Origin of the sequence: Enorma burkinafasonensis (assembly GCF_902150035.1) — a bacterium.
GTDB lineage: Bacteria > Actinomycetota > Coriobacteriia > Coriobacteriales > Coriobacteriaceae > Enorma > Enorma burkinafasonensis.
Window position 1 is genome coordinate 56813 of sequence record NZ_LR597505.1, and the last position, 56807, is coordinate 113619.

A 56807-nucleotide genomic window follows, 5' to 3' on the forward strand; every position below is an offset into this window, starting at 1 on the left:
TTCTCAAAAAAAGATTCGCACTGTTTCTGCATTCTGAATTTCACTATCGTAATGTTTATGCATTCATGAAATTCTATCGTACGATTAATGCATTCTGAGATTGACTATCGTACATTTTCTGCATTTCTACCAATCCTATCGTAAGATAAATTCAGAAGTTTATTAGATTTTACATATTAATTACGATGATACTGATGGAATGCAGAATTCGTACGATACCAGTGGTTCATCTGCATGATTCGTACGACGATGCGCGTTCTTACGACACCAACCCCGGGATGCATCATCCACCTGGCCGCCAGCACCTCTCCCCATGCCATCGATAGACCGCCCCAGAAGGTAAACCGACATATCGCACCGCTTCGCCCGGGCGCGAGACGAACAAGGGCCGCGAGCGAACTCGCGGCCCTTCGCTAGACAGCCGATCCTTCGTGGATGCGGAGCGATCTACTCCTCGACCAGCTCGAACTGATCGGGACCGACGCCGCAGACGGGGCACACGAAGTCCTCGGGCAGCTCGGGCGTATCGACCTCGACCTCGTAGCCGCAGACGACGCACACGAACTTGTAGGTCTTCTCGTCAGCCATGGGGACCATCCTTTCATAGGCGATGAACTTACCGGTAGTATATCCACCCCGACCGTTCTCAAACCTATCGAGCGCCGATCAGGGAATCTTAAACATTTAGGACACATTCTCGATAAGATATGCGCGGAGCAGCTCCGAGACGGCCTACGATGCCTGGTACGAGGATGCCTTGGGCGGTGTCTTCCCCTTGAGCACGGCATGGTAGTAGCCGTACGTGAGGGGCTCCTCGTCCGAGAGCACCTGCGCGTCGGCGACCTCGCCGATGAAGAGGTAGTGCGTGCCCACATCGACGGTATCGATGAGACGGCAGGCGAGCAGGGCGCAGACGTGCTCGGGCGAGTAGGGGCTGCCCACCGTCGACGTCTCGCAGCCGTACTTCTCGAACTTGTCGTAGGTGTCGCTCGAACGGAAGCCGAAGTTGCCGATATAGGGCATGTCGGCCGTCTTGTCGATGACCGTGACCGTGAAGGCGCCCGCCGCGGCGATCACACCCGCGGTGACGTTCTCCTTGTTCACCGCCACCGAGACGCGCGGCGGCTCCGCCGTGACCTGGACGGCCGTGTTCACCACGCAGCCGGCGCGCCTGCCGTCGGCCTCGGCCGAGACGACGTACAGGCCGTAGCTCATCTTGAAGAATGCTGTGAGGTCCATGGGGCTCCTTCCCATCGGGTGGGACCGGGTAGTTGCCCGTATGGTACCCATTGCGGCCCCCTACGCGCAGGGGGATTCTGCGAACGCGACGCGCCGAGCCGCGGAACATGCCGGCTAGCGGTTGCGCTCCTTGAGGGCGCGCTCGATCTCGCGCTGCATGTCGCGCTTGGCCATGTCCTCGCGCTTGTCGTAGAGCTTCTTGCCGCGGCCGAGGCCCAGCAGGAGCTTCACCCGGCCGTTCGCGTCGAAGTAGAGCTCAAGCGGCACGAGCGCGTAGCCGCGCGTGCGCAGCTTGGCGTCGAGATGGTCGATCTCCTTGCGGTGCAGCAATAGCTTGCGGCGCCGGTCGGGATCGCGGTTGAAGATGGTGCCGTGGCTGTAGGGATGGATGTGCACCCCCACGAGCCAGCACTCGCCGCCGCGGATGAGGGCGAAGGTGTCGGTGATCTGGCAGGCGCGCTCGCGCAGGCTCTTCACCTCGGTGCCGGTGAGCGACACGCCGCACTCGTAGGTCTCCTCGATGAAGTACTCGTGCCGGGCGGAGCGGTTCTTGGCGATGGTCTTGCGCTCCCTACGCGTGGGCATCGGCGCTCGCCTCCTCGGGGTCGTCGCCGCGCTCGGCGGCGAGCTCGGCATCGGATTCGCGGACGAGCTGGATGAGCGCCCGCACGGCGTCCTCCCCCACCAGGTCGCGAGCGCGGAGCGTCAGGCGCGCCGCCTCGTCGCGGTCGCCCGCCTGCGAGGCATCGGTCGCGCACATGATGAGGCAGATGGCGATCTCGGCATTGGGGTCGGTCGGGACGCCCTGGGCGGCGAGAGCCGAGGTCGCCTCGTCGTCGGAGAGCTCGGCGGCGTCGGGCGCCTCGTCCATGAGGCGGGCGAGCAGCCGGCGCGTATGGCCGTCCGTGGGCGCGAAGCGGGCGGCACGGCGCGCGCATCCGGCAGCCGCGGCGCCCTCTCCCTCGTCGAGGAAGAACTCACCGAGCGCGGCGTAGGCGCGGCCGACATGCGCGGCGTCCGCGGCGCGCTCGAGCACCGAGAACGACAGCGACGCCCACTCCTGCCGGTCGCCGAGCATATGGAAGAGCTCCGCCAGGTCGAGCCTGTACGCGCAGTTCATGGGGTCCCAGCGCACCGCCTGCATGAGGGCGTCGCGCGCGAGCGCGTGCTCCTGCTGGCTGATGTAGGCGAAGGCCAGATCGGCGTACACGCGGTCGAAGGGTGCCCCCACCTGCACGAGCGTGCGCGGGTCGCCCTCGACGCGCCGGTACGCGAGGCGCTCGAAGGCGTCGGCGAAGCAGAAGTACTGCACCTCATCGCTCGCCGGGCACGCGGTGGCGGCATAGTCCTCGACGGCGTCGCGCAGCTCCAGCAGGGCGGGAAGGGCGGCCTCGGTGTCCCCTTGCCCCAGGAAGTTCTCTATGCGGTTGAGGTCGTTCTCGTCGAACGGCAGGTCCATGGCCCCTCCTATCGTCAAGGCTATCAGTGTAGCGTACGCGGGCCCGCGACGAGCGCGAGATCGAGATGCCCGCGCAGGACGTCGCAACGCCGCACCTCGACGATCACCCGATCGCCCGGGCGGACCGTACGGCCGGTCGCCGCCCCGGTGTAGGTGAGGGCGCGCTCGTCGAGCTCGAACCATTCGTCGCCCAGGTCGCGCACGTGGATGAGGCCCTCTGCCTCCGACCCCTCCAGGCGCACGAACGCGCCGAGCTGGTCCACCCAAGTCACGGTGCCCCTCAGGCGCTCGCCCACGCGGCGGGAGAAGTAGCGCGCCACCTCGACCTTCTGGGAGGCGCGGCCCGCCGCGTCCGCGATGCGCTCGCGGTCGCTCGAGGAGCGGCAGAGGGCGGGCGCGATGCGCTCCAGGCACTCGCGGCCCTGGCCGGTGAGCGCGCGCATGCGCTCGCGGGCCGCCCGCTCGCCCAGGCGCTCACGGGCGAGCGCGACCTTGAGGGCACGGTGCACAAGGAGGTCCGGATAGCGGCGGATCGGGCTCGTGAAATGGCAGTACGCACTCGCCGCGAGCGCGTAGTGGCCCGCGTTCTCCGGCCGGTAGACCGCCCGCTGCATCGCGCGCAGGAGCAGCGCGTTCACGAGCTCGGCAGACGGCGTGCCGGCAGCGCGCGCGAGCACGGCGCGCATGGCCGCCTGACTGCCGAGCGAGATCTCCGCTGCCTCCTGCCGGCTCACGATACCGAGCTCCGCGAGGGTCGCCGCCGCGTCGTGCAGATGGTCCGGCGAGGGACGGTCGTGGACGCGGTACGCGCAGACGATGTCGCGCGCGGAGAGCCACTCCGCCACGAACTCGTTGGCGGCGAGCATGGCCTCCTCGATGAGGCCGGTGGCCTCGGTGCGGTGCCGGCTCGCGAGCTCGTAGGGCCAGCCCTCCTCGTCGAGCAGGGCATGGACCTCGACGGTGTCGAAGTCGACCGCGCCGCGCTCGAACCGCAGCCGCCTGCGCAAGCGCGCGAGCTCGGCGGCGTCCGCAAGGAAGGCCGCGAGGTCGACGCCCGCGGCCGCCGCGGTGCGCAGCTCCTCGGTCGCCGTAGAGGCATCCCCCTCGAGCACGGCATCGGCCTGGTCGTAGGAGAGGCGCACCCGCGAGCGCATGGCGCTCGGGAAGGCCTCGCCCCCGCGCAGGCGCCCCCGCCCATCGAAGCGCATCGCGACCGTGAACGCCAGGCGGTCCTCGCCGGGCCGCAGCGAGCAGAGGTCGCACGAGAGCCTCTCGGGCAGCATGGGCAGCACGCGGTCCGCAAGGTAGACCGAGGTCGCCCGGCGGCGCGCCTCGAGGTCAATCGCGTCCTCCCAGGCGACGAAGTGCGACACGTCCGCGATATGGACCATGAGGTCGAAGCCGCCGTCCGCGCGGCGCGCGATCGATATGGCGTCGTCGAAGTCGCGCGCGTCGACGGGGTCGATGGTCAGGGCGAACGCGTCGCGGACGTCGCGGCGGAGCGGGTCCGCGAGCGCGCCCTCGATATCGAGCGCGAGGCCCTCCGCCGCGCGGAGCGCTGGCTCGGGATAGCCGTCCTCGAGGTCGTAGCGCGCCATGATGCAGCGGATGCCCAAATCGGGCGCATCGGCGTCGCCCAGCCGCCGCTCGATGGTCACCACGCCCGACTCGTAGCGCGAAGGGTAGCTCTCGATGCGCGCGCTCACCACGTCGCCCTCGCGCACGCCGAGCTCCTGGGCGGAGCGGTCGCGCGGAAGAACGAAGAAATCGGCCTTGAGGCGCGTGTCCAGGGGGCGCACGCAACCCAAGGGGCCCGCCGGCGCGAAGGTGCCCACGACTGTGGTCGCCGCGCGCTCGATGACGCCCTCGACGACCGCGCGCCGCTCGCCGCGGTTGCCGCGGTGCGTGCTGATGGCGACGGTATCGCCCGCCATGACCTCGCGGAGCGACCTGCCCGCGAGCCTGAAGGTCCCCTCGGCCGTCTCGACCGTACCGCCCGCCTCGGTGAGCCGCACGGTGCCGGTGAGGCTCGGCCGGCGCTGGCCGCGGGTCGGCTTGCGGCGGTTCGCCGCATGTCGCTTGCGTCCCATGGAGCCCTCCTTCTCGCAATCCTCGTACCCATCTGGTGTCGTGCCCCACCGCTCGCAGGGCCCGCGCATCTCACGCCCCGCCGCCTCGACACCCCGCCCATCGCCCCGATAGAGCAAAGGGCCGGCCACCCCCGCCTGCGCGCGACCGGGTCGCGGGAATCGCAGCACCGAGGATGGCCGGCCCCTGACGAGGTCAGCGGTACGCTACACCTTGAGGTAGCGCCTCATGGCGATCGCGGAGCCGAACAGGCCGATCACGATGCCCACGACCACGAGCGCGCCGTACGTCATGAGGAAGATGTCGAGCGGCACGTCGAACGACAGCCAGCTCACCATCGTATGCAGGCGCGGCATGAGCAGGTTGCGGATGAGCTCGAGCACGCCGATGGAGAGGGCGGCACCGAGCAGGGCCTGCAGCACGCCCTCCGTGATGAACGGCCCGCGAATGAAGCCGTTCGAGGCGCCCACGAGGCGCATGATGGCGATCTCGCGGCGACGCGCCGTGATGGAGAGGCGGATGGTGTTGTTGATGAAGATGAAGGCGATGAAGGTCAAGAGCGCCACGAGCACGATGAGCGCGACGCGGATGTAGCCGGTGATCTGGAAGAGGCGGCCGACCTCCTCCTGGCTGTAGAGGACGCTGCCGTCGACGTCGCCGCCGTCGGCGATCGCCTGGAAGCCGGGGTCCTCCTTGATGCGGTCGGCCATGGCCTCGACCTGCGAGGAGTCCTCCATCTCGATCACGAACGAGCGCGGCAGCGGGTTCTCGCCGTCGAGCGCGGAGAGCGTGGAGTCGGCGTTATCGGTCATGCCCTGCCAGGCCTCGAGCGCCTCATCCTTGGAGCGGAAGTCGACGTTCGCGACGTTGTCCCAGCTCTCAAGCGTGGCGCGGAACGCCTCGACGTCCTCGTCGGACGCCTCGTCCGAGATGAACGCGTTGATGGTGACCGAGTCCTCGATCGTGCCGATGGCCGAGGTGATCATGGCGGAGCCGATGATGAACAGGCCGATGATGAACAGCGACAGGAAGATGGTGATGACCGCGCCGACCGACGTGGTCCAGTTGCGGCCGAAGTGGCTGAAGGCCTCGCGCAGCGAGTAGCCGAGGTTAGAAGGCGCCATAGTTACCGTAGCCTCCCCTCTCCTGGTCGCGGATGACATGGCCTGCCTCGAGCGCGATCACGCGCCGGTGCATGGAGTCGACCATCTCGCGGTCATGGGTGGCCACGATGACCGTGGTACCCGTACGGTTGATGCGCTCCAAGAGCTTCATGATGCCCAGCGAGATCGCCGGGTCGAGGTTGCCCGTGGGCTCGTCGCAGATGAGCAGCGGCGGTCGGTTGACCATCGCGCGCGCGACGTTCACGCGCTGCTGCTCGCCGCCGGAGAGCTGGTCGGGGCGCGACTTCATCTGGTCACCGAGACCCACGAGGCGCAGCACCTCGGGCACCTGGGAGCGGATGACGCCGCGCGGCTTGCCGATGCACTCGAGGGCGAAGGCCACGTTCTCGTACGCGGTCTTGTTGGGCAGCAGGCGGAAGTCCTGGAACACGATGCCCATCTGGCGGCGCAGGTAGGGCACCTTGCGGTTGCGGATGCGGGTGAGGTCCTGGCCCGCCACGATCACGCGGCCGGACGTGGGCTTGACCTCGCGCATGATGGTGCGCAGCAGGGTCGACTTGCCGGAGCCGGAATGGCCCACCAAAAAGACGAACTCACCCGGGTAGATCTCGATGTTGACGTCCTCGAGCGCGGGCTTGTTCGGCTGCGCCGGGTAGACCTTGGTCACGTGCTCCATGAGGATGACGGGCTCGACGCCGGCCTCGCGCGCCATCTTCTTGCGCGAGTCGCCGACCGGCGCGAACACGGACGTGAAGTCCGAGCTCTCGAGCGCGCTGTCGAGGGAGGCGACCTCGTCGGCCTGGTCGGCGGTCACCGCGGGCACCGCGGGCGCGGTGACGTCCGGCACGCGGACGCCGGCGCTCGCCATGAACGCGCCGGTGTCGCTCGGCGACACGGCAGGCGCCGCGGGCGCGGGCACGTTGAGGATGGGGTTGAGCGGCGCCTGGGCCGCCGCATCGTCAATGGATGGGTGATAGGCGAACGGATCCTGCGCCGCATCGGCGTCGAGGGACGGTGCCGCAGACGACGGGTTCAGCGAAGGCTGCTGAGCCGGTTCCGAGGAGTACGCGAAGTGCGAAGCAGGCTGCGTTTCCTGATGCAGCGGAGCATCCTGCCCGTCACTCGGCTTGCGAAAGTGGCTTCCCACAGAGGCTCCTTCAAGTCGTGCGATTGAACTACAGACCTGCCTATTGTAGCAGGAACGACCCATATGCACAGAAACAGCAACGGACGCCGCCGCCCGCTCGGGGCGACGGCGTCCGACGGTCGCATGTATACGCGATGTCCTAGCGTCCGAGCACCTCGCGCACGCGGCGCGCGATGCCCGCCGCGTCGATGCCGTAGTGGGCGAGCAGCTCCGCGGCGCCGCCCGACTGGCCGAAGGTGGTGAGGCCGAGGCGGGTCACCTGGACGGGGTGCTTCTCGGAGAGGAGCTCAGCCACGGCGGAACCCATGCCGCCGTAGACGCTGTGCTCCTCCACCGTGAGCACACGCCCGCACTTGGCGGCGGAGGCGATGATGGTCTCCTCGTCGAGGGGCTTCACGCTCATGATATCCACGACCTCGGCGGAGACGCCCTCGGCTGCGAGCTCCTCGGCGGCCTTGAGGGCATGCGCGACCTCGACGCCGCACGCCATGATCGAGATGTCCGCGCCCTCGCGGAGCACCCGCGCGAACGGCAGCTCGCAGGAGAAGTCGTCACCGTAGACCTCGGGCAGCGGCTCGCGGCCCAATCGCACGTAGAAGGGGCCGGGGGTCTTCGCGGCCAGGCGGATCGCCGCCTTGGCGCTCGCGTAGTCGGCGGGCACGAGCACGCGCATGCCGGGGAGCACGCGCATGAGCGCGATGTCCTCGAGCATCTGGTGCGTGGCGCCGTCGGCGCCCACGGTGATGCCCGCGTGCGTGGGGCAGACCTTCACGTCGAGGCCGGAGTCGCACACGGTGTTGCGGATCTGCTCGTAGCAGCGGCCGGAGCCGAACACGGCGAACGAGCCCGTGAAGACCGTGCGCCCGGTGAGCGCGAGGCCCGAGGCCACGCCGATCATGTTCTGCTCGGCGATACCCACGTCGACCAGGCGGTCGGGGTAGGCGGCACCGAACTTGGCCGTGGTGGTCGAGCCGCACAGGTCGGCGTCGACCGCCATGATATCCATGCCCGCCTCGACGAGCTCGATGAGTGTCTCGCCGAACGCGGCACGCGTCGCCTTCGCCATCGCTTACGCCTCCTTAACGGCGCGGGCGAGCTCATCGCCGGCCGCATCGATCTCTGCCAGGGCGGTCTTCGCCTGCTCGGCGCTCGGCGCGTTGCCGTGCCAGCCCACCTGGTCCTCCATGAACGAGACGCCCTTGCCCTTGACGGTGGCGCAGACGATGGCCGTGGGCGCGCCCTCGTGCGCGACGGCGGCCTCGAGCGCGGCGCGCACCGCCGGCACGCTGTGGCCGTCGGTGACGGTGATGACGTTCCAGCCGAACGCCTCGAAGCGCGCGTCGAGCGGCTGCACGGCGCACACGTCGCTCACGTGGCCGTCGATCTGCAGGTTGTTGCTGTCGACGATGGCGACGAGGTTGTCGAGGCCCTGATGCGACGCGAACATCGCGGCCTCCCAGTTCTGGCCCTCCTGCAGCTCGCCGCCGCCGAGCAGGACGAACGCGCGGCGGGGCGCGGCGCCCTCGCGGGCGGCGTCGAGCTTCATGCCGAGCGCCATGCCGGAGGCGACGGACAGGCCCTGGCCGAGCGAGCCGGTGCAGACCTCGACGCCGGGGCAGGCGTGGCAGTCGGGATGGCCCTGCAGGCGCGAACCGAACTTGCGCAGGGTGGCGAGCTCCTCATGCGGCAGGTAGCCCACCTGCGCGAGCACGGCGTAGAGCGCCGGCGCCGCGTGCCCCTTGGAGAGCACGAAGCGGTCGCGCTCGGCGCACTCCGGGTCGGCGGGGTCGTAGCCCATCACGCCGGAGAAGAAGAGCGTCGCCATGATGTCGGTCGCCGAAAGCGACCCACCCGGGTGCCCGCTGCCCGCCGCCGCGAGCATCTCGATCTCGTCGCGGCGCATGCGGTTGGCGATGAGGGCGATCTCCTCGTCGCTCCGCGCGCAGGCACGCCTGAGCTGTTCAGTTGCCATGTCCATCCCTTCGAAGTAGGAAGTCGCCAAAGACGGGTTCATCATAGCAGCTACAACCCGCCCCGCAGGACCGGCGCGCCCCTGCACCATCTTTTCGCAACGTGCAGGAAACCTTATGCGGACAAAGCCGCCTTGCCGCCCGCGGCGGCCCTTACTTACTTCCCAAGCTCCTTGAAACCCTCACCCATCGCCTCGTTGACGTCGGTGATGATCACGATGGCGTCGGGGTCGCGCTCGAGCACGATGGCCTTGAGGTAGGAGACCTCGCGTGGGCTCAGCACCACCATGAGCACGGGGCGCTTCTCGCCGCTCCACATGCCGATGGCGTCCAGGCAGGTCACGCCACGCACCATGCCGTGCATGATGTCGTGAGAGATCTCGTCGTAGCGGCGCGAGATGATGAAGGCCGCGCGCTCGCGGTTGCCTCCGTCGACCACCATGTCGATCACGTAGCCGGCGAGCACCATCGAGAGCGCCGCGTAGAGCGCGTTCGTGAGCGAGAAGACCGGGATGGACGCCGCGCACACGGCCACGTCGAGCGCCATGACCGTGCCGCCCACGGGAAACGAGGTCTTGCGCGAGATGATCTGCGCGATGGTGTCCGAGCCGCCGGTGTTGCCGCCCGCGCGGAACACGAGCCCGTAGCCGATGCCCGAGATGATGCCGCCCCACAAGGCCGAGAGCACGAGCTCGCCCTGCTCGATCATGTCGGCGAGCGGCATGAAGAGGTCGCAGAAGAAGCCGAAGAGCACGAACCCGGTGACGGTCTGGACCACGTAGCGGACCCCTCCCGTACGGAGCACCAGCAAGAGCAGCAGCGCGTTCATCACGATGGTCTGAAGACCAATGGGCAGGTAGAACCCGTAGCTGTTCGCCACCGCGGAGAGGATGGTCGCGAGACCCGTGAGGCCGCCCGCCGCGAGCCCGTTGGGGACCATGAAGAGGTCGACCGCGAGCGCGGCGATCGCGCAGCCGGCGACCACGATGGGCAGGTCGCGCACGAAACGAGAACGGATGAGGCGCTTGATGCGCTCCCTGGTTTGGCTAGGCCTGGTCGCCATGGCCCGCTCCTCTCTGCGCACGGCCGCCGCTACGCGGCGCACCGCCGTACCCTAACAGGCGCATGACGTCGGATGATATGCATCTGGAGGCCGTGGCGGGCAGCAGCCGCCATCCGGCCAGAAGGATTGTAGCACGCGCGGGCGCGCCCCGTAACCCCACCTGTATTACGTTGTCTGGTCTACGTCACTCCGCGGCCGTCTCGGCGTTGCCGGTCGCCCACCGGTGGTAGCCGATGATGAACGGGTCCAGGTCGCCGTCCTCGAGCACCGCGTCGACGTTGCCCGTCTCCACGCCCGTGCGCAGGTCCTTGACCATCTGGTAGGGATACAGCACGTAGCTGCGGATCTGGTTGCCGAACCCGATATCGGTCTTGGGGCCGCGGATCTCGTCCAGGGCCTCCTCGCGCTTCTGGAGCTCGAGCTCGAAGAGGCGCGCCTTCAGGATCTGCATGCACGCCGCCTTGTTCTGGATCTGGCTGCGCTCGTTCTGGCAGGTGACGACGATGCCCGTGGGCAGGTGCGTCACGCGGACCGCCGAGTCGGTGGTGTTGACGCCCTGGCCGCCGGGACCGCTCGCGTGGTAGACGTCCACGCGGATGTCGTCCGGGGCGATCTCGATCTCGATGTCGTCGGGCAGAACCGGGATGACCTCGACGCCAGCGAACGTCGTCTGGCGGCGCTTCTTGAGGTCCGTGGGGCTGATGCGCACGAGGCGGTGCACGCCGGCTTCGGCGCGGAGCATGCCGAACGCGTCCTTGCCCTCGACCGTGAAGGTCGCGCGGTCGATGCCGATGACCTCGGCGGCGGGGCAGTCGTTCACCGTGACCTTCCAGCCGCGGCGCTCGCAGTACTTCATGTACATCTTGAAGAGCATGAAGGTCCAGTCCTGGGCCTCCAGGCCGCCCTGGCCGGGCTTGATGGTCACGATGGCGTCGCCGTGGTCGAACTCCCCGGTGAACCAGCTGGAGAGCTCCATCTGGTCGATCCCCTGCTTGAGCGCGGCGACGGTCGACGCCGCCTCGCCCAGGAACTCGGCCGCCTCGTCGGCATCGTCCATCTCGGAGGCGAGCTCGAAGGCGGCGCGCACGTCGGCGAGCTGGCCCTCGGCGCGCGCGAAGGACTCGACATCGTCTTTCGCCGCCGAGAGCTCGGCCATGGTGGCGCGGGCGCGGTCGGCGTCGTCCCAGAAGCCCGGCTGCGCGCTCAGGCGCTCGAGCTCGGCCACGCGGCCGCGCTTCTCATCGAGGTGCAGGTAGGTCTCGACCTCGGCGAGCCGGGCGGCGAGCACGTCGAGCGCCTCGGGCGTGATGTCGCTGATCTCGGCCATTAGCGGTTCCTGCCGTGGCAGTTCTTGAACTTCTTGCCGCTGCCGCAGGGGCAGGGGTCGTTTCTGCCCACGTTCGCGAAGGGGTCGCCGCTCTCGGCCTTGACGAAGGTCTTGACCTTGCCTTGGGCCGGTGCGGGCGCGCGCCCGACGGCGTTCGCCGCCTGCGCCGCGGCCTCGCGACGGAACGTCGAGGAGCCACCCGCCCCGTCGACGTCGGCGGGGCCCGAGAAGTGGGCGCCGCGCAGCGGGGCGTCGTCCTCGGTGCGCTGCGTCGCGCGCGGGGCCTGCTTGACCTCGATGCGCAGCACGGTGCGCAGGTAGTCCTCGTACATCGTGTCGACGAGGATGTGGAACGCGTGGTGCGCCTCGGCCTTGTACTCGGTGAGCGGGTCGCGCTGGCCGAAGCCGCGAAGCCCGATGCCCTGCTTGAGGTAGTCCATCTCCTGCAGGTAGCTCATCCAGCGGGTGTCGATGACGCGGAGCATGACCTGGGTGTTGAGGTCGCGCATGAGCTCCTCGCCCAGGCGGGCGGCCTTCGCGTCGTAGCGCTCGGTCACGTAGGCGTGGACGCGCTCGACGAGCTCGTCGTAGGAGGCGTCCTCGAACTCGGGGGCGTCGTGGTCGCCGGTGAGCTCAACGACCCACTTGCGCAGGCCCTCGAGGTCGCGCTCGCCCTCGCGGGAGTCCTTCGGGCAGAACTCCGCGACGCAGCGCGCCACCGTGTCCGCGATGACCGTATCGATGTGCTCGGTGAGGTCCTTGCCGTCCAGGATCTTGTTGCGCTCGGCGTAGATCTCCTTGCGCTGCGTGTTCATGACGTCGTCGTACTCGAGGACGTTCTTGCGCATGGAGAAGTTGATGTTCTCGACCTTGCGCTGGGCGCCCTCGACGGCCTTCGAGATCCACTTGTGCTGGAGCGGCAGGTCCTCCATGTCGGCGCCCTGCATGAGACCGGAGATCTTGTCCATGCGATCGCCGCCGAACAGGCGCATGAGGTCGTCCTCGAGCGAGAGGTAGAACTGCGTCTCGCCGGGGTCGCCCTGGCGGCCGGAGCGGCCGCGCAGCTGGTTGTCGATACGGCGGCTCTCGTGCCGCTCGGTGCCGATCACCACAAGGCCGCCCGCGGCGACGACCTGCTCGTGCTCCTTCTTGCAGATCTCCTCGGCCTCGAGGCCGGCGCGCTCGAGCTCCGCGGCGTGGCGCTCCTCGAAGCCCTCGGCCTCCGGGTCGAGACCGAGCGCGTCGACCATCTCGTGCGCGAGCTCCTCGGGGTTGCCGCCGAGCAGGATGTCCGTGCCGCGGCCGGCCATGTTGGTCGCGATGGTCACCGCGCCCAGGCGGCCCGCCTGCGCGACGATGTGCGCCTCGCGCTCGTGGTACTTGGCATTCAGGACCTCGTGCTTGATGCCGCGCTTGTCGAGCAGGCGCGAGAGCTTCTCGGAGCTCTCGATCGAGACGGTGCCCACGAGCACCGGCTGGCCCGCCGCATGGCGCTCGGCCACCTCGTCGGCGACGGCGCGGTACTTGGACTCGACGGTGCGGTAGACGAGGTCGTCGTGGTCGATGCGGATGACCGGCTTGTTGGGCGGGATGACCTGGACCGGCAGGTTGTAGATCTGGCGGAACTCGGCGTCCTCGGTGAGCGCGGTACCCGTCATGCCCGAGAGCTTGTCGTAGAGGCGGAAGTAGTTCTGCAGGGTGATGGTGGCAAGGGTCTGGTTCTCCTCGCGCACGAGCACGCCCTCTTTGGCCTCGATGGCCTGGTGCAGGCCCTCGGAGTAGCGCCTGCCCTCCATGATGCGGCCCGTGAACTCGTCGACGATCTTGACCTCGCCGTTCACGACCACGTACTGCTTGTCGCGGTGGAACATGTACTGGGCCTTGAGCGCCTGCTGCAGGTGGTTCACGAGCTGGCCGGAGAGGTCGGCGTAGATGTCGTCGATGCCGAGGCGCTGCTCGATCTTCTTGAGGCCGCGCTCGGTGGCGGCGATCGTGTGCTTCGCCTCGTCCATCACGAAGTCGCCGTCGGGCTCGGGCGCGGGCTCGGGGCTGAGCGGGTCGCGCACGACCTCGGGCGCGCGCTTGAGGCCGCGCACGGCGCGGGCGAAGTCCTTGTAGGTGCTCGCCGACTTGGTGCCCTGGCCGGAGATGATGAGCGGGGTGCGCGCCTCGTCGATCAAGATCGAGTCGACCTCGTCGACGATGGCGTAGACGTGCCCGCGCTGGACGCGCTGCTCGGGCCGGACGACCATGTTGTCGCGCAGGTAGTCGAAGCCGAACTCCGAGTTGGTGCCGTAGGTGACGTCGGCCGCGTAGGCCGGGCGCTTGGCGTCGAGCCGCATGCCGTTCTGCAGCAGGCCGACCTCCATGCCCAGGAAGCGGTAGATGCGCCCCATCCACTCGGAGTCACGCTTGGCGAGGTAGTCGTTCACGGTGACGATGTGCACGCCCGTGCCGGGGATGGCGTTCAGGTAGCCGGCGAGCGTGGAGACGAGCGTCTTGCCCTCGCCGGTCTTCATCTCGGCGATCTGCCCCTCATGGAGCGCCATGCCGCCGATGAGCTGCACGTCGAAGTGGCGGAGCCCCGTGGTGCGGCGGCTCGCCTCGCGCACGACGGCGAAGGCCTCGGGCAGAAGGTCGTCGAGCGTCTCCCCCGCCTCGTAGCGCTCGCGGAAGAGCTCGGTCTGGCGGGCGAGCTCGGCGTCGTCCATCTTCTCGTACGTCGGCTCGAGCTCGTTGATGCGCTGGACGGTCTTCTGGTAGCGCTTGAGCTCCTTGTCGGCACCGACGGAAAGGATTTTAGAGAACAGTCCCATGCGATGACCCTTCTGCATTGCAAGAGGTCGCGGCACCGCCCGCGCGGCTTCGCGCGCGAACCCGATATGCCGCCCCTCCGATGGGCATACTCAGACTGCTTAACTCTAGCCGTTTGCCGTGCGCGCTGCATGCAGGTTGCGTATGCGCACGGAGAAACCATGCGAGGGCGCCCGGCGCGGGAGACGCGCCGTCGCAGGCGCACTGGCCAAACGCGTGCGCGATGCGCATACTAAAGGGAGCCCGCACCGCGGTCGCCACCCTACCCGGAAAGGACCGACATGAAACCCATGAGGCTACACAAACGCGAGGTCACCGATATCGACGAGCTCAAGTCGATCGTGGAGGCGTGCCGGACCGTGCGCATCGGCGCCGCGGACGGAGAGGGCATGTTCATCGTGCCCATGAGCTTCGGCTTCGAATGGGACGCCGAGGACGCGGGCAGCGGCGCCCCGCATCTCACCCTCTGGCTCCATTCCGCCGCCGAGGGCCGCAAGAGCGAGGCGTTCAGCGCTGGCGGCGCTGACGGGGTGCCGGTCGCCATCGAGATGGACTGCGAGGACGGGGTCATCACCGGCCCGTACGCCTGCCAGTATTCCTTCGCCTTCCGCAGCATCATGGGCTCGGGCCGCATCTACCCGGTCGCGAGCGGCGAGGACAAGGTCTTCGGCCTCACCAAGATCATGGAGCACCTGGCGCCTAAGGCGCCCGTCGCGTTCGGCCCCGGGATCATCGAGCGCACGAGCGTCTGGCGCATCGAGGTCGACCGCTTCACGGGCAAGCGCCGCGCGCCCAAGGCGGCAGCCGTCGAGCCCACGACCGCCCCGAAGCAACCGTAGCCCCGCGACAGAGCGCGCATGCGCCCCGCCGCGCGACGGGCATCGTGCCTTGCAAACGAGAGACCCCCGCACCGCAGTTCAGATGCGGTACGGGGGTCCTGACGTTCCTATGACGGAAGCGCTACTCGGCAGCGGTCTCCTCGGCGGCGGGAGCCTCCTCGGCTGCGGCCTCAACCGGAGCCTCGGCGGCCTTGGCGGCCTCCTCCTCGGCCTTCTTGGCGGCCTCGGCCTCGAACTTGGCGGCGCGCTTGGCCTTCTCGGCGGCCTTGGCCTCGCGCTCGGCGGCACGACGGGCGGCCTCCTCCTCGGCCTTCTTGGCGCGCTCGGCCTTCTTGGCGGCCTCGCGCTCGAGGGCGGCCTGGGCGGCGCCACCGAACTTGTCGGCGAAGCGCTGGACGCGTCCGCCGGTGTCGACGAACTTCTGCTGGCCCGTGTAGAACGGGTGGCACTCGTTGCAGAGCTCGACGCGGATCTCGGGGACGGTGGCACGGGTCACGAAGGTGTTGCCGCAGGAGCAGCGCACCGTGCACTCCATGTACTCGGGATGGATTCCAGGTTTCATGCAGGGACTCCTTATACTCGTGTCCTGGTTTCCGACCAGGACGTATAGGCGCCTTGGTTTCCGACCAAGGCAAGACAACTCGCTAAGGATAGCACAGCCCACCAAAGGCCGTGCGAATCGGCACCGGCCCACAAAGGCTCCACGCCCCCGCAGCCGGCCCGTAACAAAGCCGCCCGGACGGCCGCGCGCGCAAGGCGTCCGCTAGAATGGGTAGAACGCCGCTACAGGCACCGGCCGGATCGACCCGGAAGAAAGGCATCCGATGGCAGACACCGATTCCAACCGCATCGTCATCATCGTCTTGGGCAAGAACCGCCCCGGCATCGTCGCGGACATCTCGAAGGTGCTCGGCGACGAGCACGTGGACATCCGCGAGATCACGCAGAGCATCATCGACGACATCTTCACGATGACCATGATCGCCGACATGGGCGCGTGCGCCTCGGACTTCACCACGCTGCAGGGGAAGCTCGCGGACGAGGGCGCCCGCCTGGGCATCGACGTGCGCATCCAACGCGAGGATGTCTTCAACTACATGTACCGGCTGTAAGCCGGGCAGTCTGGGCGACGCATCTGGAAGAACCGACAAGGCCCGAGCCGCATCGGGGGGCGGGCCAGCGCGGAATGGCACGCGCGGCCGCGGCGGACTCCACCATGCGAACCGGAGGTAACGCGCCATGAAGATGACCGAGATCGACACCAACCACCTGAGCCTCGCCGAGCGATCCGTGATCGACTTCGCCTCGACGCGCGAGATCGGCCCCGCCACCGAGCGGCTCTACGCCGGCGCGGCGACCGCCCCGTACAACGAGGCCCTCTTCCGCGAGCACGACGTCAAGCGCGGCCTGCGCAACGCCGACGGCTCCGGCGTGGTGGCCGGCCTCACGCGCATCTCCGACGTGCACGGCTACCGCAAGGTCGACGGCGCGGTCGTGCCCGACGAGGGCAAGCTCACCATCTGGGGCTACGACATCCAGGAGCTCGTGGACCACGCCCAGCAGGAGCAGCGCTTCGGCTACGAGGAGGTCGTGTTCCTCCTGCTCACCGGCCAGCTCCCCCGCGCCGACGAGCTCGAGGCCCTACGCGCGCGCATCGGCGGGCTGCGCCTGCTGCCGACCGACTACATCCACGAATTCCCGATGACCACCGCCTCGAAGAGCATCATGAACGTGCTCGCGCGCGCCGTGCTCCTGCTCTACGCCTTCGACGAGACGCCCGACGACACGAGCCCCAACCACGAGGTCGACGTCGCGCTCTCGCTTCTCGCGCGCCTGCCGCGCATCGCCGCCATCGCGCACACCACCCGCCAGGCTGAGCTCGAGGGCCGGCGCGCCCACATCCCGCGGCCCGTCGAGACCTATTCCATGGCCGAGACCATCCTGCAGATCCTGCGCGAGGGCGACGACTTCACCCGCGACGAGGCGATGCTGCTCGACGTCATGCTCATGCTCCATGCCGAGCACGGCGGCGGCAACAACTCCACGTTCGCCTGCCGCGTGCTCTCCAGCTCCGCGACCGACGCCTACTCCGCCTACGCGGCGGCGATCGGCTCGCTCAAGGGCCCGCGCCACGGCGGCGCCAACTCCAAGGTCATGGCCATGCACGAGGACATCCGCTCCCACGTGCGCCGCTGGGACGACGACGGCGAGGTGGCCGGCTACCTCATGAAGATCCTGAACCGCGAGGCCTTCGACGGGGCGGGGCTCATATACGGCATGGGGCACGCGGTCTACACGCTCTCTGACCCGCGCGCGCAGCTGTGCCGCCGCTACGCCAGAAACCTCGCCGAGCAGAAGGGACTCGGCGAGGAGTTCGCGCTCATCGAGCGCATCGAGCGGCTCGCCCCGCAGGTCATGCGCGAGGAGCGCGGCACCACGAAGCCCATCTGCGCGAACATCGACCTCTACACCGGCTTCATCTACAGCATGCTCGGCGTGCCGGAGGACCTCTTCACCCCCATCTTCGCCGTCGCGCGCACGGCCGGTTGGGCGGCGCACCGCATGGAGGAGCTCTACGGCGCGAACCGCATCATCCGCCCGGCGTACAACTCGGTGATGGAGGACGTGACCTACGTCCCGCTCGCCGAGCGCTAGGACGGCCCGGCACCGGGCAGCGCAGCAGACCCCGAGAGCGCCGGGGCCGGTTCACGCCGGTCCCGGTCTTTTCATGCAGCCGACCGTTCACCGGCCGATTCCGCCCGCTCGCGCGAACCCCTCCCCCGGCGTCACGCTAGAGTAAAGGTTCGGACGTCGGCCCGCCGTATCGCCCACGGGGGCCGAAGTGCAGAGAGGGGAACCGTATGCTGTTTGAGAACGACAGCTCATATGGCGCGCTCGGCGAGATGTGCGCCAACACGAGCCGCCGCCTGGGCGCGAACGCCCGCGGCACCTGCCCCGTCGACATGACACGGGCGCTCGTGGGCGTGGCGCACGCCCAGAGCTGCGGCAAGTGCACGCCGTGCCGCGTGGGCCTGGGCGCCATGACCGACATGCTCGAGGAGATCATCGGCGGCACCGCCGAGGCGGGCACCATCGAGCGGCTCGAGGACCTCGCGGAGCAGATCCGCGTGAGCTCCGACTGCGCGGTGGGCTACCAGGCGGCCGAGCAGGTGCTCATGTCCATCAAGGCGTTCCGCGACGACTTCGAGTACCATGCCGAGACGGGCCGCTGCCTGCGCAGCTCGAGCCAGGGCGTGCCCTGCGTGGTGAGCTGCCCCGCGCACGTGGACATCCCGGGCTACATCGCGCTCACCGCGGCCGGCCGCTTCGAGGAGGCCGTCGAGCTCATCCGCAAGGACAACCCGTTCCCCTCGGCCTGCGCGTACGTGTGCGAGCACCCCTGCGAGGAGACCTGCCGCCGCACCATGGTGGACGACGCCGTGAACATCCGCGGCATCAAGCGCTACGCCGTCGACCACGCGACCGCGCCGCGCGCCTCGGACCGGGGCCCCGCCACCGGCAAGCGCGTCGCCGTCGTGGGCGCCGGCCCCTCGGGCCTCACCTGCGGCTACTTCCTCGCCCGCATGGGGCACGAGGTCGTGGCCTTCGAGCAGCGCGAGAAGGCGGGCGGGATGCTTCGCTACGGCATCCCCAACTACCGCCTGCCCAAGACCATCCTGGATGACGAGATCGCCTCCATCGAGGCCGCCGGCGTCGAGATCCGCTGCGGCGTCACCGTGGGCGAGGACGTGACGCTCGACGAGCTCGAGCGCGACTTCGACGTCGTCTACATCGCCATGGGCGCGCACGGCGACAAGAAGCTCCGCATGCCCGGCGAGGACGCCGAGGGCGTCGTGCCCGCGGTCGAGATGCTCCGCGAGATCGGCCTCGGGCACACGCCCGACTACACCGGTCTCGAGGTGTGCGTGGTGGGCGGCGGCAACGTCGCCATGGACGCCGCGCGCTCCGCGGTGCGCTGCGGCGCCAAGCGCGTCACCGTGGTCTACCGTCGCCGCACGGCCGATATGACCGCCCTCGCCGAGGAGATCGAGGGCACGATCGCCGACGGCTGCGAGATCGCCGACCTCATGGCGCCGCTCGAGATCCTGACCGACGATGCCGGCCGCGTGCGCGCGCTCAAGGCGCAGCCGCAGATCATCGGCCCGGTGAAGCGCGGCCGTCCCGCGCCCGTCGAGGCCGAGCGCCCGGCGCACGAGTTCCCCTGCCAGGTGGTCATCATCGCCATCGGCCAGGACATCCAGTCCGACTACTTCGCCGATGCGGGCCTGCCCACCAGCTGGAAGCAGTTCGATGTCGACGACACGCTCGCGGTGCCCGGGCATCCCGGCATCTTCAGCGGCGGCGACTGCATGCGCGGGCCGGCGACCGTGATCCTCGCCATCGCCGACGGCAAGAAGGCGGCCCGCTCGATCGACACCTACCTTGGCTTCCATCATGCCGTCTCCGTGGACATCGACCTGCCCACGCCGCGCCTCGACGACCGCGTCCCCTGCGGCCGCTCGGTGCTCGGCGAGCGCCCGACCGAGGAGCGCGTGCACGACTTCGACCTGGTCGAATACGGCCTCTCCGAGCAGGAGATCCGCCAAGAGACGCTCAGGTGCCTGAACTGCGACCACTTCGGCTGCGGCATCCTGCATGAGGAAGGACGTATGTCATGGTAACCGTAACTATCGACGGCACGCCCTTCGAGGCGTGCGAGGACGCGACCATCCTCGAGGTCGCCCGCGACCACCGCATCGAGATCCCGACGCTTTGCTACCTGCGCGACATCAACGAGATCGGCGCCTGCCGCGTATGCCTCGTCGAAGTCGAGGGGATCGACCACCTGGTGGCAGCCTGCAACAACAGGGTCGCCGACGGCATGGTCGTGCACACCGACACCCCGCGCGTGCGCCGCGCCCGCGCCGCCAACCTGCAGCTCATCCTCTCGCGCCATGACCGGCGCTGCCCCACATGCTTCCGCAACGGCACCTGCCAGCTGCAGGCGCTCGCCGACCGCATGAACGTGCACGAGGTCCCCTACACCACGTTCTTCGAGACCAAGCCCATCGACGCGCGCTTCCCGCTCGTCCGCGAGCCCGAGAAGTGCGTGAACTGCCTGCGCTGCGTCTCGACCTGCCAGAAGGTCCAGGCGCTCGGCGTGTGGGACCTCGTGGACTCCGGCAGCCGCGCGCACGTCGACGCTATCGCCGAGGACGAGTGCGCCTACTGCGGCCAGTGCATCGCCAACTGCCCCACGGGTGCCCTGCACGAGCGCGACGACACCGACGAGGTCTTCGCCGCCATCAACGATCCCGACAAGATCGTCATCGCGCAGGTCGCGCCCGCCGTGCGTTCCTCGTGGGCGGAGTACCTCGACCTGCACGGCAAGCGCGCCACGACCGGCCGCATGGTCGCCGCCATCCGCCGCCTGGGCTTCGACTACGTCTTCGACACCGACTTCGCCGCCGACGTCACCATCATGGAGGAGGGCAGCGAGCTCATCGAGCATCTCAAGGAGGGCGCCGAGGGCCCGATGTTCACCTCCTGCTGCCCCGGCTGGGTCCGCTTCGTGAAGACGCGCTACCCCAAGCTCGCCGCCAAGCTCTCGAGCACCAAGTCGCCGCAGCAGATCTTCGGCGCCCTCGCCAAGACCTACTACGCACAGCTGCTCGACGTCGACCCGTCCCGCATCTACGTGGTCTCCTACATGCCGTGCGTCGCCAAGAAGATGGAGGCCGCCTACCCCGGCATGGACTCCACGGGCATCGGCCCCGACGTCGACGCCGTCCTCACCGTGCGCGAGCTCACGCGCCAGCTGCGGTCGCGCTTCGTGAACGTCGACCTGCTCGACGAGGAGGAGTTCGACACGCCGCTCGGCATCGCGACGGGCGCGGGCCACATCTTCGGCGTGACGGGCGGCGTCATGGAGGCGGCGCTCCGCTCGGCCTACTACTTGGTCACCGGTGAGAACCCCGATGCGGACGCCTTCCGCGACGTGCGCTCCGAGGGCCCGGAGCGCGGCTGGCGCGAGCGCGAGTTCGACCTCGACGGGCGCACGCTCAAGGTCGCCGTGGCGAGCGGCCTCGCGAACGCCGACGCCCTCTGCCGCGCGCTCGAGCGCGGCGAGGTCGCCTACGACTTCGTCGAGATCATGGCGTGCCCGGGCGGCTGCGTGGGCGGCGGCGGGCAGCCCATCATCGAGGGTTTCAACCTCTCCGCCGACCGCGGCTGCACGCTGCGCATCATCGACGAGCAGAGCGAGCTGCGCTTCAGCCACGAGAACCCGGCGGTCCAGGCCTGCTACCGGGACTTCCTGGGCTCCCCGCTCTCCGAGCGCGCCGAGGAGCTCCTGCACTCCGACCACGCGGACTGGAAGATGCCCTTCCGCGTTGACCGCGCGGGCGCGCCCGCCTAGCGAACCGGACGCGGCGCCCGAGGCAGGCTCGCGCCCGGGCACCGCGCACGCGGCACAAGGCCCCTTGGGAGCACCGGTGGCACCGGGCGGCCGTCGGCGGCGCGCCGAGGCCGCACCGGACCGCGCGCTATACTGGCTTGAAGACACCTCCACCACGGTAAGGAGCCCCCATGCGTATGGATTCCCAGATGGTCACGATCAGCCGCCGCACCCTCATGGGCGCCGCGGGCGCCACCCTCGCCGGACTCGGCCTCGCCGCCTGCACCGGCGAGCCCGCAGGCACCGGCAGCGCCGGCTCCGCCTCCGGCAGCGCACCCGCCGCGGGCGAGGTCGTGACCACCATGCGCGTGGGCGCGCTCCAGGGCCCCACCGGCATGGGGCTCATCGGCCTCATGGACGGCACCGGCGCGGTCGAGGAGCTCGCCGCGGCGAACGGCACCGAGCTTACCGAGGACTCCCCCGTGGGCAAGAACCCCGCCGGGCTCGATGCGCTCGCCAACAGCTACGAGTTCACGCTCGCCGGTTCAGCCGACGAGCTCGCCCCGCAGCTCATCCAAGGCGACCTCGACGTGCTCTGCGTGCCCGCCAACCTCGCGGCGACCCTCTACCAGAAGACCGAGGGCGCGCTCACGGTGCTCTGCGTGAACACGCTCGGCGTGCTCGACATCGTCGAGGCGGGCGATACCGTGCACGAGATCGCCGACCTCGCCGGCCGCACCATCTACTCGGCCGGGCGCGGATCCACCCCGCAGTACGCCCTCGAGTACCTGCTCCGCGAGAACGGGGTCGATCCCGAGGCGGATGTCACCATCCAGTGGGTGAGCGAGCACGCCGAGTGCCTCGCGGCGCTCCAGACGGACCCGAGTATCGTGTGCATGCTGCCCCAGCCGTTCGCCACGAGCGCCCTCGCGCAGGTGGAAGGCGCGCGCATCGCGCTCGACCTCACCGAGGCGTGGAACGAGACGGCGCAGGCGAACGGCTCCGACTCGCAGCTCATCACCGGCGTCGCCGTGGCCCGCCGCGCGTTCACCGACGAGTTCCCCTCCACGGTCTCCGAGTTCTTGGACGCCTACGCCGCCTCTGTGGACTTCGTGAACGACGACCCCGCCACGGCGGCTCAGCTCATCGGTGCCGCGGGGATCATCGCCGCCCCGGTCGCCGAGAAGGCGATCCCCTACTGCAACATCGTCTGCATGACGGGCGACGAGATGCGCTCCGGCCTCGAGGGCTATCTCGAGACGCTCTACGACGCCGATCCCGAGTCCGTCGGCGGCGCGCTGCCCGCAGACGACTTCTACTACGAGGCGTAAGGGCGAGCCCATGCGCCGCACCCGCAAGCGCCTCGCCCCCTGGGCCGTCGTTGCCTGGGTCGCGCTTTGGCAGGTCGCCTCGATGGCCTGGGACAGCCCGCTGCTGCTCCCCGGCCCCCTCGAGGTCGGAGCGCGCCTCGCCGCGCTCGTGCCCGACCCCGCGTTCTGGCGGCGCGTCGCCTTCTCGCTCGCGCGCATCGCCGCGGGCTTCGCGGCGGGGGCGGTCGCGGGCGGCATCGGGGCGCTCGCCGCGTCGCGCTGGCGCGCCGTCGAGGACCTGCTCGCCCCGCCCATGGCGCTCGCGAAAAGCGTTCCGGTCGCCTCGATCACGGTGCTCGCGCTCGTGTGGCTGCGCGCCGCGAACCTCGCGGTGCTCGTCGTCATGCTCGTCGTCGTGCCCTTGGTGTACGAGAGCATGCTGGGCGGCCTGCGCTCGACCGACCCCGCGCTCGATGAGGCGGCGGCTCTGTTCGGCATCGGAGGCGGGCGGCGCCTGCGCTTTCTCGTCATGCCGCGGCTCTACCCCCACCTCGAGGCGGCACTCGGCACCGCCCTCGGCATGGCCTGGAAGGCCGGCGTCGCGGCCGAGGTCATCGGCATCCCCGCGGGCTCGCTCGGCGAGGCCGTCTACGACGCGAAGGTCTACTTCGACACCGCCGGGCTCTTCGCCGTGACGATCGCCGTCGTCGCGGCGAGCTCGCTCACCACGTGGCTCGTGCGCTCGGCGCTCCGCGCGCTCGAGCCGGTCGCCTGCGGCGGCGCGGGGCATGCGCGGCGCTTCGAGGCGGTTGACGGGCGGGGCGTCGATTCCGCCGCGGCGTCGATGGGGGGCACCGACGCCCAGGCGGGGCTCGCGCTCGAGGGCATCTCCAAATCCTATGGCGCGCGCACCGTGCTCGAGGATGTCGCGTTCTCCGTGCGGCCGGGAACCCCCGCCTGCCTCATGGCGCCCTCCGGCTCGGGCAAGACGACGCTTCTGCGCATCGTCGCGGGCCTGGAGCGAGCCGATCGCGGCACGGTGATCATGGATGACGAGCCGCGCTGGTTGCCGCGGGTCTCGATGGCGTTCCAAGACGACCGCCTGGCCGACCAGGCGAGCGCGCTTGCCAACGTGCGCCTGCCGCTCGAGCCGGGCGGCACGGCGTGGAACCGGGCGCCCGAGCTGCTGCGCGCCCTCGGCATCGGCGCGCGCATGCACTCCCCCGCCGGCACCTGCTCGGGTGGCGAACGCAAGCGCATCGCGCTCGCCCGGGCGCTCCTCGCTCCCCATGACATCCTGCTGCTCGACGAGGCCTTCTCGGGTCTCGACGACGATGCGCGCGCGAAGGCCGCAGCCGTCGTCCGCGAGCGTGAGGGCTCCTCGGTCGTGATCGCCGCCACGCACGACCGGCGCGATGCCGAGTTGCTCGGTGCGCGCATCGTCACGTTGCCCGCTGCCGAGCGAGCGAACGAGGCGCCGGCATAGCGCTACGATGCCAAACGATCAACGATCGTAGAAACTTGAAGTACCCTATCGTAATTATTCTGCATTTTTATATATAATTTTGCATTATTTTTACGATAGTAGCTGTCGATGAGGGCGATTCACGGTTCATTTTTTCATCGAATGGTCGGCCAACGCGGCGCGGGGAATGACAAGCCGGCACGGCTCGACCGGCACGGTGCGGGGAATCACGAGCCGGCATGGCCCGACAGGCACGAAGCGACGAGAGACGGGCAGGCGACGGCGGCGATTCCCTATCCCAGCTCCTCCAGCAGCTTGCGCATCTCGTTTTGCACGGCGTGCTCGCGGTTGGAGCCCACGACGCGGTTCGCCACCGCCTTGAGCGCCGGGCGCGCGTTCTCCATGGCGCAGCCGCAGCCCGCGAAGCGGATGATCTCGTAGTCGTTCATGGAGTCGCCGAACGCCATGACCTCATCGGGGGTGAGCCCATAGCGGTTCATGATCTGCTCGATGCCCGTCGCCTTGGAGACGCCGCGCTGCATGGGGTCGACCCAGGCGCTGCCGGAGGGCGCGAAGACGAACTCGTCGCCGAGCTCGCGCGAGAGCGCGTAGGCGTAGTCCATGACGTGCCCGTCGTCGCAGAAGATCGAGGCCTTCAGGATGTTCACGTCGGGCGTGGGCAGAAACCAGATGCGCTCGGCGTTGGGCAGGTCCTTGTCCACCTCACGCACGAACTTGTCCTCGTCGTCGAGCAGAAACGACTTGGTGCGGTCGAAGAGCACCAGGTGCAGGTGCTCGAACATGCCGACCGTCTTGGCCAGCCGCCTGATGGCGAGGTGCGAGAACACCTCGCGGTCGATGAGCTCGCCCGATGCCACGACCTGCGCGCCGTTGGCCGCGACGAAATCCATCTCGTCCACGACCGGCGAGAAGAACTCGCAGAGCTTGTCGAGGCGGCGGCCCGAGGAGGCGGCGAAGTGCACGCCCTTCGCGCGGAGCGCGCGGATGAGGTCGAAGGTCTCGGGCGGTACCTGGCTGTTCTCGTCGAGCAGCGTGCCGTCCATGTCCGATGCGATGAGCTTGATCATACGGGTCCCTTCCGGTATCTGAGCCCGCCCGCAAAGGTAGCGGGCGGGATCGGTCATCCACATGGGCGCTACCCTTATCGAGCGTAGCGCACAATTATTAAGGCGGCGTCACGAAACGAACGAGAACTTGGTGACGTCGAAGATCCCCTCCGGCCTGATGCGCGCCTCGGGGATCACGGGCAGCGGCAAAAAGATCATGCCCATGATGGGGTCGAGCGGCGGCTCGATGCCCATGGACCGGGCCTCGCGCACGAACGCGTCGTGCTCGCGTGCCACCTCCTCCGCCGCGCCATCGCTCATGAGGCCGCCGAGCGGCAGGTCGAGCTTCGAGACCACCGCCCCGTCGCGCACGAGCACGAAACCGCCCTGGCCGACATGCTCGACGGCAACCTGCATATCGCGCGGATTGTCGCCGACCACGCAGACGTTGTGCGAGTCGTGCCCGATCGTGGAGGCGATGGCGCCTCCCGTGATGGTGAAGCCGCGCACCCAGCCGCGACCGACGTGCGCGCCCACCAGGCCGCTGCCCGCCGGGCCCGTCCCGTCGACACCGGCATCCTGCGCGGCGACGCCGCGGCCGTAGCGCTCGATGAGCATGATGCGGCGAAGCCCCTCGGCGGAGGCGGGCCGCACGAGCCGCGTGATGGCGTTGCCCGGCACGACCTCGATCGCGGCCGATCCCGGCGCGAAGGGGTAGTCGAACACCTCGGGCGCGAGGCGCGGCAGGCGCACCGAGCCGCGCAGGCGCTCCTCGAGGGCGCGCACCCGCTCGCCCGCCGGAGCGATCGAACCCACGAAGCGCCCGTCCTCCGCCACGAGCTCGCCGGCGGCGAAGACCTGGTGCGGCGGCCGCTCGAACGCGAGGTCGTCGAGGACGAGCAGGTCGGCGCGCTTGCCCGGCGCCACGGCGCCGCGACGCTCGAGCGGGTCCGCCGTGCCGTGGTCGAGCCCGAAGCACTCGGCCGTGGACAGCGTCCCCATGGAGACGGCGAGCACCGCATCGATGCCGAGCGAGATCGCAAGACGGCAGGCGTTGTCGATGGTCCCGATGGCGATGGCATCCGACGGCGCGCGGTCGTCCGTGGCGAAGCAGCAGCGCCGCGCCCGACGCGGGTCGTCGAGCACGAGGGGGCCGAGCGCCTCGAGGTCGTGGCTGCAGGTCCCCTCGCGGAGCATGATGTACATGCCGCGCGAGAGCTTGTCGAGCGCCTCGGCTGGGTTCGTGCACTCGTGGTCGGCGATGATCCCGCAGGCGGCGTAGGCGTTGAGGTCGCCGCCGGCGACGAGCGGCGCGTGCCCGTCCACGAGCCCCGAAACCGTCCCCCGCGCGGCATCAATGCGCGCGAGCGTCTCGGAATCCGCCGCCTCGACGCCCGGGTAGTTCATCATCTCGCCCAGGCCGAAGACCTCGCCCGGGTGCTCCGCCATGAAGGCGCGCATGTCCTCGGCGGTGATATCCGCGCCCGCCTGCTCGTCGGGGAGCGCCGGCACGCAGGAGGGCATCATGAACTTGAAGTCGAGCGGGGCGCGGCGGGCGTCCTCGATCATGAAGGAGAGGCCGTCGAGCCCGCAGACGTTCGCGATCTCGTGGGAGTCCGCGATGGCCGTGGTGGTGCCGTGGGCGAGCGCCATGCGCGCGTACTCCGCCGGCCGCACGTTGGATGACTCGATGTGCATGTGCCCGTCGATGAAGCCGGGCGCGAGATAGCGCCCGCCGCAGTCGATGACCTGGGCCGCAGGCGGGTCCGGCACGGCGGCGTCCCGGTCGTCGAGGAGCACGCCCACGATGACGCCGTCCTTCACGGCGACGCGACCGGGCACCACGCGCAGGCCGTACACGTCGACAATCCGCGCGTTCACGAAGAGCGTATCCACCGGCACGCGTCCCTCCGCCGCATCGACCAAGGTCTTCAACATCGCCGTCTGGGATCCCTGCGCCATACGAGCCCCTTTCGCCGTAGCCTTGCCCTCCATCGTACCCATCCGCCGGCGCGTCTTGCGCGGGGCGGGCCGGTTCAAAGCGGCAGGGCGATTCGGTCCGGGAGACGCTATTGTCAATTCCACGTTGATTATCGGCGCCCGCGCTTTGACACGCGCTGCACATACCGCATATACTGCGCCGGTTGTCAATTCGCCATAGGCGGCACCCGCCGCGCATCGGCGACACACGAGACCACGCATAGCGAAAGGAACACCTATGTCCAAGAATCGCAGGGGCGTCCAGGGTATCGGCCTGTTCTTCCTCCTCCTCGGCATCGTCGCCATCGCCACCGCCGCCATCATGTTCTTCGGCGCGAACGACGTCGACCTCCATATCGAGGACGGCGTCCAGATCGCCCAGATGTACGCCATCATCCTCGGCGTCATCGGCCTGTTCCAGGTCGTCGTCGGCATCGTCGGCCTGCGCGCCGCCAAGCACGACAACCTGCTCAAGCCGTTCATGTACCTCTGCACGTTCGTGGCCATCGTCAACATCGCACAGATCGGCATGACCCTCGGCACGGGCGAGGGCGAGATCTGGCAGAACCTCATCCACACCGCCACCGCCATCACCGGCGCGGCCTTCGCCGCCAAGGCGGCTCAGGAGCAGAGCGCCCAGTAGCGCCCGGCCCTATCGCCGCCGTCGGGTTACACGGCCCGACAGCGCGCATCGGATGCGGCCCTCGCCATGCGGGGGCCGTTTTATTTTGCCCCTCGATTATCAACCGGACATTGAGAATCTTCTTCACGCGCGCTCGCGCCCGTGACCTCTATGCTGTTGTGGAACCATCTCGATGCGCGACCCGGCAGCAGGCCGGGGCCCGCAAGGTTAGGACCGGCACGTGAACATCCGTCAATTGCGCTACTTCTACCTCTCCGCCACGCTGGGGAGCCTCACCGACGCCGCGCGCGCCGAGAACGTCTCGGTCCAGGCGGTGTCGAAATCCCTCATGGAACTCGAGGAGGAACTCGGCGGCAAGCTGTTCGAGCGCAAAGGCCGCGGCATCGTCCTCACCCCGCTCGGGGACTCCCTCGTCGACCATGCGCGCTCTGCGGTCGAGAGCTTCGACGCCGTATCCGTCGTCGCCAAGCAGTTCCTGAAGACCGATCGAGCCGAAGGAGACGACGGCTACCGCCTCGCGCTCATCACCCCGCCCTTCGCCAAGCACGACCTCATCTGCGCCGCACTCTCGCGCCTGTTCTCGCGCATGATGCGCACCGACGTGAAGCTCGACATCGCGCTTGGGGCCCAGGCGATGGACGCGCTCGAGCGCGGGGACCTCGATGCCGCGTTCACCGTCGGCAACCTCGACGACCCGCGCTGCACCTGCCTGCCGATCGGCAGCGTGTCCGTGGGCATGTTCGTGGGCCGCCAGCATCCGCTCCGCAAGAAGCGCCTGGTCACCTTCGAGGATCTCGCACCCTATCCCGTCCTCCACAACCAGGAGATCGATGGGTTCAACGAGACCATCCTCGGGAGCTGCCTCAAGCGCGGGCTCGCCTCCCCCGTAGTCGAGATCTCGACCGATGAGGAGGTGGCCGATTTCCTGGAGCAGCAACAGGGCTACATCCTCGGCGTCTACCTCAAGGCACTCGACGTCAAGCCGCTCGCCTTCATGCACAAGATCGATCCCGCGGACGCCCCTGCGGTGCCCGTCTGCATGGTGACCTTGAAGAGCAAGCAGGGTCCTACGACGGAGCGCCTCAACCATTTCGTCTGCCACGAGTTCAGGCACCTTAAGCGCCTCCTGAGCGAGTAGGCCCGTATCGTCAACTCACCATTGATAATCAGGGTGATTCGTTTCGTCTCGTGGTTTCCCGCCGGAATTGTGGTAATGGAGCGCCCTCATGGGCTACCATCTCTAGGGCGGATTCCCGCGAGCCGGGCTACGCCCCTTCCGTTCGTCCAACATGCTGCATTGGATACCATCATGACTACTGCCCCGACGCCCCAGCACGCCGCTGCCGAGCCCGCGGTCAAGAAGGTGCCGTTCATCATCAAGGTGTACGGCCTGCTCTGCCTGATCGACGGCATCGTCACCATCCCCATGATCGCGATCTTCGCCGCCATGGTCGCCTGGGCGCTCCAGACGGACCCCTCGCTCATCACGCTCGGCACCGACCCCACGCTGCCGGTCGTGCTCGCGGCCATCTCGGTCATCGTGACCGGTGCCAACGCCGTCGCGCTCATCGTCTTCGGCCGCTCGCTCATGAAGAGCCGCCGGCGCAACGCGGTGCGCTGGTCCTATGCGCTTATCGCCGCCTCGATCGTGCAGCTCCTCATCACGATCATGCTGCAGGGCATCGGCACCCACCTCGCCGCCCCGCTCATCCAGCTCGGCATCCTCGTCGCGCTCTCCGTCACCGTGGACCCGTCGCTTCGCCAGGAGCGCGAGCTTGAGCGCAAGCTCCGCGACCAGGAGGACCGCGAGGCGGCCGAGGAGGGCATGCTCGGGCGCGACCTCGAGGGCAAGGGCTATATCGAGCTCAACTTCTTCAACCTGTTCTGGGTCTTCGTGGTCTGCTGCATCCTCGGCCTCATCATCGAGACCATCTACCACTTCGCCGTCGTGGTGCCCGGCGAGATCCAGGACCGCGCAGGGCTCCTCTTCGGGCCCTTCTCGCCCATCTACGGCTTCGGCGCCGTGCTCATGACCGTGGCGCTCAACCGCTTCTACAAGGCGAACCCCGTGATCATCTTCGTGGTCTCGGCTGTCATCGGCGGCCTCTTCGAGGCGGCGACCGCCTGGTTCATGCAGGTCGGCTTCGGCGCCGTCGCATGGGACTACACCGGCTCCACCATCTTCGGGCTCTTCCCCGACCCCATTGCCCAGATCTTCGGCGGCCGCACGAGCGCGCTGTTCATGTGCATGTGGGGTGCCCTCGGCTTCGTGTGGATCAAGTTCTGCCTGCCGTGGCTCCTGAAGCTCATCAACATCATCCCCTGGAACCTGCGCTACTCGCTCACCACGGTCTGCGCCGTCCTCATGCTCGTGAACGGCGTCATGACGCTCGAGGCCCTCGACTGCTGGTTCGAGCGCGTCTCGGGCATCGAGCCCACCTCGCCGGTCGAGGAGTTCTATGCCGAGCACTTCGATGACGCGTACATGGCGCACCGCTTCGAGAGCATGACCATCACGCCCGAGGACTCCGGCCGTGTCGACACCGCGGCGCAAGTCGCCGCCGACGAGGTCGCGGAGTCGCTCGTGGCATAGCGCACCGCACCATACCGTTCCGACCAGGGCCGCGTCCCCCTATGGGTGCGCGGCCCTGTTGTTTGGCGCGGGGCATCGGGTGCGCCGCGGGCCGCGCACGGAAGCCCTCCCGAGCGGTGCGGCCATCTCCCATCAGGCGTACTTGCGGCCCAGACGCATCAGGTGCATCTGGCGTTTGCGCAGGTCCCGGTCACCGAACCGCTCCCGTGCCGTGGTGGCGACATCGCGCAACTTCGCCTCGGTCATCAGCGGCTTGAGCTCACGCTCGACCTGCTCTATGGCGTCGGCGCACGAGAGCTCGCACCCGCAGATCCTGGCCACCATCACGTTGTCGACGACGATGCCGCTCACCGAGAACGCCCCATGACAATGGGGACAGACTGCCTCGTGATCTTCCGGCTCGATGAAGGCCGGTCCGACCGGCTGCATGCGATAGTTCTTCTTCCGAGCGGGCCGTACCTTCTTGCCCATGTGCACCACGCCCCCGATGCCGATTCCCAAACGCGATTCCTCGCTATGCTCGGGTACAGGCTATTCCCCCGTGCGGACAAAACCCGCAGCGCCGGGGAGAGGGACATCGTGTGGGTCGCAAACCTCTGAACCCTCCATACAACGTACGAACCCTATACCGACATCTTCGCCGAGGAAACATGTCGATATAGGGTTCGCAGGATCCGGAGAGGGTTCACAGCTTTCAGCGGCTGCTCAGGAACGCGCGGGAAGTCGGGGGCAGGAAGGCCCGACGAGATCCGGTCGGCCACATGGTCGCTCGGTCACCCGGCCGCCCGCGCGGCTCACGCGCCCCGATGGTACGGGCAGGAGCCCTTCAGACAGGCGGAGTTCCTATCGGAGACCGCGCAGACCGGCACCGTGTCCGCAAGCTCGAAACCGGCGTCGAGCTCGCGGTTGAACCACGCCGCCGCCTCGCGCACGGCGATGCGCGTGTCGCGCTTGCAGCAACGCGGCGCGCCGGCGCGCGCGATCTTCTCGAGGATCGCGGCGACCATGAGCTGAGCCTCGCTCCAGCCCTCGGCACGCAGCGGCGCGTTGCCCGCCGCGATGGCGAACGCCATGCCGCACGACGCCGCGGCGCCGCACACGCCCCACTGGGCGCACGACGCCCCCGGCACGAGCGAGCCGCGCTCGCACATGAGCTCGAGCTGCTCGTCGAGGTCGGCTCCATCCGGCCGGCGCATGCACGCGAGCAGCGCCGCACCGGTGAGCACGTGGTGCACCGGGCCGAACGCCGGGCACTCGTCCTGCGCCATGAGGTGCTCCAGGAGCTCAGCGGGGTCGCTGCCCTCCCACGTGCGGCAGATGTCCGTTATCCATGCGTACGATCCCAAGGTGGCCTCCCTCGCTTCCTATCGGTTCCTATCGCGGTCGCGGTGCCGGCCGCCTCGGCTCCCGTCGAAGCTCAGCCACCCGCGCCGGTGGAACACCCAGATCTCGGCGAGCGCCACCACGAGGCACAGCGCCGCAGCGACAGGATAACCCCACGGCACCGAGATGAGCGGGATGTCCGTGAAATTCATGCCGTACCAGCTCGTGATGAAGGTAAGCGGCATGGCGATGGTGGCCACCACGGTGAGCCACTGCATGATGCTGTTCTGGCGCACGTCGATGCTCTCCTGGTAGAGGCTGTGCACCTGCAGGCTGTAATCCTGCAGCGACTCGAGCCGTGCCGAGAGCCGCTCGAGCTGGCGCGCGAGGCCCGAGAACCGGCCGCGGTCCTCCTTTGGGACGAAGCCGCGCGCATCGTCCGCCAGTACGGTCGCCATATCGAGAAGCCCCTGGTAGTAGACGTCGAGACCGAGCAGGCGGCGCGTGTCCGCCATCATGCGGGCGCGGTCGATGCGCTCCCGCCCGGCGAGGATCCGCTCCTCCAGCTGCTCGTAGTCGTCGCGCACGCGCGATAGCGTCGCGGGATGGTCGTGGAGCGGCAGGCGGAGCAGGGCGCAGAGCGTGCCGGCAGCGCTCGAGACGGGCGCCGCGTCCTCGACCAGCTGCTCGAGCAGGGGCTCGCAGACGCCGCAGCCGTCGACGAGGACCAGCCGCTCCTCCGTGAGCACGAAAGCGAACCGCTTGGCCCGGGATGCCGGGTGCGCACCGGCAGGCAGGACCACGATGCCCGCGGCACCGTCCCCGTCGTGTTCCACGAAGGGCATCGCCGCGTGCTCAGCCTGCTCGAGGACCTCCTCGGCAAGCCGGCCGTGCGCGTAGCGCCTCGCATGGGCGAAACCCGTGAGCAGCACCTCCCCTTCCGCGCACCGCGGGCTCCCGTCCCCCGCCATGGCATCCGCCCGGGGCAGAAGCCTTCCTTCCTCGATCGTCCATCCACGGCTCATCGGCGTCGCCTCCTCGCATCTTCACCAGATATACCCAAACCGCGGTAGCGCCCACCCGGCAGGTCCGGCACCTGACGTGGTAGCATGGCGGGAACCGACCCGTGGCACCGCCGCCGCACAAGGGGGCCCTATGCTGGACATCAAGCGGGCGCTCGCCGCCCTGAACGTTCCCGAGCGGACCGAGACCTTCCCGCTCGCGACACCCTGGGGAGCCGAGCTCTCGGCACGGCTCGCGCGCGACCCCGCAACGGTCCCGCTCCCCGAGCATCCCCGGCCCACGCTCGCGCGCGACCGCTTCACGGTGCTCAACGGCCACTGGGACTACGCCATCGTCCCCATCCCCGGCATGCGGGACGCCGCGCCGCTCGATGCGGAGCGCGCGCTCGAGACCCTGCGCGCCGCCCCGATACCCGCCGCCTTCGACGGCCAGATCACGGTCCCCTTTTCGCCCGAGACCGCCCTTTCCGGCGCGGGCCGCACGGTGGGGCCCTCCGAGCTGCTCTGGTACCGCCGCACCGTGGGTGCACCGGAGCGAGAGCCGGGCGAGCGGCTGGTCCTACACTTCGATGCCGTCGACTGGGCGTGCGCGCTCAGGGTGAACGGGCGGCTCGCCGCGACGCACGTGGGCGGCTACCTCCCCTTCGACATCGACATCACCCCGTATGCGGACGAGGGGGAGGGCGGCGCGCTCGAGCTCGTGCTCGGCGTCTACGACCCCTCCGATGCGGGCGTGCAGCCGCGCGGCAAGCAGCGGCTCGAGCCGGGCGGCATCTGGTACACCGCGCAGAGCGGCATCTGGCAGACGGCATGGCTCGAGGTCACAGGTGCCGCCTACATCGGCGGGCTCGCCCTGAACGGCGCGGCCGACGGCACGCTCGAGGTCGAGGCGACGGTGCGCGACCCCGCGGGCCTGCTGCCGGCCGATACCGTTCTCGAGATCGTGGCCGAGGGCGCCGGCGATGCGCCCTTCCGCGCCGCCATCCCCCTCGACGCGCCCGCGGCCGGGGCAGACGGCGCGCACCTCGTCCATGCGCGCGTCAAGGTCGGAAGCCCCCGGCTCTGGAGCCCGGACGACCCCTATCTGCACGAGGTGGCCGCGACGCTTTCCGCGGGCGGTCACGCGGTCGATACGGCCCGCTCCTACTGCGCCTTCCGCACCGTCGAGATTGCGCGCGACCGGGCGGGCACCCCGCGGATGCATCTCAACGGCGAGCCCGTCTTCCTCAAGGGCGTGCTCGACCAGGGCTACTGGCCCGAGAGCCTCATGACCGCGCCCGCCGACGAGGCCCTCGTCCACGATATCGAGGCCATGCGCGCCGCCGGCTTCACCATGATGCGCAAGCACCTCAAGGTGGAGAGCGCCCGGTGGTACCACCACTGCGACCGCCTGGGGATGCTCGTCTGGCAGGACGCGGTCCAGGGCGCGGGCTCCTACGACCCCTTCTTCACGAGCAAGCTCCCCACCGCCTTCAAGCCCAGCTGGGGCATGCTGCGCGACGACACGCCGCGGGGGCGCGCCGCGCTCTCGGGCGATGACGAGGCGTACCGCGCGGAGTGGCTGGCCACCTGCGAGGGCATGGTGCGCCTGCTGAAGGGCCATCCCTCCATCGTTACCTGGGTGCTCTTCAACGAGGGCTTCGGGCAGTTCGACGCCTGCGCCGTGACCGAGCGCATCCACGCGCTCGACCCGAGCCGCCCCATCGACGCCGTGAGCGGCTGGTACGACCAGCACTGCGGCGACTACCTCTCGCACCACAACTACTTCAGGCCGCTTGCGGTCTGCCGCGACCGGGGCAGGCTCTCCGGCTACGCCGCGGCGCGCGGGTACCGCGCCTACGTGATATCGGAGTTCGGCGGGTGGTCGCAGCCCATCTGGGGCCACACGCTCACCTCAAGCGTCTACGGCTACGGCAACTTCGGCACCGTCGGGGAATGGCGCGCGTTCGTGCGGGGGCTCCTCGGCCAGGCGGACGCGCTCGGGGCCCGGGGCCTTGCGGGCTACGTCTACACGCAGCTCTCGGATGTGGAGGACGAGCTCAACGGCATCCTCACCTACGACCGGCGCGTGAACAAGCTCGCGGACGGGTCGTAGGCGACCGCCGCGCGCGGCGCTCAGCGCCCCCTGAACGGCGGGCGGCGACGCACGCTCACGCGCTCCCAGGGGACGAGCGCGAGCGCCACGCCGAGCACGGAGATCACGATGAGGGCGACGCCCGCGAGGTTCGACGCGGCCATGACGTGCACGCCCACGCCGATGCCCGCCCACGCGACCACAAGGCCGAACACGACGTCGTCGAAGAGCCGGCGCGCCAGGAAGGATGCGAGCACGAACACGATGAGCACGGCGAACGTGGTCACCGCGGGCACCGGGCCCGTGTCAGCCGTGACGGTGCGCGTGAGCACATGCGCGATGTTCGCCACCGCGGCGATGGAGAGCCACGAGGCGTAGAGCGAGAGCGGCGTCCAGTCCCACCGAGCGTTCGAGCGCTTGCGCGTGACCACGTAGAGCGCCACCACGACCGCGAGCAGCACCACGATCACCGGTACCGTGAGGGCGAAGACGCGCAGGTGCCACAGGATGAGCCATGCGATGTTGAGGGCACACGACAGCGCGAAGAGCGCTGCCTCCGCGCCCACCGGCAGCACCGAGAGCCGCCGCGCATGCCGGCGGTCGCGCGCGAGGCGCACCGCCCAGACCGCGAGCCCCAGATAGATGACCGCCCAGATCGTGAAGACGTAGCCGGCGGGCGCGAACCAGGCGAAAACCTCGCCCGACACGTCGGCGGCCGTCACGCCGTTCAAGCGCAGGATCTCGGTGAGCGCGTTGACCGCGACCATGGCCGCGAAGCTCACGCCGACGACGATCGTCTCGATATCGAGAGGTTTCTTCTCCATAGGGGTCCCTTCGCCAGGAGCCGCGAACGCCTTGGTTCCAGTATTCCCCAGCCGGGGCGCCAGGCGGGCTCGGCGGGCGCGGGTGCCCCGAACGGGGCGTTTCGCACGGTGCACGGTCGACGGGTGCCGGCGGGACCTGCCTGCCGACACCCGCCGCGCGCACGCGGACCCGGTTACGCCCTGCTCCCCGCGGCACGCTCCCCGCCGTGTCCCTCGGCCTTGGAGGTCACCTTGATCGCCGGGGTCGTCGCCAGGCCCAGAAGCACGATCGCCGCGCCCACCGCGTAGGCGATGCGCGTCGACTCGAAGCGCGCCTCGGCATCGATGCGCACGAGCTCGCGGCGCTCGGCCTCCGTCATGGGGATACCCGCGATCTGCGTGGCGAACTCGCGGTCGCTGCCCAGATCGACGTTCACGCGTTCCAGCTCGGCGCGGACGCCCTCGGAGATGGCATCGCTTTCCGCCGCGCGCGTGCGCACGCCGTTCGTGATCCCGAACAGGAGGATGGCGCCCAGAAGCGCCACGCCGATGGCCTGGCCGACGTTGCGCATGGTGCTCTGGATGCCGCCGGACTGCGAGGCGTCGCGCTCGTTCACGGCGAGGGCGACGATGTTGCTCGCATGTGAGGACACGGTGCCGGCACCCACGCCCGCGGTGAAGGCGCCCAGGTAGACGCCGGCGGCGCTACACCCGTCGATCGTGACGGAGAAGGCCATGATGCCGAGGGCGGCCGCCATCGCCAGGTAGCCCACCTGGATGACGTGGCGCGGGTTGGCATGCGGCAGGAGCTTGGGGATTCCGAGCGCGCAGGCGAAGGTGGGAACGCCCGTCACGATGGAGATCACGCCCACGTCGACCGGCGACCATCCGGCGACGAGCTGCAGGTAGGGCGCCATGAGAATGGACTGCGCGCCCATGAAGAAGAACGCGAGCGCGTTGGCGACGAGCCCGGCGCGCACCTGCGGCGTGGTGAGGAACGAACGCGGCAGGAGCGCGATGCCGTGCGCGCGCTCCACGCCCTGCTCGACCTTGACGAGCACGCCGAGCACCACGATACCGACAAGCGCCATCGGCAGCGCCGGCGAGATGCCGAGCACGGTGAACGGGCAGGTCTCGAGCGGCTCGATCAGCCCCCACGTGGAGACGTTCGAAAGGCCCATGAGCATGAGGAAGAGGCCTGCCGCCGCGAGCGCCACGCCCGCGCCGTCGAAGTGCAGGTGTCCATCGGGCTGCGCGATGGCGGGCAGGCACAGCGAGAGGATGAGCACCATGACGAAGTAGACCGAGAGGATCGCGAAGGTGATGCGCATGCCACCCGTCTCCATGACGACGCCGAGCATGAGCGGCAGCACGGCCGAGAGCCCGGAGGCGGCGCCGATGCAACCGAATGCCACCATGCGGTTGGCGCCGCGGTACATCATGGGGATGAGCCCCAGGACCGAGGGGATCATGAAGCTCGCGCCGAAGCCCACGAGCACGCGGCCCACCCAGATGAAGACCGTCATGTTGGGGGCGAAGGCGAGCGCCATCTCGCCGGCGGCGCACAGGAGCGTGCCGATGCGGAAGCTCTTCTTCCACCCGATGATGGTACCCACGAGGCCTCCCGCGATCATGAACGCGCCGCCCACGAGCGGGTAGACCATGTTCGCGAGCTGGATCTCCTGCGTGGTGGCGCCGAGCTCGTGGGTGAGCGCCGCGGTGGCGAGCGAGAGGGCGCCGTTGTCGCCGGTGGCGCCCATCTGCGCGAGGATGAGGATGACGATCGGGATGACGAGGAACTTCTCCCGAGTCGCGGGAGCGGCGCCGGCGCTCGCGCCGGCGGCGGGAGCGACCGTCCCGCCTGTGGATGCGGTGTGCATGAGTGCCCCTTTCAGGCAGCGGATTGTGCAATCGGGTTGGTAGATGCCGGCAGGCGGACGCGGGCCCGCCCGCCGGCGCGCGGCTCCGCTAGGCGGCGGCCTCCATCACGAAGGGCTCGTTCCCGCTCAGGTCGCACGACGAGAGCGGATAGGCCCTGATCGTCGGGTCGTCGTAGGTCGCGTGGTAGTACGTGAGGGTCGCCGCCGAGAAGCAGCTCGTGTAGAGCGTGACCTCCTCGGAGCCGTCGGCCATGGCGGCGCAGCCCATCGGCACGCCCACCGAGCCGAGCGTGCGGAACAGGCGCGTGACGTTATCGGCCTCGGAGCCCTGGACCGGGTAGTGACCGTTCACGAACGCCGCCTTGACGAAGCGCGCGGGGCCGCTGTAGTCGCCGGGCATGCCGTGCAGACCCATGCCGGACCCGAACGGCGCGAGCTCGGCCGCGCCCCACGCCGCCTTGCTCGGGGTGTCGCCCGAAAGGACGAGGTAGTTCCTCAGGTTCTGGCGGTGCCAGCCGAAATCGGGCTCGTTGGTGAGGACGTCGACGTCATCCTCCCAGACCTTGAGGCCGCCCTCGAGGCACTCGACCACGATGCTGCCCGTCGCGTCGCCGACGATCCAGTGCAGGTTGGCCACCGGGAGCTGCTCGTTCACCGCCTTCGCGACGACGGTCACCCGCCCGAGCGCGGCGCGCGCCTCATCGACGCTCGCGAAGTTGCGGGCGACCCAAAAGGGGAACTCGTATGCCGCGACGTTGACGGCGCCCTCCGCGGGGGCGGCGGCGTAGCGGGCGCTCTGGGGGAAGTTGAGTCCGGCGACCGCGAGGCCGGCGTCGTTGCCGCAGTCGAAGTACAGAGGCACGCCGCCCACCACGATGCCCATGCCGATGACCGTATGGCCGGCGCCGGCGGCGAGGTCACTTGCCCGCTCGAAGGCCGGCGGGACCTCAGCCGCAGAGGGCGTCACCACCACGCGCTCACCGTATCCCTGGGTCCAATCGAGGTTGCGGCCGAAGAACATGTTCCCCGCCGCATCGGTGAAGCGGATACCCGTACACATGAGGCAGCCCCTTTCCACCCGCGCGATCGCACGCGGGCATGCTGGAAGTAGATACCGTTCTCGTACCCCATCCAACGCCGCAAACCCTGAAGGCGGACTTAACATTCCTTACGAAGGGGCGACGGCGGCTGCCGCGGTGCCCCTTCCCGCCGCGCTCCGCACGGGTTGCCCTTCCCGCCTCGCTACCGGCATAATCTCGGTAGGCCCTAAGGGAGGAGGTCCATCGTGGAGGCCGTGACGCTTGCCACAGGTATCGCGCTCGCCGCCTACGGGCTCGCCATCTTCCGGCCGCGCTCGGGGTCGTCTTGCCATGTCGGCTGGCTGGCGGCAGGCGCGCTCCTCGGGCTGGCGGGCGCCGCCGCGCTCATGTTGCCCCATGCACGCGCGCTCAGCGCACTCGCGACCGTCCTCGGCACCATCGCCGCGCTCGCCCTCGGTACGGCCGCGGTGCTCGGAGCCCGCATCATGGCGGAGGCGCGCACGGTGCCGCCGGCAGGCCTCCCCTGCATCATCGTGCTCGGCGCCCACGTGCACCCGGACGGCACGCCCTCGCGCGCCCTGCGCCAGCGTCTCGAGGCGGCGCGCGCCTACCTTGACGCGAACCCCGCCACGGTCGCGGTCGTCTCGGGCGGACAGGGCCCGGACGAGACCTCCACCGAGGCCGACGCCATGGCGGCATGGCTCATCGCGCACGGCATCCGCCCGGGACGTATCCTGCGCGAGGACCGCTCAACCACCACGGCCGAGAACCTCCGCTACGCCCGGCGGCTCCTGGGCGGCACCGAGCCGGTGGGTATCGTCACCAACGACTTCCACCTCTGGCGGGCGCTGCGCATCGCGCACCGGGCGGGCCTCGCGGGCGCCCGCGGCATCCCCGCGCCCTCGACCCGGCTCTACCTGCCCAACAACCTCATGCGCGAGTGCCTCGCGGTGTGCAAGAACCTGCTCGCCAAGACGATGTGACGCGCGCCGCTAGCGTCAGCGCGCCGCTAGCGCCAGCGCGCCGCCGACGCTAGCGCCTCGCCGCCAGCTCCTTGATGCGCTCGAACTGGCGCATCAGGTAGTCGTAGTTCTCGCGCCGGTGCGGCAGCGTGCAGCGGCTGCAGTCCTTGATGTCATGGTTCTCGCCCACGTAGGTGGGATTGCCCCCGCAGTCGGGACCCAGGGCGTAGAGCGGGCAGAAGCAGAACAGGCAGTTGAGCTCGTCTGCCGGCATGTCGTGGCATGGGTAGAACTCGCAGGAGCTGTGGTTGAAGAACTTGTAGCGCTCGGTCCGGGGACCCGCTTGCTCGGACATGGGGAACCTCCCGAAAACATGCGCGCCCAGGTGGGCGCGGAAGATCAGCGCTCGACGCGCCAGGAACCGTCCGCGAGGCCCGCGCGGACGAGATGGACCGCCATCACGGCGAACACAATCGTCCCCACGATACCGATCGGGATACCGGCCCGTTGGATGACCATGACGTAGCAGGTGGAAACGGCGAACCAAGCGAGCAGCGCGGCGCCGGCGAAGCAGATCGCCCGCTTGAGCCAGACGGGCATGCGCGGCGCGGGCTTGGCCTCCCGCGGTGCATCTTCCCGCCGTGTGCGCCCCTTCGCCATCCGAACCTCCTCATGTCCGCCTCTCCGCCGCATTATAGAGCAAGCGAGCCCCGCCCGCCGAGACGGCGGACGGGGCTCCAAGATCGGGTGCTAAGCTGGCCGCTCGGCCATGCTCCTACGCGGCGAGACGGCGCAGGCAGTCGACGAGCAGCTGGTAGAAGCGTTCGGAGGACGCGAGCTCCATGCACTCGTCGGGCGTGTGCACGTTCGCGAGCGTGGGGCCGACGGCGATCGCGTCGAGACCGGGCAGCGCCTCGGCGAACAGGCCGCACTCCAGGCCGGCGTGGATCGACTCGATGCGCAGCTCGGTACCGAAGAGCTCACGGTAGCTCTCCTGGAAGATCTCGCGCACGGGCGAGTGCTCGACGTAGCTCCAGCCGGGGTACTCGTTCTCGAAGGCCGCGTCGAAGCCGAAGGCGTCGGCGAGGGTCTGCATGCGCTCCTTGACGTCCTCCTGCAGCGAAGTGATCGAAGAGCGCGGCGACATCAGGAACAGGACCTGGTCGTCGGAGGTCTGCACGACGCCGATGTTCGAGGAGACCTCGACGAAGCCGTCGGCGGCGACGTTGCGGCGCATCACGCCGTTGGGGGCGAGGCGCAGCGCGCTGATGAGCGCGTGGGCGGAGGCGTCGTCGATCGCGTCGGCCTCGACGCTGTCGGCGACCTCGATGGTGCAGGTGAAGCCGGGGTCGAAGACCTCGAGCTCAGCGGTGATCTCGTCGACGACGGCCTGGGCGGTCTCGGCAGCGGCCTGGGCGGCAGCGGCGTCGGCGTAGATGAGGACGGCCGTGCACTCGCGGTTGATCGCGTTGTCCTTCGTGCCGCCGTTCATGCTCACCAGGCGCGGCTCGCCGGTGCGCATGAGCTTCTCGATGATGCGGGCCATGAGCAGGTCGCCGTTGCCGCGCTCGAGGTCGATGTCCTGGCCGGAGTGGCCGCCCATGAGGCCCGAGATCTCCATCGTGAGGGTCGAGCCCTTGACGTGCTCGCGGGTCACCGGGCGCGTGAGCGTGACCACGACGCCGCCGGCGCAGCTCACCGTGGCGACGCCCTCCTCCTCGGAGTCGAGGTTCACCATGATGCGCGCGTCGATCTGCGACTTGTCGAGCGTCTCGGCGCCGATGAGGCCGGTCTCCTCGTCCGTGGTGAACACGCACTCGAGCGCCGGATGGACGAGCGAGTCGTCGTCGAGCACCGTCATCATGAGGGCGACAGCGATGCCGTTGTCGGCGCCGAGCGTGGTGCCGTTGGCCGTGAGGACGCCGTCGGTCACCACGAGGTCGATGCCGTCGCGCTCGAAGTCGTGCTCGACGCCGGCGCGCTTGTCGCACACCATGTCGATGTGGCCCTGTAGCATGACCGCCGGGGCACCCTCGGCGCCGGCGCTCGCGGGCTTCTTGATGATGACGTTGTTGACCTCGTCCTGGTAGACCCAAAGGCCGCGCTCCTTGGCGAACGCGACGAGGAAGTCGCTGATGCCCTTCTCGTTGCCCGACCCGCGCGGGATGGCGCTGATGTCCTCGAAGAAGTGGTAGAGCTTCTCGGGCTCGTAGCCGGTGATCTTGTAGTCCATGCGAACCTCCTTGCATCTACCGCGCCGGGACCTCCGCGCGCGGCTTCTTACCCGGAACCATCATCGCAGATTCATGCCGACGCGAAGCGGTCGATTACGCAAGCAGCCGCCCGGCGTCTGGGAGCGGCAGGTTATATGCGCTTCTGCGCAGAATCTATACACTTCCCGCCGGCTCAACCATGCGTTCACGACTTCCTTCCACGTGCTGCAAGGGACCCGCCCTCGCGATACCGGCACACGCGGCATGCGTCGCCTCCTTGGCGGCCCCGTTTGCGGCGAATACCGCGCGGACATCGGGCCGCTCGACAAACTCGTTTCGGTATTCGGTGCGAAAAACGCGACCCTGCGCGATACACGGATTTTCAATTATTAAAACCGCAGGTCACGGAAGTGCATCTCTGACATCTCCACGTCCATAGGAAAAGTTCGCACCGAATACCGCAACGAGTTGCACAACCCCCCGTCTTGAGGACCTATCTGCTGCCCTATTTCGCGTTCGGGTTCGTGGTGCCCGCAAGCGGCTTCTCGCCGGGGCGCGCCGCCGGGCCCACGAGTTCATGCGCCACATACGGTTCCTCGAGGTAGGCGACCTCATCCGGCGTGAGCGCAACATCGAGCGCCGCCACCGCGTCATCCACGCGTTCGGGCGTGGAGCAGCCCACGATGGGCGCCGCCACACCGCGCGACCACTGCCAGGCGAGCGCGACGCGCGCCATCGGCACGCCATGGTGCCCCGCCACCTCGGAGACGCGCTCGACGATGGGCATGTCGCGCTCGCGGTCGGCGTCGTACTTGTTGCGCATCGCGGCATCGGTCGTCGAGCGCGTGCTCGCGGAATCCCAGGTGGGGCGGCACAGGTGCCCCGAGGCGAGCGGGCTGTACGGCGTGAGCGCCATCCCGAACTGGCGGCACACGGGGATCATCTCGCGCTCGTCCTCGCGGTAGAGCAGATTGTAATGGCACTGCATGCTCGTGAACTTGGTCCAGCCGTTCCGCTCGGCCGCGACCTGCATGTTGTGGAGCTGGTAGGCGTACATGGCGCTCGTGCCGATCGCACGCACCTTGCCGGCGCGCACGAGGGAGTCCAGCGCCTCCATGGTCTCCTCGATGGGCGACTCGTAATCGAAGCGGTGGATGATGTAGAGATCCAGATAGTCCGTGCCCAGACGCGCGAGCGTGCCGTCGATCTCGCGCTCGATCGCCCCGCGCGAGAGCCCGCCCTCGTTGAAGAACACCTTGCTGGCAAGGACCACCCGATCGCGCGCCACGCCCAGCTCGCGCAGAGCCCGACCGATGTACTCCTCGCTCGTGCCGTGCGCGTAGCAGTTGGCCGTGTCGATGAAGTTCACACCCAGCTCGAGGGCGCGTTTGATCACGGCCCGCGTCTCGTCCGGACCGATGGTCCACTGGTGGAAGTCCGCCGATGCCTGCCCGAAGCTCATGCCGCCTATACACAAACGCGGGATCTTGATGTCGGAGTGGCCGAGCGTCGTATCGCTCATATTCGCCATCGTTCACCTTTCTCGCTGTTCACAAAATGGTACGGATCGGGCATCGCGTGCCAACCCGACACGCGATGCCCCAGAGGAAGAGCCGGAGCGGGCGCGTTTACGCAGGATACTGCTCGTCCGTGACGGGCTCGAGCCACTCGTTCGAGCAGTTCTCGCCCGGTGCCTCGAAGGCGATGTGGGAGAACCAGCTGTCGCGCGCGGCGCCGTGCCAGTGCTTCACGCCGGCGGAGATAACCACGACGGTGCCCGGCATGAGCTCCTGAGGATCCCTGCCCCACTCCTGGTACCAGCCGCGACCGTCGGTGCAGATGAGAATCTGCCCGCCGCCCCTATCGGCGTGGTGGACGTGCCAGTTGTTGCGGCACCCCGGCTCGAAGGTCACGTTGGACATGCCGACGCCGCACTCCGCGGCGTCGGTCAACGGGTTCAGGTACGAGTTGCCGATGAAGTACCGGGCGTAGCCGTCGTTGGGGTCGCCCAGGCCGAACATGGGGGTGAAGGCGTTCTCTGACATGATTATCCTCCTTTACTCGATGGGTCGAAGGGGCTGTCCCTGCAACTACTTGGCGGCGTTATCGATGCAGGACAGCGCGTTCAGGCTACGCGGATAGCCGATATAGGGCAGGATCTGCATGACCACGCGGTAGAGGAAATCCTTCGTGCGCCCTAGGTTGAGGTTCGCCCCGGCGTGCGCGGTGGCCTGCGGCTCGCAGCCGCCCTGCGCCACGAGGTAGCAGAACGTGACCATCTCGCGATCGAGGTCCGAGAGGCCGCCGCGCGTGTAGTAGTCGCCGAAGCAGTTCTCGGCGAGCCACAGGTTCACGTTGGCACGCTCGGCGGGACCGGTCTTCCAGTTCTCGCGCATGTGCTCGCCGAAATAGTCGATCTGCTTCTGATTGCCCGCGACACCGCGCGTCTCGAGCGTCGTGGTGCCCTGCGCGGGCGGCGGAAGCTCCACGCCCTTCTGGGCAAACACCTCGTTCATAGCCGAGAAGAACGGGCGGGTCCGGCCGATACCCAGGTACGCCGTGCCCTGGTAGACGACCTCGCGAGCCTCGATGGGCGTCACGGCCTCGAGATCGAGGGCCTCGGCAAGCGTGACGCGGAACTGCTCGGCACCCTGGCAGCCGAGCAGCGCCGCCAGGATCGCGAGGTAGCGCTCACGCGCCGGAAGCGCGGCCGCGGGCTCGCCGGGGACCTCCTCGCCCGCGAAGTACGCGAAGCGCTCCGCGAACTCCGGGTCGGTCATCTCGAATTCAGTCATGCCTGCAGATAGTGACATCGTTTCTCCTCTCTCAACCAGCTAATTGCTCAGCTCGATGCGAACGTCGCGGGTTCCCGAGAGGCCGTGCAGCATGTCGAGCGGACCCACCGCGTAACCCAGCGTGACCTGGCCGCCGTAGCGCGCGGAGTTGCGTTCGTCGTCGAAGAAGAGCGCGAGCCAGTCGCCCTCGGGCTTGTAGTTGAGGTCGCCGTCGGACCAGCCGGGATGGACGTCGGCGGCATCGTGCGGCAGCGGGAAACCCAACTGCCCACAGCATCCCACGCTCGAGACGCTCATAGGGAGCACCTGCGGAAGCCGCGCCGCGAGCGCGCGGGCGGCGGGGGACCCGTTCAGCTCGATGGGCACCATGATCTCGCCTATCCTGAGCTCGATCCCCATAGCCAACCCTTCAGCCTGGTGAAGTTCCTCCTTGGCTCCATTCTCTACCGGAGATAGTTTCACTACAATTGCTTATATCTCATATCGTGGTATTCCATTCTCTTATGGGAGCACACATGGAACTCAGAACCCTTCGCTACTTCCTCGCTGTCTGCGAGCACGGCACGATGTCGCGCGCCGCCGAGGCGCTGCACGTGACGCAGCCCGCGCTCTCCCGGCAGATCGCGGCCCTCGAGCGCGAGCTCGGCACCCCGCTCCTCGAGCGCCACAGCCGCAGCGTCACGCCCACCGAACGGGGCCTCTACCTGCAACGGCGCGCGCAGGAGATCGTCGGCCTCGCGGACCAGACCGCCTCGGACCTCGTGCGTGGCGAAGACATCGTGGAGGGCGATGTCTTCATCGGCGCGGGCGAGTCGGAGGGCCTGCGCGTGATCGCCAGCCACGTGCGCGCCTTTCGCGAAAGGTATCCCGGCGTTCGCTTCCATCTGCACAGCGGCAACGCGCCGGACCTCATCGAGCGCTTGGAGCACGGCGTCGACGACTTCTCCGTGCTCATGAGCTACCCCGACGTAGACCGCTACGCCCACCTGCGCCTCTCCCCCACCGACGCCTGGGGCGTCCTCATGCGCGACGACGACCCGCTGGTCGCGCACGAGGCCATAAGCCCCGCCGACCTTCTCGACGCGCCGCTCGTCGTGCCGGAGCGCCACGCCAGGGGCGCCCGCCTCACCGGCCTTCTCGCCACGTGGTTCGGCGAGCGAGCCGCCGAAACCAGCATCGCCGCGACGTACAACCTCGCCTTCAACGGCGCGCTGCTCGCGCGTGAGGGCGTTGGCCGCATGGTCTCCTTCGACGGGCTCACGACAGTGGGCCCGGGTACGGGGCTGGAGTTCCGCCTGCTCTTCCCGCCGCTCGTCTCGGTCATCGATCTCGCCTGGAAGCGCGATGTCGCACTCTCCCACCCTGCGCGCCTTTTCCTCGATAGCCTGCAATAATTGAGGAAGACAATCCTCGAACCACTTCCGTCGTCAAAAGGAGGAGCCATGAAGGTCATGCTCGTGAACGGCAGCCCGCACAGGGCGGGAAGCACCAACCGCGCGCTCGAGGAGGTGGCGCGCACGCTCGAGTCGGAGGGCATCGGGGCGGAGGTCTTCTGGATCGGCGCGCGGCCCGTGGGCGGGTGCGTGGCCTGCGGCGGCTGCGCCAGGCTGGGCCGCTGCGCGTTCGACGACGTGGTGAACGAGTTTAGGCCCAAGGCCGCCGAGACCGACGGCTTTGTCTTTGGCGCTCCGGTACACTACGCGCACGCTGCGGCGTCGCTTCTGGGCTTCATGGACCGCCTCTTCTACAGCAACGGCCGCGCGGGCGAGCCGGATGTGCTCGCCTACAAGCCGGCGGCCGCCGTGGCGAGCGCCCGGCGCGCCGGCACCACCTCGGCCTTCGACGACATCAACAAGTTCTTCACCATCGCTCAGATGCCGGTGGTGAGTTCGCGCTACTGGAACAACGTGCACGGCAATGCCGCCGAAGAGACCAAGCAGGATGCCGAGGGCCTCTGGACCATGCGCCAGCTCGGGCGCAACATGGCCTGGATGCTCAGGTGCCTCGAGGCGGGGCGCGCCGCGGGCGTGGAGCCGCCGACGCAGGAGGCCGGCGAGACGACGAACTTCATCCGGTAGGGGTGACGGCGGCGAGCGCCTCGTCACTCGCGAATGAAGGCCTGGTCGCGAGCGGGCATGCCGGCGTCGTCGGTCACATAGCGCTCCGCAGTCATGTGCAGGTCGTACTTGTCGCGCAGCTCCGCGATCTTGCCCATCATGGGCGAGGCGTGGTGCGCGTCGAGCGCCGCCTGGTCTGACCAGGCGTCAACGAGCAGCACCGTCTCGGGGTCGTCGAGCGGCTGGAAGTAGCGGTATCGGACGTTGCCCTCCTCCGCGCGGATGAATCTACCCCGATTTCGTTTACACCCTGATCTGTCTCAACATATCGGACAGGGAGCGGTCGGTTCTAGGCGGCCAGCGGCACCTCCCCTCCGGTCTCCCCGTCGCCCGCTAGGGCGGCCTCGATGCGCCCCATGAAGGCGTCCATGCGCTCGGCCGGGATCTGGTAGCCGATCGTCGAGTGGGGGCGCTGCCTGTTGTAGTAGCCCTCGATGTACTCGAAGACGGCGCGCCGCGCCTCGTCGCGGGTCGCCCGGCTCCCGAGCGAGTACATCTCGTTCTTGAGCGTGGCGGAGAACGACTCGGCGACGGCGTTGTCGTGGCAGCTGCCCGTGCGGCCCACCGACAGCCTCACGTCGTTGGCGGCGGCCCAGTCGGCGAGTGCCCTCGAGGTGTACCGGGAGCCGCGGTCGGAGTGGAAGATCGCGCCGCCGGCCACGTAGCCGCGCGAGCGGGCCATCTCCAGCGCCGAGACGGCGAGCGCGGCCGCCATGCGCTCCGACATCGACCAGCCGACGACCATCCTGGTCGCGAGGTCGATGACCACGGCCAGGTAGAGCCACCCCCGGCCCGTGCGCAGGTAGGTGATGTCGCCCACGGGCACGGTGGTGGGCACCGGCGGGCGGAACCGCCTGCGCACCAGGTCGGGGCGCCCGGGCGCGCCCGGGTCGGGCACGGTCGTCACCTTCCTCGCGTTCTGCACGACGCCGCGTATGCCCAGCTCGCGCATGAGCTTCCGCACGCGGTAGAGCGCGAGGCCCATGCCCCGGGCGGCGGGCCGCACGCGCACCGTCCGGGCGCCGAGCCGGCCGCCGGAGGCCTCCCGGCGCGCCATGACCGCGTCGCGCGCGTCGGCCCACGGGTCCGAGCGCCCGCGCTTCAGCCAGTCGTAGAAGCCGGACCTGCTCGCGCCGAGCAGCCTCGCCATCATGCCGATCGGGTGGTCCGCCCTCTCCGCCTCCATCAGCAGGTAGTGCTCGGCTACCCCTGGGTCCCGGCGAAGAAGGCCGCGGCTTTTTTCAGGAACTCGTTCTCCATCTCCAGCTCGCGCACCCTCTTCTTGAGCTGCCTGAGCTCGGCGTCGGGGTCCCCGGTCGGGGCGCCGGCGCCCCCCCCCAGCTCGCGCCTGCGCTTGACGACCCACGCGTTGACCGTCTTGGAGTTCGGGCCGAGCTCCTTGCAGCACTCGGTTATCGGCCTGCCGGAGGAGATGATGTAGTCCGCGGTCTCCCGGCGGAACTCCTCGGTGTACTTGGTGGCGGGGTTCTGTCCCATGTCTGCCTGCACCTTCTCTCGGAAACTTATAGATAGGTATTATCCGGGGTTACGGGCACCTCGGACTCCCTGTCCGATAAAAGAGTACAGCTCACTCACGGGGACGGGAGAGCTGCGGTGCGGCTACTGCGACTCGAGCTTTACGGTGGCGGAGGTCGAGGCGGCCTTCGCGCCTCGCCTTGAGCGCGCCGATTCCCGGATGACGGATACTTTGCCCCCGACGGGGCCGACACATGACGTCGCGCCCATGAGGACCTACACCTGCGCCTCATGCGCCGCCGAGCTCGTGTGTGACGCCACGGCCGCGATCACGGAGTGCCCGTACTGCGGCAACCAGGCTTCCTGGGTTTGCTGCCAATCGCTTCGACTTGGGTCAGGAGGAGTGCCGGGATCGAGCCGAGCGACGCATCATCTCGACCATGGAGGACGTTCTTCGGGACACTGTGACCGGATACGACTCGGTTTGCACGGAGAGTTGCGACGCGAAAGCGTCTTGGCAGGAGGCTACATTTGCGTTGCTGCCAGTGTGGGTGCTATACACCACGTGGGGTGGCAGGGGATTTCTCTTTGCCATGAACGGCCAGACCGGGAAGCTCGTCGGCGACCTTCCGATTGCTGCGAGTAAGGTCGCCGCGTGGTTCGTGGGCATTTTCGCTGTTGCGCTTGGTATGATGATCGCCGCAACCTCGGTGTTTGATTTGTTCGAGGACGACAAGACACTGAGACTTGCAGCCCAATTTGGCGTTCCCGCGCTAGTGGCTATCGTCACCTGCCTCTATTTCTATTCCGAGATGAGAACCGCCCGAGAGGCGACGCAGGCGAATGGGTTCATGAGGCGCGAGACGTTTGATCTGACGGACAAGGCCGACATCTTCACGTCCACGAGCGTGACGAGGCGTAGGATCGAGAGGACCGACAAGTAGAGGCGGCGTCTCGGTCGGTGCCAGAGCGAGGCCGTCCCGCCACCGGAGGAGTTGGTGGGCGGGACGGCCTCTAACTGACTAGGGATTACTGGAAGATGGAACCGGGCGCCCCTCCGGATGCCTTGCTACTGGAAGGGCGCCCAGACCGATGCGGGCTTCAGGCGCGCGTATGGAAGGCCGTATGCCAGCGCCTATGCGGCGAATGAGTACGTCGCGATGGTCTCGTAGGTGTTCGCGTCATAGACCTCAAGCTCGCCCTCAACGGAAACGAGGGACGCGAGGTCGGGGACGTCGCTCTGTCCGAACCACATGAATGTCTCGGCGGTGCAGCCGGGCTTGATGGTCTCGCTCAGCACCGGGTCGGCCATGATGCCGTTTACGGAGAAGGTGCCCCACGAGGCGTCTACCGAGATGTCAGAGGCGGAGTTGTTGGTAATCCTCAGGGTGTAGCCGGAGTCGCCCGCCCAGTCGGTCTTCTTGTTTACGATCTCGATAGTGCAGGTGTCATCGTTCACGATCTGCTGATTGACCTCCTCGACGATCTCCTCATCGTCACCCCAGGAGCTTCCGGCATCCTCTCCTTCCTCGGACTCCGCGAGCCAATCGAGGGCACTCGCGGCGTCTTCCTTGAGCTTGGTCGCGTCTTCGTCGCTGAGTTTCTTGAAGGACATCACCTCACCGTCCAAGTCGAGACTGAGAAGATCGTCCTCCAGAGTGGCTGTGACGGTCTCGCCCTCGAAGGTGATGTCGCACTCGCTCGCGCTCTTCGCCTCCCACGTGCCTTCGAGAAGCTCTCCCATGAGATTGAGCTCTGCCCTGCCCTCATCCTGCAGGTCAACATAGCAATAGATGCCTAACGCCTTCATGAGGTCGATGTCTTCTGAGGTAAGATCCGGGGCTTCGGTCAATTCCCAGGTACCTAGGAAAGCCTTTGTCGGGTCTCCGCCCCCGCCGCTTCCGCTGCAGCCCACCAAGGCAAGACAAATCGCTACCACGGTGGCAAGCGCCAAGACAAACCGATTTCTCTTCATGATACCCTCCTTGCTCGTACGCTACCGTCAAGAGTGTGGCCTTCCGCACTCCATGCAGAACTTGCCCGTGTTGACTGCCCCGCAGCTGCATGTCCATTCGGCGGTCTCCGGTCTCGGGGATCCGCACTCGGGGCAGAAGCGGCCTGTGTTTACGGACCCGCAGCTACAGGTCCATGAGCCAGCGGTACTCGGCTTGGGCGCTCCGCACTCCATGCAGAACTTGCCCACGTTGACTGCGCCGCAGCCGCAGGCCCAGGTGTTTGGTGAGGCAGGTGCGGCGTCAGGGGCGGGCGGGGTCGCCTGCTGCTGGGCTCCCATCTGAAATAGGTTGCCTGCTCCCATGCCGCCGGCCATGCCGGCGAGGCCCAGCCCCATGAATCCCGCCATGGCCCCTCCCTCGTTGGAGGCGGCGGTACGCATGGCATCGGACTGCGCGGCTGCCAGGTTCGCGGCTGCCATGGTGGGATCGCGCATGACCGCGGCCTTCTGCAGCTCCTTAATCATCGCCTCGTCCTCGGGCGACGCCGAGATGGTGTTTACCCCGAAGGCCGCGACCTGAATGCCGCGCGTCTCCGCCCAGCTGTCACTCAGAACCTCATTGAGGGCGCGAGAGAGCTCCATGGTGTGCCCGGGCACGGCGCTGTACCTGATGCCCATCTCCGAAATCTTCGCGAAGGCGGGCTGCAGGGCGGTGAGCAGCTCGCTCTTGAGCTGGGAGTCAATCCTGTCGCGGGTGTAGACGTCCTGGATGTTGCCGCACACGTTCTTGTAGAACAGCAGCGGGTCGGTGAGGCGGTAGGAGTACTCGCCGTTGCAGCGCACCGCGATGTCCACGTCCAGGCCGATGTTTCTGTCGACCACGCGGAAGGGGACCGGGGATGCCGTACCGTACTTGTTGCCGACGATCTCCTTGGTGTTGAAGAAATAGATGCGCTGGTCACGGCCTGTGTCTCCGCCAAAGGTGAAGCGGCGGCCCAGCGTCTCGAACGAACGCCTGATGCTGTCGCCGAGGTTGCCGGCAAATACGCTCGGCTCGCTGGAGCTCTCGAAGACGAACTCGCCAGGCTCGGCGCAGGCCTCGACCACGGCACCCTGCTCGACGATGATCATGCACTGGCCCTCATTGACGGCGACGATTGACCCATCGGAGATGACGTTGTCCTCGCCCTTGGTATTTGAGCTGCGCCCGTGTGCTGAGGTCCTCTTCTGGCCCTTCGCGGCGAGGACGTTGGCGTCCAACGAGTCGCAGTAGAAGAACTCACGCCACTGATCGGCGAGAACGCCGCCGACGGCTCCGGTGCCAGCCTTGAGAAGTCCCATGGTTGCCTCCAATGACGGTGTCGGAAGGACGGGATGGTGAGTCTCGGCTGCCCCTAAGCCGAGCCCATGGCTCCTCCGCAGTACTCGCAGCGGCCATTGGCGTCGGGGAAGGTCGTGGCTCCACAGAACGGGCAGGTACGCGCCTCCTTGGGAGCGGCGGCGGCAACGGCCTCGTCGCGAACCGCGTCACGAGCGCCGAGGAGCGCCTCGCGAATCTCCTCGGCTATGCGCACGGCCTCGCGGTAGTCGGGGGAGCCCTGGGTCTCTATGCGAGAGGTGTTTGCCTTGACGGTGATCTCATCGAAATACGGGGCGTTGACCTGAACGATTGCGTATACGTCGTAGTCGATGTCGTAGCGCGGCGGGTCGTAGCTCACGCTCGTCCCATCCTCGAGTTCGCGCTCGATTTCGGTGCGCGTCTCTCGTACGTCGACGATGCAGCCTGTGACCTGGCTGAAGTCGATGATGTCGGGGTTGGCCTCGCGCCAGCCGGACCCAGCGGGCACGACGGCAAATGCGCGCGCGTCATCATCGATGAGCACGCGGGTTCGCTGGCCGAGCGTGCGCGTGGGCGTGAAGGAGGAGACGCGTGCCTTGTTTTCCTCGCGATAGGCAAGCTGCTCCCTGATGTCCTGTACCGTGGAGCTGCGGCGTTCGCTGAAGAAGGGGGAGAGCTTCCCGGCGCAGTCCTTGCAGAGATAGCCGTCCTCCAGCTTGCGCTTTCCCAGCAGGCCGAGCTCCTTGCCGCAGATGTCACATGACTTCTTTTCGAAGAGGCTTCCAAAGAGTCCCATGGCAATCCCTTCTCCTAGGGCGCCACCGATGCGCTGGCGCTTCGGCTTGCCGCCTTTGTGGCGTTGACCTTACAATAGAGCGCGTCGCGTTTGCGGGCGATGCCCCTGCGGCCCAGGCTTGGCGGGTATTGCGCGCCTGATGTCCCATGTTCGGGGGGCGGCGTTGCGTACAATGGACTAGGATCGGGTCGAGCGGGGGTGTCGCGATGTCAGGGATTGCGTCGATGGTTCGAAAGGCCGCCGCACGCGTGCGAGCTGCCGACAGGCGTCAGGTCCTCGTCGCCTGCGCCGCATGTGCCCTTGCGATCATCGTGCTGCTGCTCTTGTCGGAGGGTCTTCTCGACCACGATATCTGGCGTTCGGCCGACCGGGACGCGTTCTATCCCCTTGGGCACTACAACACGACGCCTCACATGGCAGCGACGGTCGCCATCCTGTCGATATGGGGTCCCTTTTCGTGCTGGCGGTGCTTCGATCCTCTGGTTCGTAGGTACATGGCCGGCTGCTTCATGTTGTTTGCCGGCTGGATGCTCGTCGTCATCGTTAAATACGCCGTGGTTTGGGACCCCGCCGTCGAGCTCCTGTGGTACTGCTTCTACGTTCCTATCCTGCTCGTCCCCATGCTGTGCGTGTTCACGGCGTTTCGGGCTGCCGGCGTGGATGGCCGCCCTGCCGTCGTGAGGTGCGGGAGGGCACTCCTCGCGATCAACGCCTTGCTTCTGGTGGTGGTGTTCACCAACGGGATCCACCACGCGGTCTTCTCCTTTGATGCCACAGACCCCGACTGGTCTGAGAATTACGAGTACGCGCCTCTGTACTACGTGGTGTATGCGATGGCCGTCGGTCAGTTCGTCGCGTTCTTTGCCTTGCTTTTTGCAAACGCGTATCGGCAGCTCAGGGGCGCAATCGTCACCGTGTCGCTCGTCTGCGCGCTGGCGGTCGTGTACGGATTGGCCTACGTGCTGCGCGTCCCGTTCTTCTTCTCGGGCAACTTCTCTCTCAGCTATACGTGGTTCGTATGCGTGGCAATCGAGCTGTGCTTCGACTTCGGCATCATTCCGGCCTTCGCTCACTACGGGCGCCTGTTCCAGACCCTCCCCATGGACGTGAAGGTGTTCTCCCTCTCTGCCGAGAGGGGGGATGGTCCCATCTACGCGACGTTTCAGGCCGGCCCCGTCTCGCCCCAGGGGCGGTCCTGCGTCGAGGCGTGCGTGACGGGGCCCGTACGGCTCATCTCTGACGCGACCCCCGATGTCGTGTATCACGCCCAGAGGGTCTCGGGCGGCATCACGCTGGTCACCGAGGACATCTCGGCCGTCTCCTCGCGCCGACGCGTGCTCGAGCAACGGCACGCGGCCCTTCGCTCAAGCTGTGCACTGCTCGAGCAGGAGCGCCTGATGCGCGAGCGCCTCCGCAAGCAGGAGAGCGAAAGGGCGCTCTACGACGAGGTTGACCAGTCCATCTCCGAGGCGCTTGGGAGGGCCCGGGAGCTCATGTGCCAGGTTGAGGGCCTGCCGGGTGACGAGGCGGTCTTCAAGCTGACGATTGCCAAGATGCTCATCTCGTATTGCAAGCGCAAGGGCGGCATCGTGCTCGCGTGTCGAAGCGACTGCGACTTCGAGCGCGAGAAGCTCCAACTCATCGTGGGTGAGCTCGTTACCGACCTCCAGACCGCGGGGGTGAGCTGCGGAGCGCTCGTCGAGACCGGCGAGATGATCCCGGTCGATGCCGTGAGCGTGCTGTACGACTGCCTGTACGACTTCTCGATCGCGTCGCTGTACTGCGTGGACCCCGTTCTCATGATGTACTTCTCCGACTACAGCGACGGCGCGATAGAGATGCGGCTCGCGCTCTCCACGGGGGAGCTTTGCAACCTCGCCGAATCCGAGGAGATGCAGGAGCTGCGCGTGTTGCTCGATGGGAGGGACGTGGCCTATCGCCTCACGGGGGAAGAGGGGTCGCTTGTGCTCGTTGTGGTCGTGAGGAAGGAGAGGTAGCGTGGAGGTCCTGTTTCACCTCAACGACGTCTCATTGCTGCTGCTGGGTACCGCCTGCCTCTTTGCAATGGCCTTGCAGGGGGCGCATCTCTTCGTTCTGGCGCTCTGGCGAGAGAGCCCGATGCACGTCGGCACGCTGGTGTACGAGGCCCTGCTGATGGTGCACCTGCTGCTCGCCTCTGTGATTCTTCGCGAGGCCTGCGCGAACTACGCCTACGTGTCGCTGTGGTCGCGCTCGTTTTGCGTGCCGGCGATCGATGCGAGCTGGGTGAACGTCGCGCCCGTTCTCTGGGGGACGATTCTGGCGCTCGTGGCGCGGCGCCCCATCATGGTCGCGGAGCTTGTGGTCATGGCATGCTGGCTCCCTCCCTTCGTATGGCTTCTCGGGAGTGCATGGCCCTGGGTCGTGGCGATTGGCGTGGCATTCATGACGTCTCGCTCGCTTGCCTGCGTCGCGCTTGACTACCGACGTGGTGGCGAGCTCGTCACGCGATTCTCGCTCGCCGAAGTCGTGAACACGGCTCAGGAGGGGATACTCTGCTACAAGGCGGATGGCAGGATTCTCGTGATGAACGACGCCATGCGCGGCCTTCTCGAGACGCTGGGGTGTCGGAGCGTGCTCGTCGACGCGTGCGAGGTGCGTCGGATATTGCTGTCAGATGCGCGAGAGATTCACGAGTGCATGCTGGATGCAAATGGTGACGTGGGCGAGGCGTGGATAACGGCCCCCAACTCGACCAGATGGCGTCTCGTGTTCGATGTGGTCCGGTTGGGGATGGGGCATTGCGGGCGCGTGATCGCGACGGACGTAACGGAGCTCATGAAGCTCAACGAGGAGCTTGACGCGACCAACGCCGAGCTTGCGCTCGTGGAGGACCACCTGCGCGCGTCTCTTGCGGTTGTCGATGCGACGGCGGAGCTCGACGCGCTCGCCCACATGCGTGCGCGAGTGCATGACGTCATCGGACAGCGTCTGTCGATTCTTCACCGCGCGCTCGAAGACGGGGACCTCTCTCGTAGCCATCTGGGCAATCTCCGAGAGATGGTTGACACCATCATGGCCGACTTGGCCATTCGCGAGCAGGCCGACCCCAAGGCAGACCTGATGTCGGTCATCGAGGCGTTCGAGCTGATTGGTGTCGGCATAGACGTTTCCGGCTCTCTTCCCGACCGCGACGAGGTGGCGGATGCGTTTGTTCGCGTCGTGAGGGAGGCGGTGACGAACGCCGTGCGCCACGCGCGCGCGACTTCGGTCGAGGTGAGGCTCGAATCGACGGACGAGGGTGCGGATTCGGGCGGGAGGGACGGGCAGCACGGGCGTCGGGCATGCTGGTCTCTGTCGATTTGCGACAACGGGACGCCGCTCAAAGCGGCCGAGGCGTGTGGGTCGGGCATCCCGGGAATGCGTCTGGCGGTGGAGGAGGTGGGCGGGGTCCTGTACGTGGAGCCGACCCCCACGTTTACGGTACGCGCGGTCGTGCCCCGCCACGCTTTTGGTGCCGTGGGCCAGGCCGTCGAGGAAGGAGAGCGATGAGGGTGATTCGCGTTGTGGTCGTGGAAGACCAGACCATGCTGAGGGACTCTTTGGTTGCCGCCATCAATCGCGAGCTCGACATGGAGGTCGTCGCCTCGCTCGCCGATGCGGCGGACGTGCTCGACCTCGATGCTGGCCGTGAGATTGACGTGGCGCTGCTCGACGTGTGCACGGAGAACAATTCGAGCGGCATCATTGCCGCGAGGAAGCTCAGGGAGGCTCGCCCGCAGGTGAAGACGGTCATCATGACGGGCATGTCGGACGTGACCTTTGTCCGCCAGGCGCGTGAGGCGGGCGTTGACAGCTTTATCTATAAGAACGTCAGGACGGACGACCTGCTGTCGGTGATTCGATCCACCGTAGAGGGGTACTCGACCTTTCCCTCATCTCGGAAGGGTGATGCCCCCGAAGTCGAGCTGCTGGACGAGCTCGAGCTCAAGATCTTGTATCTCACCTGTCAGGCGAAGAGCCGCAGGGAGATAGCGGCGGCGCTGTACATGAGCGAAGGCACGGTAAAGCGGCACATTTCCGAGATGCTCGCGAAGACGGGCTATGACAACCTGCTCAAGCTGGCAGTTCGCGCGGTGTCAAGCGGAAGCATCGCGGTCAACGTCGAGCGCTGACCTGTCTTCCCGAAGACCCTACATTCAACCGACAAGCCCCCAACGGATTTGGGTTCGTCGTGAGGTCCTCTAGGAGCGAGCGATAAGAGGCCGCACGCGTACTGCCTGCGGAAACGCTGAAAGTGCTCTGCTGCGGAGACTCTTGAGGTCCCTGCAGCGAACCCAAATCCGAACAGGGCCGCGCGCTGGCGCCCGCGCGGGGGGCTACTCCGTGCGGAGGGCGTCGATGAGCGGTGCGGCCCGCAGGCGGCGCAGCGCGTGGGCGCAGCTGGCGAGAAGGGCGAGCGCCACCAGTGCCACGGCGCCTACGACGTGCGCCCACGGCACCTCGAGC

At 68.0% G+C, this 56807-nt stretch carries 51 protein-coding genes and 2 pseudogenes (1 of these 53 cut by a window edge); 18 read left to right on the top strand and 35 right to left on the bottom strand.

Annotated elements, in window-relative coordinates:
- Positions 1-447 precede the first annotated feature (447 nt).
- The 12 genes from FS885_RS04270 to secA all read right to left on the bottom strand — a co-directional run bounded on the left by FS885_RS04270 (position 448) and on the right by secA (position 14233).
- Positions 448-588, bottom strand: a complete 141-nt coding sequence (locus tag FS885_RS04270) for a rubredoxin-like domain-containing protein (protein WP_144743766.1) — start codon at positions 586-588, stop codon at positions 448-450.
- A 144-nt stretch (positions 589-732) separates the two neighbouring features.
- Positions 733-1239 carry a flavin reductase family protein gene (locus FS885_RS04275; RefSeq protein WP_144743767.1) on the bottom strand — a complete coding sequence of 169 codons (507 nt, stop codon included), beginning with the start codon at positions 1237-1239 and terminating at the stop codon, positions 733-735.
- A gap of 114 nt (positions 1240-1353) precedes the next feature.
- The gene (gene smpB / locus FS885_RS04280; RefSeq protein ID WP_144743768.1) at positions 1354-1824 is read right to left on the bottom strand and encodes an SsrA-binding protein SmpB; all 471 of its coding nucleotides are present in this window, start codon (positions 1822-1824) and stop codon (positions 1354-1356) included.
- A complete protein-coding gene (locus FS885_RS04285) occupies positions 1811-2698 on the bottom strand; it encodes a hypothetical protein (RefSeq protein ID WP_144743769.1) in 888 nt (295 codons plus the stop codon). The genes smpB and FS885_RS04285 overlap by 14 nt, the downstream gene beginning before the upstream one ends.
- Positions 2699-2721: 23 nt before the next feature.
- The gene (locus FS885_RS04290; RefSeq protein ID WP_144743770.1) at positions 2722-4788 is read right to left on the bottom strand and encodes a ribonuclease R family protein; all 2067 of its coding nucleotides are present in this window, start codon (positions 4786-4788) and stop codon (positions 2722-2724) included.
- A gap of 204 nt (positions 4789-4992) precedes the next feature.
- The gene (ftsX, locus tag FS885_RS04295) at positions 4993-5910 is read right to left on the bottom strand and encodes a permease-like cell division protein FtsX (RefSeq protein ID WP_144743771.1); all 918 of its coding nucleotides are present in this window, start codon (positions 5908-5910) and stop codon (positions 4993-4995) included.
- Entirely contained in the window at positions 5897-7057 is a 1161-nt protein-coding gene (gene ftsE / locus FS885_RS04300) for a cell division ATP-binding protein FtsE (protein ID WP_144743772.1), read from the bottom strand. Before ftsE ends, ftsX begins: the two co-directional genes overlap by 14 nt.
- 139 nt (positions 7058-7196) lie before the next feature.
- A complete protein-coding gene (locus FS885_RS04305; protein WP_144743773.1) occupies positions 7197-8123 on the bottom strand; it encodes a transketolase family protein in 927 nt (308 codons plus the stop codon).
- Between the two features lie 3 nt (positions 8124-8126).
- The gene (locus FS885_RS04310) at positions 8127-9029 is read right to left on the bottom strand and encodes a transketolase (RefSeq protein ID WP_144743774.1); all 903 of its coding nucleotides are present in this window, start codon (positions 9027-9029) and stop codon (positions 8127-8129) included.
- Between the two features lie 155 nt (positions 9030-9184).
- A complete protein-coding gene (locus tag FS885_RS04315) occupies positions 9185-10090 on the bottom strand; it encodes a YitT family protein (protein WP_144743775.1) in 906 nt (301 codons plus the stop codon).
- A 184-nt stretch (positions 10091-10274) separates the two neighbouring features.
- Positions 10275-11417: a peptide chain release factor 2 gene (prfB, locus tag FS885_RS04320; protein WP_144743776.1), complete on the bottom strand. Its 1143-nt coding sequence runs from the start codon at positions 11415-11417 to the stop codon at positions 10275-10277.
- Positions 11417-14233 carry a preprotein translocase subunit SecA gene (gene secA, locus FS885_RS04325; RefSeq protein ID WP_144743777.1) on the bottom strand — a complete coding sequence of 939 codons (2817 nt, stop codon included), beginning with the start codon at positions 14231-14233 and terminating at the stop codon, positions 11417-11419. Before secA ends, prfB begins: the two co-directional genes overlap by 1 nt.
- A gap of 288 nt (positions 14234-14521) precedes the next feature.
- On the opposite strand from secA, the gene FS885_RS04330 reads away from it, so the two are divergent.
- On the top strand, positions 14522-15070 hold the full coding sequence (locus tag FS885_RS04330) for a pyridoxamine 5'-phosphate oxidase family protein (protein ID WP_222419877.1): 549 nt from the start codon (positions 14522-14524) through the stop codon (positions 15068-15070).
- Positions 15071-15191: 121 nt separating this feature from the next.
- Here the strand turns inward: FS885_RS04330 and rpmE are convergent, their stop codons facing one another.
- Positions 15192-15632, bottom strand: a complete 441-nt coding sequence (gene rpmE, locus FS885_RS04335; protein WP_144743779.1) for a 50S ribosomal protein L31 — start codon at positions 15630-15632, stop codon at positions 15192-15194.
- Positions 15633-15894: 262 nt separating this feature from the next.
- On the opposite strand from rpmE, the gene FS885_RS04340 reads away from it, so the two are divergent.
- The 6 genes from FS885_RS04340 (at position 15895) to FS885_RS04365 (ending at position 24263) form a co-directional block, all read left to right on the top strand.
- A complete protein-coding gene (locus FS885_RS04340; protein ID WP_144743780.1) occupies positions 15895-16182 on the top strand; it encodes an ACT domain-containing protein in 288 nt (95 codons plus the stop codon).
- Between the two features lie 127 nt (positions 16183-16309).
- Positions 16310-17725, top strand: a complete 1416-nt coding sequence (locus FS885_RS04345) for a citrate synthase (protein ID WP_144743781.1) — start codon at positions 16310-16312, stop codon at positions 17723-17725.
- Between the two features lie 206 nt (positions 17726-17931).
- The gene (locus FS885_RS04350; RefSeq protein WP_144743782.1) at positions 17932-19752 is read left to right on the top strand and encodes an NAD(P)-binding protein; all 1821 of its coding nucleotides are present in this window, start codon (positions 17932-17934) and stop codon (positions 19750-19752) included.
- On the top strand, positions 19746-21488 hold the full coding sequence (locus FS885_RS04355; protein WP_144743783.1) for a [FeFe] hydrogenase, group A: 1743 nt from the start codon (positions 19746-19748) through the stop codon (positions 21486-21488). The genes FS885_RS04350 and FS885_RS04355 overlap by 7 nt, the downstream gene beginning before the upstream one ends.
- Positions 21489-21658: 170 nt before the next feature.
- Positions 21659-22798 carry an ABC transporter substrate-binding protein gene (locus tag FS885_RS04360; RefSeq protein WP_222419878.1) on the top strand — a complete coding sequence of 380 codons (1140 nt, stop codon included), beginning with the start codon at positions 21659-21661 and terminating at the stop codon, positions 22796-22798.
- A 10-nt stretch (positions 22799-22808) separates the two neighbouring features.
- Complete coding sequence (locus FS885_RS04365) at positions 22809-24263, top strand: ATP-binding cassette domain-containing protein (RefSeq protein WP_144743784.1); 1455 nt, start codon at positions 22809-22811, stop codon at positions 24261-24263.
- Between the two features lie 272 nt (positions 24264-24535).
- On the opposite strand, the gene FS885_RS04370 is transcribed toward FS885_RS04365, so the two are convergent.
- Positions 24536-25330, bottom strand: a complete 795-nt coding sequence (locus FS885_RS04370) for a Cof-type HAD-IIB family hydrolase (RefSeq protein WP_144743785.1) — start codon at positions 25328-25330, stop codon at positions 24536-24538.
- A 108-nt stretch (positions 25331-25438) separates the two neighbouring features.
- Positions 25439-27271, bottom strand: a complete 1833-nt coding sequence (locus tag FS885_RS04375; RefSeq protein ID WP_246060771.1) for an adenine deaminase — start codon at positions 27269-27271, stop codon at positions 25439-25441.
- Positions 27272-27527: 256 nt separating this feature from the next.
- On the opposite strand from FS885_RS04375, the gene FS885_RS04380 reads away from it, so the two are divergent.
- From FS885_RS04380 to FS885_RS04390, 3 genes are all read left to right on the top strand, one after another.
- On the top strand, positions 27528-27932 hold the full coding sequence (locus FS885_RS04380) for a hypothetical protein (protein ID WP_144743786.1): 405 nt from the start codon (positions 27528-27530) through the stop codon (positions 27930-27932).
- Positions 27933-28152: 220 nt separating this feature from the next.
- Positions 28153-29070: a LysR family transcriptional regulator gene (locus FS885_RS04385; protein WP_144743787.1), complete on the top strand. Its 918-nt coding sequence runs from the start codon at positions 28153-28155 to the stop codon at positions 29068-29070.
- Positions 29071-29241: 171 nt separating this feature from the next.
- Complete coding sequence (locus FS885_RS04390) at positions 29242-30525, top strand: putative ABC transporter permease (protein ID WP_144743788.1); 1284 nt, start codon at positions 29242-29244, stop codon at positions 30523-30525.
- 132 nt (positions 30526-30657) lie between these two features.
- Here the strand turns inward: FS885_RS04390 and FS885_RS04395 are convergent, their stop codons facing one another.
- The 3 genes from FS885_RS04395 to FS885_RS04405 form a co-directional block, all read right to left on the bottom strand.
- Entirely contained in the window at positions 30658-31026 is a 369-nt protein-coding gene (locus FS885_RS04395; RefSeq protein WP_144743789.1) for a hypothetical protein, read from the bottom strand.
- 293 nt (positions 31027-31319) lie between these two features.
- On the bottom strand, positions 31320-31871 hold the full coding sequence (locus tag FS885_RS04400; protein ID WP_144743790.1) for a DUF5714 domain-containing protein: 552 nt from the start codon (positions 31869-31871) through the stop codon (positions 31320-31322).
- An 18-nt stretch (positions 31872-31889) separates the two neighbouring features.
- Positions 31890-32873 carry a CorA family divalent cation transporter gene (locus FS885_RS04405; protein ID WP_144743791.1) on the bottom strand — a complete coding sequence of 328 codons (984 nt, stop codon included), beginning with the start codon at positions 32871-32873 and terminating at the stop codon, positions 31890-31892.
- A gap of 130 nt (positions 32874-33003) precedes the next feature.
- On the opposite strand from FS885_RS04405, the gene FS885_RS04410 reads away from it, so the two are divergent.
- On the top strand, positions 33004-34965 hold the full coding sequence (locus FS885_RS04410) for a glycoside hydrolase family 2 protein (RefSeq protein WP_144743792.1): 1962 nt from the start codon (positions 33004-33006) through the stop codon (positions 34963-34965).
- A 20-nt stretch (positions 34966-34985) separates the two neighbouring features.
- Here FS885_RS04410 and FS885_RS04415 read toward each other — a convergent pair whose 3' ends face one another.
- The 3 genes from FS885_RS04415 to bsh all read right to left on the bottom strand — a co-directional run bounded on the left by FS885_RS04415 (position 34986) and on the right by bsh (position 38687).
- A complete protein-coding gene (locus tag FS885_RS04415) occupies positions 34986-35768 on the bottom strand; it encodes a tryptophan-rich sensory protein (protein ID WP_144743793.1) in 783 nt (260 codons plus the stop codon).
- Between the two features lie 173 nt (positions 35769-35941).
- A complete protein-coding gene (locus FS885_RS04420) occupies positions 35942-37627 on the bottom strand; it encodes an MFS transporter (protein ID WP_144743794.1) in 1686 nt (561 codons plus the stop codon).
- 88 nt (positions 37628-37715) lie between these two features.
- Positions 37716-38687 (bottom strand): choloylglycine hydrolase, encoded by a 972-nt coding sequence (gene bsh / locus FS885_RS04425; protein ID WP_144743795.1) that lies wholly within the window; start codon positions 38685-38687, stop codon positions 37716-37718.
- A gap of 225 nt (positions 38688-38912) precedes the next feature.
- Here bsh and FS885_RS04430 point away from each other — a divergent pair, with 225 nt between their 5' ends.
- The gene (locus tag FS885_RS04430) at positions 38913-39650 is read left to right on the top strand and encodes a YdcF family protein (RefSeq protein WP_144743796.1); all 738 of its coding nucleotides are present in this window, start codon (positions 38913-38915) and stop codon (positions 39648-39650) included.
- Between the two features lie 49 nt (positions 39651-39699).
- Here the strand turns inward: FS885_RS04430 and FS885_RS04435 are convergent, their stop codons facing one another.
- From FS885_RS04435 to FS885_RS04465, 7 genes are all read right to left on the bottom strand, one after another.
- Positions 39700-39984, bottom strand: coding sequence for a cysteine-rich small domain-containing protein (locus FS885_RS04435; RefSeq protein WP_144743797.1), 285 nt, complete (start codon positions 39982-39984; stop codon positions 39700-39702).
- Between the two features lie 44 nt (positions 39985-40028).
- Positions 40029-40289, bottom strand: a complete 261-nt coding sequence (locus tag FS885_RS04440) for a hypothetical protein (RefSeq protein ID WP_144743798.1) — start codon at positions 40287-40289, stop codon at positions 40029-40031.
- Positions 40290-40404: 115 nt separating this feature from the next.
- Entirely contained in the window at positions 40405-41862 is a 1458-nt protein-coding gene (locus tag FS885_RS04445) for an aminoacyl-histidine dipeptidase (RefSeq protein WP_144743799.1), read from the bottom strand.
- A gap of 485 nt (positions 41863-42347) precedes the next feature.
- Positions 42348-43364, bottom strand: a complete 1017-nt coding sequence (locus tag FS885_RS04450; protein WP_186365779.1) for an aldo/keto reductase — start codon at positions 43362-43364, stop codon at positions 42348-42350.
- 106 nt (positions 43365-43470) lie between these two features.
- Complete coding sequence (locus FS885_RS04455; RefSeq protein ID WP_144743801.1) at positions 43471-43887, bottom strand: cupin domain-containing protein; 417 nt, start codon at positions 43885-43887, stop codon at positions 43471-43473.
- Between the two features lie 45 nt (positions 43888-43932).
- Positions 43933-44655, bottom strand: coding sequence for a carboxymuconolactone decarboxylase family protein (locus FS885_RS04460; protein WP_246060774.1), 723 nt, complete (start codon positions 44653-44655; stop codon positions 43933-43935).
- A 21-nt stretch (positions 44656-44676) separates the two neighbouring features.
- Positions 44677-45036, bottom strand: a complete 360-nt coding sequence (locus FS885_RS04465; RefSeq protein ID WP_144743802.1) for a cyclophilin-like fold protein — start codon at positions 45034-45036, stop codon at positions 44677-44679.
- A gap of 116 nt (positions 45037-45152) precedes the next feature.
- Here FS885_RS04465 and FS885_RS04470 point away from each other — a divergent pair, with 116 nt between their 5' ends.
- Positions 45153-46031 carry a LysR family transcriptional regulator gene (locus FS885_RS04470; protein ID WP_186365780.1) on the top strand — a complete coding sequence of 293 codons (879 nt, stop codon included), beginning with the start codon at positions 45153-45155 and terminating at the stop codon, positions 46029-46031.
- Between the two features lie 48 nt (positions 46032-46079).
- A complete protein-coding gene (locus tag FS885_RS04475) occupies positions 46080-46715 on the top strand; it encodes a flavodoxin family protein (RefSeq protein ID WP_144743804.1) in 636 nt (211 codons plus the stop codon).
- A gap of 23 nt (positions 46716-46738) precedes the next feature.
- Here FS885_RS04475 and FS885_RS04480 read toward each other — a convergent pair.
- The 3 genes and pseudogenes from FS885_RS04480 to FS885_RS10070 all read right to left on the bottom strand — a co-directional run.
- Positions 46739-46981: pseudogene (locus FS885_RS04480) on the bottom strand (putative quinol monooxygenase); the annotation flags it as partial.
- Between the two features lie 62 nt (positions 46982-47043).
- Positions 47044-48120, bottom strand: a complete 1077-nt coding sequence (locus tag FS885_RS04485) for an IS3 family transposase (RefSeq protein WP_186365781.1) — start codon at positions 48118-48120, stop codon at positions 47044-47046.
- A pseudogene (locus FS885_RS10070) lies at positions 48018-48251 on the bottom strand (transposase); the annotation flags it as partial. The pseudogene FS885_RS10070 and the gene FS885_RS04485, both read right to left, overlap by 103 nt.
- A gap of 419 nt (positions 48252-48670) precedes the next feature.
- On the opposite strand from FS885_RS10070, the gene FS885_RS04490 reads away from it, so the two are divergent.
- The gene (locus FS885_RS04490; protein WP_144743807.1) at positions 48671-49174 is read left to right on the top strand and encodes a hypothetical protein; all 504 of its coding nucleotides are present in this window, start codon (positions 48671-48673) and stop codon (positions 49172-49174) included.
- Between the two features lie 191 nt (positions 49175-49365).
- Here FS885_RS04490 and FS885_RS04495 read toward each other — a convergent pair whose 3' ends face one another.
- The 3 genes from FS885_RS04495 to FS885_RS04505 are packed head-to-tail and all read right to left on the bottom strand — an operon-like array spanning position 49366 to position 52319.
- Positions 49366-50205 (bottom strand): hypothetical protein, encoded by an 840-nt coding sequence (locus FS885_RS04495; protein WP_144743808.1) that lies wholly within the window; start codon positions 50203-50205, stop codon positions 49366-49368.
- A gap of 27 nt (positions 50206-50232) precedes the next feature.
- Positions 50233-51525, bottom strand: a complete 1293-nt coding sequence (locus FS885_RS04500; RefSeq protein ID WP_144743809.1) for an SPFH domain-containing protein — start codon at positions 51523-51525, stop codon at positions 50233-50235.
- Between the two features lie 53 nt (positions 51526-51578).
- Positions 51579-52319: a DUF4428 domain-containing protein gene (locus FS885_RS04505; protein ID WP_087217125.1), complete on the bottom strand. Its 741-nt coding sequence runs from the start codon at positions 52317-52319 to the stop codon at positions 51579-51581.
- A 224-nt stretch (positions 52320-52543) separates the two neighbouring features.
- On the opposite strand from FS885_RS04505, the gene FS885_RS04510 reads away from it, so the two are divergent.
- Genes FS885_RS04510 through FS885_RS04520 form a run of 3 tightly spaced genes read left to right on the top strand, consistent with a single transcriptional unit; the run spans position 52544 to position 56473 of the window.
- Positions 52544-54316, top strand: a complete 1773-nt coding sequence (locus FS885_RS04510; protein ID WP_144743810.1) for a hypothetical protein — start codon at positions 52544-52546, stop codon at positions 54314-54316.
- Between the two features lies 1 nt (position 54317).
- A complete protein-coding gene (locus FS885_RS04515) occupies positions 54318-55850 on the top strand; it encodes a sensor histidine kinase (protein ID WP_144743811.1) in 1533 nt (510 codons plus the stop codon).
- Positions 55847-56473, top strand: coding sequence for a response regulator transcription factor (locus FS885_RS04520; RefSeq protein WP_246060775.1), 627 nt, complete (start codon positions 55847-55849; stop codon positions 56471-56473). The genes FS885_RS04515 and FS885_RS04520 overlap by 4 nt, the downstream gene beginning before the upstream one ends.
- A gap of 204 nt (positions 56474-56677) precedes the next feature.
- Here FS885_RS04520 and FS885_RS04525 read toward each other — a convergent pair whose 3' ends face one another.
- Positions 56678-56807, bottom strand: partial view of an FtsX-like permease family protein gene (locus tag FS885_RS04525; protein ID WP_144743812.1) — the final stretch only. The gene runs 419 nt beyond the window's last position; 130 of the gene's 549 nt are visible here — the last part of the coding sequence; its start codon lies beyond the right edge, outside the window; the stop codon is at positions 56678-56680.

Excerpts from the sequence above, each read along its gene's own strand:
- FS885_RS04495 (WP_144743808.1), bottom strand. The coding sequence starts at position 50,205 with ATGAAGAGAAATCGGTTTGTCTTGGCGCTTGCCACCGTGGTAGCGATT.
- FS885_RS04505 (WP_087217125.1), bottom strand. The coding sequence starts at position 52,319 with ATGGGACTCTTTGGAAGCCTCTTCGAAAAGAAGTCATGTGACATCTGC.
- FS885_RS04340 (WP_144743780.1), top strand. The coding sequence starts at position 15,895 with ATGGCAGACACCGATTCCAACCGCATCGTCATCATCGTCTTGGGCAAG.
- FS885_RS04375 (WP_246060771.1), bottom strand. The coding sequence starts at position 27,271 with ATGGCGCAGGGATCCCAGACGGCGATGTTGAAGACCTTGGTCGATGCG.
- FS885_RS04290 (WP_144743770.1), bottom strand. The coding sequence starts at position 4,788 with ATGGGACGCAAGCGACATGCGGCGAACCGCCGCAAGCCGACCCGCGGC.
- ftsX (WP_144743771.1), bottom strand. The coding sequence starts at position 5,910 with ATGGCGCCTTCTAACCTCGGCTACTCGCTGCGCGAGGCCTTCAGCCAC.
- FS885_RS04460 (WP_246060774.1), bottom strand. The coding sequence starts at position 44,655 with ATGTCACTATCTGCAGGCATGACTGAATTCGAGATGACCGACCCGGAG.
- secA (WP_144743777.1), bottom strand. The coding sequence starts at position 14,233 with ATGGGACTGTTCTCTAAAATCCTTTCCGTCGGTGCCGACAAGGAGCTC.
- FS885_RS04520 (WP_246060775.1), top strand. The coding sequence starts at position 55,847 with ATGAGGGTGATTCGCGTTGTGGTCGTGGAAGACCAGACCATGCTGAGG.
- FS885_RS04390 (WP_144743788.1), top strand. The coding sequence starts at position 29,242 with ATGACTACTGCCCCGACGCCCCAGCACGCCGCTGCCGAGCCCGCGGTC.
- FS885_RS04440 (WP_144743798.1), bottom strand. The coding sequence starts at position 40,289 with ATGGCGAAGGGGCGCACACGGCGGGAAGATGCACCGCGGGAGGCCAAG.
- bsh (WP_144743795.1), bottom strand. The coding sequence starts at position 38,687 with ATGTGTACGGGTATCCGCTTCACCGATGCGGCGGGGAACATGTTCTTC.
- FS885_RS04365 (WP_144743784.1), top strand. The coding sequence starts at position 22,809 with ATGCGCCGCACCCGCAAGCGCCTCGCCCCCTGGGCCGTCGTTGCCTGG.
- FS885_RS04500 (WP_144743809.1), bottom strand. The coding sequence starts at position 51,525 with ATGGGACTTCTCAAGGCTGGCACCGGAGCCGTCGGCGGCGTTCTCGCC.
- FS885_RS04470 (WP_186365780.1), top strand. The coding sequence starts at position 45,153 with ATGGAACTCAGAACCCTTCGCTACTTCCTCGCTGTCTGCGAGCACGGC.
- FS885_RS04475 (WP_144743804.1), top strand. The coding sequence starts at position 46,080 with ATGAAGGTCATGCTCGTGAACGGCAGCCCGCACAGGGCGGGAAGCACC.
- FS885_RS04330 (WP_222419877.1), top strand. The coding sequence starts at position 14,522 with ATGAGGCTACACAAACGCGAGGTCACCGATATCGACGAGCTCAAGTCG.
- FS885_RS04275 (WP_144743767.1), bottom strand. The coding sequence starts at position 1,239 with ATGGACCTCACAGCATTCTTCAAGATGAGCTACGGCCTGTACGTCGTC.
- rpmE (WP_144743779.1), bottom strand. The coding sequence starts at position 15,632 with ATGAAACCTGGAATCCATCCCGAGTACATGGAGTGCACGGTGCGCTGC.
- FS885_RS04410 (WP_144743792.1), top strand. The coding sequence starts at position 33,004 with ATGCTGGACATCAAGCGGGCGCTCGCCGCCCTGAACGTTCCCGAGCGG.
- FS885_RS04455 (WP_144743801.1), bottom strand. The coding sequence starts at position 43,887 with ATGTCAGAGAACGCCTTCACCCCCATGTTCGGCCTGGGCGACCCCAAC.
- FS885_RS04370 (WP_144743785.1), bottom strand. The coding sequence starts at position 25,330 with ATGATCAAGCTCATCGCATCGGACATGGACGGCACGCTGCTCGACGAG.
- FS885_RS04345 (WP_144743781.1), top strand. The coding sequence starts at position 16,310 with ATGAAGATGACCGAGATCGACACCAACCACCTGAGCCTCGCCGAGCGA.
- FS885_RS04355 (WP_144743783.1), top strand. The coding sequence starts at position 19,746 with ATGGTAACCGTAACTATCGACGGCACGCCCTTCGAGGCGTGCGAGGAC.
- FS885_RS04350 (WP_144743782.1), top strand. The coding sequence starts at position 17,932 with ATGCTGTTTGAGAACGACAGCTCATATGGCGCGCTCGGCGAGATGTGC.
- FS885_RS04465 (WP_144743802.1), bottom strand. The coding sequence starts at position 45,036 with ATGGGGATCGAGCTCAGGATAGGCGAGATCATGGTGCCCATCGAGCTG.
- FS885_RS04380 (WP_144743786.1), top strand. The coding sequence starts at position 27,528 with ATGTCCAAGAATCGCAGGGGCGTCCAGGGTATCGGCCTGTTCTTCCTC.
- FS885_RS04305 (WP_144743773.1), bottom strand. The coding sequence starts at position 8,123 with ATGGCGAAGGCGACGCGTGCCGCGTTCGGCGAGACACTCATCGAGCTC.
- FS885_RS04435 (WP_144743797.1), bottom strand. The coding sequence starts at position 39,984 with ATGTCCGAGCAAGCGGGTCCCCGGACCGAGCGCTACAAGTTCTTCAAC.
- FS885_RS04285 (WP_144743769.1), bottom strand. The coding sequence starts at position 2,698 with ATGGACCTGCCGTTCGACGAGAACGACCTCAACCGCATAGAGAACTTC.
- FS885_RS04510 (WP_144743810.1), top strand. The coding sequence starts at position 52,544 with ATGGTTCGAAAGGCCGCCGCACGCGTGCGAGCTGCCGACAGGCGTCAG.
- FS885_RS04445 (WP_144743799.1), bottom strand. The coding sequence starts at position 41,862 with ATGGACTACAAGATCACCGGCTACGAGCCCGAGAAGCTCTACCACTTC.
- FS885_RS04490 (WP_144743807.1), top strand. The coding sequence starts at position 48,671 with ATGGAGGACGTTCTTCGGGACACTGTGACCGGATACGACTCGGTTTGC.
- FS885_RS04420 (WP_144743794.1), bottom strand. The coding sequence starts at position 37,627 with ATGCACACCGCATCCACAGGCGGGACGGTCGCTCCCGCCGCCGGCGCG.
- smpB (WP_144743768.1), bottom strand. The coding sequence starts at position 1,824 with ATGCCCACGCGTAGGGAGCGCAAGACCATCGCCAAGAACCGCTCCGCC.
- FS885_RS04360 (WP_222419878.1), top strand. The coding sequence starts at position 21,659 with ATGCGTATGGATTCCCAGATGGTCACGATCAGCCGCCGCACCCTCATG.
- prfB (WP_144743776.1), bottom strand. The coding sequence starts at position 11,417 with ATGGCCGAGATCAGCGACATCACGCCCGAGGCGCTCGACGTGCTCGCC.
- FS885_RS04415 (WP_144743793.1), bottom strand. The coding sequence starts at position 35,768 with ATGGAGAAGAAACCTCTCGATATCGAGACGATCGTCGTCGGCGTGAGC.
- FS885_RS04405 (WP_144743791.1), bottom strand. The coding sequence starts at position 32,873 with ATGAGCCGTGGATGGACGATCGAGGAAGGAAGGCTTCTGCCCCGGGCG.
- FS885_RS04315 (WP_144743775.1), bottom strand. The coding sequence starts at position 10,090 with ATGGCGACCAGGCCTAGCCAAACCAGGGAGCGCATCAAGCGCCTCATC.
- FS885_RS04450 (WP_186365779.1), bottom strand. The coding sequence starts at position 43,364 with ATGAGCGATACGACGCTCGGCCACTCCGACATCAAGATCCCGCGTTTG.
- FS885_RS04310 (WP_144743774.1), bottom strand. The coding sequence starts at position 9,029 with ATGGCAACTGAACAGCTCAGGCGTGCCTGCGCGCGGAGCGACGAGGAG.
- FS885_RS04270 (WP_144743766.1), bottom strand. The coding sequence starts at position 588 with ATGGCTGACGAGAAGACCTACAAGTTCGTGTGCGTCGTCTGCGGCTAC.